We start from the raw sequence: 55683 nt of genomic DNA, 5'->3' as shown, positions 1-55683 counted from the left end.
CAGCGGCAGACCGGTACCGCCGTGCCTGAGTGCGACGAGCTCGGCGGCGATCGACACCGCTGTCTCCGCGGGCGTGCGGCCCCCGAGATCGAGGCCGACGGGGGAGCGGAGCCTGGCCAGCGCCGCCTCGGTGACACCCGCCTCGCGCAGGCGGCCGAGGCGTTCGAGGTGCGTGCGGCGGGAGCCCAGGGCGCCGACGAACGCCAGCGGGCGCGACAGGGCCTCCACGAGCACCGGGATGTCGAACTTCGGGTCGTGGGTCAGCACGACGACGGCGGTGGAGTCGTCGGTGCGGGTGGAGGCGAGGTAGCGGTGCGGCCAGTCGACGACGACCGAGTGCGCCGCGGGGAAGCGTTCGGCAGTGGCGAACACGGGCCGTGCGTCGCACACGGTCACGTGATAGCCGAGGAAGTGCCCGATCTCGGCCACCGCGGCGGCGTGGTCGATGGCGCCGAACACCAGCAGGCGGGGTGGCGGCATCCAGGACTCGGTGAACACCCGGCCCTCCGCCTCGAAGCGCACGGAGAGCGGATGCCCGGCGACCGACGCCGAGAGGGCGGCGCGCAACGCGGGGGAGTCGCGCTGCACCAGCACGTCGAGTGAGCCGCCGCAGGTGAGGCCGACCGCGAACGCCGTGTCGTCGGAGTAGCCGAAGGAGGCGAGCACGGGCTCGGAGGTCGACAGCACCTGGCACGCCAGGTCGTAGACCTCGGCCTCCACGCAGCCGCCGGACACGCTGCCGATCACCTCGCCCGACGGGCCGACGGCCATCGCGGCGCCGACCGGACGCGGCGCACTGCCCCGCACGGCCACCACCGACGCGACCGCGAACCGGTCCCACGACAGCAAGGCCGACGCCAGGTCACGCATCGCACACTCCTCTCAGGGGGCGAGGTTTTCAGGGACGAGGTTCTCAGGGGCGAGGTTTCAGGGGCGGGGGGGGGGGGGGGGGGGGGGGGGGGCGGGGGGGCCCGCGCGCGCGGGCGGGGGGGCCGCCCGGCGGGGACGCCGCGTCACTTGCCGCTGATCAGGGCCTCACCTGCCGCTGATCAGGTCCACGCCGAAGTACACGGCGAACATCAGGGCGAGGCCGGTCATCAGCCAGCCCGGCCAGCGGCCCTTGCAGACGCGCAGCACGACGTAGGACACGAGGCCCGCGCCGATGCCGTTGGTGATCGAGTAGGTGAACGGGATGATGGCGATGGTCAGGAAGACCGGGATCGTGTAGTCCGTTTCCTGCCAGGGGATCCGGCGGATCTGGGTCATCATCAGACCGCCGATCACCACCAGGGCCGGGGCCGCGGCCTGCGCGGGCACGACCGTCGCCAGCGGTGTGAAGAGCAGTGCCACCAGGAACAGGCCGCCGGTCACCACCGAGGCCAGGCCGGTCCGGGCGCCTTCGCCAACGCCCGCGGCCGACTCCAGGAACACGGTGTTCGGGGCGGACCCCGTGACGCCACCGGCGATCGCGCCGGCGCCGTCGACCACCAGGATCCTGCCCATGCCCTCGACGCGGCCGTCCCGCGTCAGGCCCGCCTCGTCGGCGACCGACGTGATCGTGCCCATGGCGTCGAAGAAACCGGACAGCACCAGCGTGAACAGGAAGATCGTCGCCGCGATCACGCCGGCGGACACGAAGCCGCCGAACAGGTCCACCCGTCCGAACAGGCCGAAGTCCGGTGAGCTGACCACCGAGGTGGGCAGCGACGGCGTCACGAGACCCCAGCCCTCGACGTCGAACGCGGCGTTCACGCCGACGGCGACGACGGTGGCCACCACGATGCTGATCAGCACGGCGCCGGGCACACCGCGCGCCAGCAGCACGATCATCAGCAGCAGGCCCAGGCAGAAGATCGCGATCGGCCAGCCGCTCAGGTGGCCGTCGACGCCCATCCGGACCGGCACGGTCGATCCCGCCGCGTCCGGCGTGCGGGTCACGAAACCGGCGGAGACCAGTCCCACCAACGCGATGTAGAGCCCGATGCCCACGGTGATCGCGATCTTCAACGGCTCCGGGATCGCGTTGATGATCCGCTCCCGGACACCCGAGGCCGCCATCACCACGATGCAGATGCCTTCCAGCACCACCAGGCCGAAGGCCTGCGCCCACGTCATGGCCGGCGCCATCTGGAAGGCCACCACGCCGTTGACGCCGAGCCCGGCGGCGATGGCGAGGGGGGCGTTGCCGACGAGTCCCATGAGGACGGTCATCACGCCGGCGGCGAGCGCCGTCGCCGTGGTGATCTCGGCGATGGTGAGCTTGGCGCCGGTGATGTCCGCGGACGCGCCGAGGATCAGCGGGTTCAGCAGCACGATGTACGACATCGCGACGAACGTCGTGATGCCCCCGCGCACTTCACGGCCCCAAGAGCTGCCACGTTCGGTGATGCGGAAGAACTGGTCGAGCGGCGAGGTCGCCGGTCGGCTCCGTAACTGGGTCATTGGCGGACGGCCTTTCCCATGCCGGTGGGCGCGTTCCAACGCCGGAACGCGTTTGTGCGATGCGAGCTCCGGTCAGCAGTTCTGGCTTGTGGCCGTCGTCAGTAGTCGATTCGAGTCGCGAGTGACGTCCACGCGGTGAACGGGGCGTTGTCCTCGCCCGTGGAGATCTGGCGCACCGGCAGGTCCCATTCGGAGCGGGGCCTGCTGAACAGCTCGTAGAACTCCCGGTCGTCGAAACCGGCCGCCGCCGCGTCGTGGCGGTCGGCGGCGTAGATCACCTCGTCCACGCGCGCCCAGAGCGCGGCGGACAGGCACAGCGGGCACGGCTCGCACGACGAGATCAGCGTGCAGCCGGTCAACCTGAAGTCACCGAGAGCCTGGCAGGCCGCGCGGATCGCGACGACCTCGGCGTGCGCGGTGGGGTCGAGGTTCGGCGTCACCTGGTTGACGCCGGTGGCGACGACTTCACCGTCACGGACGATCATCGCGCCGAACGGGCCCCCTCCGGAGGCCACGTTCCGCGTGGCCAGGTCGATGGTGGCGAGCAGATGTGCGTTCACAGCAACGAACTCCAGACGATCAGGTACCGGTGAGGTGTTCCGGGCGGACCGGGACGCGGGTGAGCGCCAGGCCGGTGGCCGCGCGGATCGCCGCCACGATCGCCGGGGTCGACGAGATGGTGGGCGGTTCGCCGACGCCCCGGATGCCGTACGGGGCATGGGGATCGGCGAGCTCGAGCACGTCGATGCTCATCGGCGGCATGTCGAGCACGGTCGGGATGAGGTAGTCGGTGAACGACGGGTTGCGCACCTTGCCGCCGGAGGTCTGGATCTCCTCCATGACCGCGAGACCGAGACCCTGGGCGGATCCGCCCTGGATCTGGCCCACCACGGCCTGCGGGTTCAGCGCCTTGCCGACGTCCTGCGCGCAGTCCAGCGCCACCACGCGCACCAGGCCGAGGTCGACGTCCACGTCGACGACGGCGCGGTGGGCGGCGAAACCGTACTGGACGTGCGCGTTGCCTTGCCCGGTGACGGGATCGAGGGCCTCGGTCGCGCGGTGGCGCCACTCGGTGGTCTCGTCGATCACCTCGTCGCCGATGTCGGTGCGGCCGTCCAAACGGGCGCGCACCAGAGCACAGGCGGCCTTCACGGCGCCGCCGGTGACGTACGTCTGGCGCGAGGCCGAGGTCGAGCCGCCGTTGCCGATCGTGGTGTCCATCGGCAGCACGGTCACGCGCTCGATGCCGAGCTCGGTGCGCACGATCTGCTGCATGATCGTCACCAGGCCCTGGCCGACCTCGCAGGCGGCGGTGTGCACGGCGGCGGCCAGTTCCCCGTTGACCATCGACACCCGCACGCGCGCGGTCGAGTAGTCGTCGTAGCCCTCGGAGAAGCAGATGTTCTTGATGCCGACCGCGTAGCCGACGCCGCGGACGACGCCCTCGCCGTGCGTGGTGTTCGAGACGCCACCGGGCAGTTCGCGGATGTCCGACGAGGTGCCGGCGGGCAACGGCTTGTCCTGCACCAGCTTCAGCAGCTGCGCGACGGGTGCGGCCGAGTCGACGACCTGCCCGGTCGGCATCACCGAACCCTCGGTCATCGCGTTGCGGATCCGGACGTCGACCGGTGACATGCCCAGGGCCTCCGCCAGCTTGTCCATCTGGGACTCGTAGGCGAAACCTGCCTGCACAGCACCGAATCCGCGCATCGCGCCGCACGGCGGGTTGTTCGTGTAGAGGCCGTAGGCGTCGACCGTGACGTTGTCGACCTCGTACGGGCCGACGCCCAGGGTCGCCGCGTTGGCCACGACAGCGGGTGTCGAGGAGGCGTAGGCGCCGCCGTCCAGGTACATGCGAGTGCGGACGTAGACCAGCTTGCCGGTGCGGTCGGCGCCGTGCTCGTAGTACAGCACGGCCGGGTGCCGGTGCACGTGCCCGTAGAACGACTCTTCGCGGTTGTAGACCATCTTCACGGGCTTGCCGGTGTGCAGGGCCAGCAGGCACGCGTGCACCTGCATCGACAGGTCCTCGCGGCCACCGAACGCGCCGCCGACACCCGACAGCGTCAGCCGCACCTGCTCCTGTGGCAGGCCCAGCGCGGCCGCGATCTGGTCGCGGTCGACGTGCAGCCACTGCGTCGCGATGTAGAGGTCGACCGAACCGTCCTCCGCCGGCACCGCGAGCCCGGACTCCGGCCCGAGGAACGCCTGGTCCTGCATGCCGACCTCGTACCGCCCGGTCACCACGACGTCGGCCGTGACGTCCTGCGAGCCGCGCCGGATCGGCACGTGCCGCACCAGGTTGCCGCCGGGGTGCAGCGGGGTGTCGTCTGCGGCGGTCTCCATGTCCACGACGGGGTCGAGCACGTCGTAGGTCACGACGATCTTCTTCATGGCCCGCAGCGCGGTCTCCGGGTGGTCGGCGCCGACCAGCGCGATCGGCTCGCCCTGGTAGCGCACGACGTCCACGGCCAGCACCGGCTGGTCCTTGTGCTCGAGCCCGTACAGGTTGCGGCCGGGTACGTCCGAGTGCGTCAGCACCGCGTACACGCCCGGTACCTTCAACGCCTCGGTGATGTCGACCGACGTGATGCGGGCGTACGGGTGCGGAGAACGCAGGGTCGCACCCCAGATCATGTCCTCGTGCCACAGGTCGGAGGCGTAGGCGAACTCGCCGCGCACCTTCAGGTTGCCGTCCGGCCGCTGCGGCGACGTCCCGATGCCACCCGACACCGCGGAGGTCAGTTCGGCGGGAGTGAGGGTCATCGCGCTGCCTCCTGGAGCTTGGCGCTGGCAGCGGAGAGGTCACGCGCCAGCTCGTCGGTCGACGCCGTGAGCAGGACACCGTCCCGCACCACGACCTCACCGCCGACGATCAACAGTTTCAACGGCGGGGGAGTGCCGAGCACCAGTGCCGCCACCGGGTCCGCGATCCCCGCGTAGTCCATTCCGGACAGGTCCCACACGGCGAGGTCGGCGACCTTGCCCGGCTCGATCGAGCCCAGTGAGTCCGCGCGACCCAGCACCTGAGCGCCGCCCATCGTGCCCATCCACAACGCCGTGCGGGCGTCCATCGCGCCCGGACCGCCGCGTTGCCGCGCCTGGTAGAGCGCCGACCGCAGCTCGACGACCAGTCCACCGTCCTCGTTGGACGCGGCACCGTCGACCCCGAGACCGACCGGCGCGCCGGCGTCGAGCAGGTCGCGCACCGGCGCGATCCCGGTGCCCAGCCGCCCGTTCGACGTCGGGCAGTGCGCGGAACCGGTCCGGGTCGCTCCCAGCCGCTTCACCGCGCCGGCGTTGAGGTGCACGGTGTGCGCGAGCCACACGTCCGGCCCCAGCCAGCCGAGCTGCTCGGCGTACTCGGTCGGCGTGCACCCGTTCTCCGCCAGGCACTGCTCTTCCTCGTCCAGGGTCTCGGCGAGGTGCGTGTGCAGCCGGACGCCGTGGCGGCGGGCCAGGGACGCGGCCCCGGTCATGAGTTCCCGCGACACCGAGAACGGCGAGCAGGGCCCCACGGCCACCCGCACCAGCGCGTCATCGGCGGTCGAGTGGTAGTCGCCGATCGCCTGCTCGGTCGCGATGAGCGCGGCCTCGGTCTCCTCGACCAGGTTGTCCGGCGGCAGCCCGCCGTGCGACTGGCCGCGGTCCATCGAGCCGCGGATCGCCTCCAGGCGGATGCCGATCCGGCGTCCCGCCGACACCAGAGCGTCGAAGACGTCGCCGCCGCCGGACGGGAAGACGTAGTGGTGGTCGGCGGCCAGCGTGCAGCCGGTCAGCGCCAGCCGGGCGAGCCCCGCCGACGCCGCCGCGTGCGTCACGGTGTCGTCCAGCCCGCGCCACACCGGGTACAGCGCGGTCAGCCACTCGAACAGCGTCGCGTCGGTCGCGAGGCCGCGCGTCGCCCACTGGTACAGGTGGTGGTGGGTGTTGATCAGCCCCGGCGTCACCAGGCACGACGACGCGTCGACGTAGGTGTGCGCCTCGGAGGGCCGGGGCGCCGCACCCGAACCGACGGACTTGACGCGTCCGCCGTCGATCACGACGTGCCCGGACGGGTGCTCGGTCCCGGCATCGTCCACAGTGGACACCGCGCAGCGGTCGAGGACGATCATCGGCGCGACGCCGCCAATCGCACGGCGTCCAGGATCTTCTCGTACCCCGTGCAGCGGCACAGGTTCCCGGCCAGCGCCTCGCGGATCTCCGGGTCGGACGGCTTCGGCACGCGGTCGAGCAGGTCGTGCGCCGCCACGACGAGACCGGGCGTGCAGAACCCGCACTGCACCGCGCCCGCCTCGACGAACGCCTCCTGCACCGGGTCCAGGGCGTCCCCGTCGGCCAGCCCCTCGACCGTCCGCACCTCCCTGTCCTGCACCTGCCCGGCGGCGACCAGGCACGCGCACACCGGCACGTCGTCCAGGTACACCGTGCAGGAGCCGCACTCGCCCTGCTCGCAGGCGTTCTTCGAGCCGGGCAGCCCGAGCCGCTCGCGCAGCACGAACAGCAGCGACTCGCCTTCCCACACGTCGTCGGCCTGCCGCTGCTCGCCGTTGACCGTCACGTTCACGCGCATGCCCGCTCCCCGTCCAAGAGTTCCTGCCACGCCCAGCCGAGGGTCCGGCGGGCCATCACGGCCAAGGCGTGCTTGCGGTACGCCGCCGACCCGCGCACGTCGTCGATCGGCGACGCGGCCCGGGACACCAGTTCCCCGAACTCGCGCTTCACCGAGTCGAGCAACGGCTTCGGGCTCGTGAAGTCCAGTGCCGAGGCCAGGAACTGCTCGGCCTCGTGTGCCCGCCGCGGCGTCGGGGCGGCGGAGCCGACGGCCGCGCCGACGCGGTTCTCCCGCGGGAACAGCGAGATCGCGAACGAGCACACCGCGATCACCATGGCGTTGCGCGTGCCGACCTTGGAGAACTGCTGTGGCCCCTTGGCAGGCGTCAGGTGAACCGCCACGATCAGTTCGTCGGGCTCCAGCGCGTTCCGCTTCACGCCCAGGTAGAACTCGGCGGCGGGGATCATCCGCGTGCCGCGCACGGAGGCCACCTCGATGACCGCGTCGGACGCCAGCAGCACCGGGTGCGTGTCCCCGGCGGGGGAGGCCGCGCCGAGGTTGCCGCCGACGGTGCCGCGGTTGCGGATCTGCGGCGACCCGACCGTGCGCGAGGCCATGGCGAGCCCCGGCAGTGCGGCACCGAGCTCGTCGATGATCCGCACGTACGGCACGCCCGCGCCGATCCGCAGCCCGTCGGACCACTGCTGGAGCTCGGGAACCCGGGTGAGGTCGAGCAGGGCGGAGGGCCGGCGGTGGTCGTAATTCAGCTCCACCATGACGTCCGTGCCGCCGGCGATCGGCACGGCGTCCGGCCGGGAGGCCTTCAGCTCCAACGCCTCCGCAAGCGTTTCCGGTCGTAGGAAGTCCATCGTCAGCTACCTCGGTAGGTGGAGTAGGCGAACGGCGACAGCAGCAACGGCACGTGGTAGTGCTGCGCCGGATCGGAGTAGTCGAAGGTGAGCACGACCTCGGGGAAGAACGGCGCCGCTTCCGCCGTGTCGAACACCAGCCGGTAGACGCCGGCCTCCAGGCCGTCACCCCATCCGGTGATCCGGCCATCGGTGTTCGTCTCGGCGTTCGCCACCTCGGTCCCGTCGCGTCGCTGCAGCGACACGGTGATGCCGGCGAACGGCCTGCCGCGTGCCGCGTCCAGCACGTGCGTGGAGATCGTCACTCGCCCTCCCATCTGGTTGTGAGCCAGTACACATAGCCACCGCCCTGAACCTCTACGGCAGGAATACATGAATCACCGGGCTCCTGCACAACGTGAATTTGTGCTTTCCTACAAACACGAATGGACGAAAGTGACCTGTCATGTTGCTGCTGCGGACGTTGCTGCAGATGCCGGAACTGCGCCTGAGCCTGCACACCGGTGAAGACCAGCTCGACCGCACCGTCACCCGCGTGTACGGAACGGAGCTGCCCGACCCCAGCCGGTACCTGTCCGGAGGGGAGCTCGTGCTGTCCGGCTTGCTGTGGCACCACGGCCCGCACGACTCCGAGACGTTCGTCCAGTCGCTCGCCTCGGCCCGTGTCGCCGGCCTCGCCGCCTCCGAGACCGGGAACCGCGCGCTGCCCCCGGACCTCGTCGACGCCTGCGAGCGCCACCACGTGCCGCTGCTCGAAGTCCCCGTCGACCTGTCGTTCGCGACCATCACCGAACGCGTCTCGATGGAACTGGTGGGGCTCTCCCGCCACCGACGTCTGCTGAACGTCGTCGCGGAGGGCTCCGGCCTGCCCGCGCTGCTGCTCGCGGGCGGCCAAGAGCTGGGCGCGTCGTGCTGGGTGCTGTCGACGGCGGGCCGGGTCGTCGCGGGCGGCGAGCTGCCGGACCGGCTCGTGCTGGTGAAGGAGTTCCTCCAGGCCGACCGCCTCCCGAAGAAGGTCAAGGGTGTGACCCTCGTGCCCGTCTCCGAACGCGGCGGCAACCGCCTCACCAGCTGGATCCTCGTCGTGGGCGGCTCGGTGCAACCGGAGGCCGCCGCCGAGCTCGCGTCACTGGTCGCGCTGGAGAGGCTGCGCGAGGCGCAGGGCCGGCAGATCGAGAACCGCACCGCCGCGCCCCTCGTGTCCGCGGTGCTGAGCGGCTCGGCCGACCTGGAGTCCCGGCTGGCGGCGGCCGGTCTGGAGCACGACCGGCTGCGGGTGATCAGCGCGGTGACGTCCGACCAGCGCGCCGACCTCGCGGCTGCGGTGCTGGAGGAGGCGCTGCCCCAGGCCCTCGTGACCCCCGTCGGTGACACCGTCTACGCGGTGGCCAAAGCCGGCGACGCCCAGCCCGACGACCTCCGCGAGGCGATGCGCGTGATGGAACCGGGCCTCGGCTCGTCCCGCGTGCTCGTCGGCATCAGTTCCCCCGTCACGTCCCGCGGACTGCGCGGCGCGGCGGAGGAAGCCACGCACGCGCGTCGGCTGGGAGAACGCCGTGGCGGCCGCACGTGTGTGGTGGCGGGCGAGGAGATCGCACTGCACCAGCTGCTGCTCGCGGGAGTGCCGGAGGAGTTGCGCACTTCGTTGCGCCGCCGGCTTCTCGGGCCGGTGCTGGACTACGACGCCGAGCACGGTTCGGACCTGGTGGGCACTCTGAAGGTGTTCCTGGACTGCTCCGGCTCGTGGACGGCGGCGGCCGCCCGGCTGCACGTCCACGTGAACACGTTGCGGTACCGGGTGGGACGCGTCGAGGAACTGCTCGGTGCCGACCTGGCGGAGTTCGAGGCGCGCGTGGACCTCTTCCTGGCGTTGCAGGCGGGGTAGCGTGGAGGCGTGTCCTTCGACTTCGTGAAGGCGCTGCTCCGGCCTTCCGCTCCGGTGCCCCACCATCGGCCGATCGAACGAGTCGCGGCCGACCTCCGCCGTGTGCGCCGCGCGCGTGCCTGCTTCGAGCCGGGGACGTCGGCGGTCAAGAAGATCGCCGCTCGTCAGGCCTTCGACGCGCTGCTCGTCCAGGCCTGTTCGGCGCTGGAGGTCGAGCACCGGCTGGGGTCGCTGCCCGAGGGCGTGGACCGCGAGATCGAGCGGTTGAGGGTCGAGGAGCGCCTGAGGGACCTCGGGTTGTCAGTCTGATGGCTGATCCCCCTCGAGCCTTCAGGCTGATGCTCGGGGAGGCCTCCGCTTCCTACTGTTCGGGGCATGAAGACCGCCGCCTTGCTCGTGGGCCTTCTGCTGGCCGGGATCACCGGCTGTGCGGTAGCGCCCAGCATCCGCGTGGTGGTGGAGGGAACGGGCACGACCGACCGGCTCACCTACACGTTCCCCGGCGAGGAGGAACGCACCCTGCGCAACCCCGATCTGCCGTTCGAGCGCATGGGCAAGCGCAAGGGGCGGGTCGTCGTGCGGCTGGAGGGCGTGCGCGGCGAGCTCACCTGCAAGATCATCATCAACGGCCGGCAGGTGCGGTCGTCGACGTCCCGGACGGGGGCGGCGCTCAGCTGCGATCACTCGATGGCCGTCTGATGTAAGAGGAGGAAAGCCCGTAGCTTCAACGTGTCGGGGAGGTACGGGTTGATGAGTGACGTACTGGCTGCCAGAGCCACAGGAACCATCAGGGGCAGGAACGACGTACCGCCGCGGTTCCGGCCGCCCGCGCCGCCGCGGCACTTCGTCGGCAGGGACGCGGAGCTCGCGAGCATCAGGCCCGGGGTGACGGTGCTGCACGGCGCGAGCGGGGCGGGGAAGACCGCGCTCGCGCTCAAGTGGTTGTGGGAGAGGGGATCCGGCGCCCAGCTGTACCTCGATCTGGCCACGCACGACCTGGGACGGGTGCTGCGGGCGTTCGGGCTGAGCGCCGACCCCGCCGACGAACGCGCCGTGTTCCGCAGTCTCGTCCTGCGCCGGCAGTTCACCCTGTTGCTGGACAACGCGGACTCGGCCGAGCAGGTGACGCCGCTGCTGCCCCCGTCGGGCACGGTGCTCGTGACCAGCCGGGTCAGGCTGGACCTGCCGCAGGCGCACGAGATCGGCATCGGTTCGCTCACCGACGACGGACGGCTCGGGCCGCTGCTCGACCGGTCCTATGTGGAGCTTCCCGAACGGCAGGCGCGGCTGTACCGGCTCTGCGCGTGGGAGCCGGACACGTTCGGCGTACCGGTGGCGGCGGCGATCGCGGGGGAGTCCGAGTGCGACGTCGAGGACGCGCTGGACGACCTGGTGGAGAAGTCGTTGCTGACCGAGGTGGGCGATGACGCCTTCCGGTTCCATGACCTCGTGCGGGCCCATGCGCGCGCAAAGCGCTATCAATAGTAAATAGGCTCCACGGCCGTTTAACGCAAAGCACTCCGTTTAACGAACTTCGTCGCTGTTTAACGGTTGTCCACACCGACCCGTCCCTTTCGGGAATCCGAATCAGTCATATCCTTCGCGTCATGCCGAAGGATTTCCGGGCCACGACTCTCGAACGCGCCATCGGGCGGCAGCTGGCCGGGTGGCGCGACGAGCGCGAGCTGAGCCTCACCGAGGCGGGCCAGCGCGTGGGTTTCAGCAGTGCCAAGCTGTCCATGATGGAGAACGCGGTGCAGCCGTCGGCTCCCGTGGACGTCATGGCGCTCGGTTACGTCTACAAGGTGCCCACCCCGGAATGGCAGGCCGTGGTGATGCGCGCGCAGTACGCGGAACAGGTGCGCACGCGCCCGGTGAACGGCGCGCTGCTTTTCGACCCGGCGGCGGACTTCGTGAATCTCGTGTTCGAGGCGACGTCGATGCGGGTGTTCACGACGGATCTGGTTCCGCCGGTGTTCCAGCTCCCCGAGTACACGAACACCGTCCTGCGGGCGGACGACCCGGTGCGGATCGCGCGGCTCGCGATGGTGCGGGAGGCGTGGTCGGCGCGCCTGAACGACAGGGACCCGCTGGCGGTGCGGGCCGTGTTCCCCGAAGCGGTGCTGCGGCACGTGATCGGCGGGCCGCGGGTGATGAAGGCGCAGCTGCTGCACCTGATGGAGGTCAGCGAGCACGAGACGGTGAGCGTGCAGGTCGTGCCGCGCGACGCGGGGGCGTACCCGGCGATGGGGTCGCCGTTCACGTTGCTCGGGTTCCCGCACCGGCAGCACAACGACGTGGCGTACCTGGAGACGTTCGTCAGGGGCGACTACGTCGAGGAGCCGAGGCTGACCGAGGAGTGCGCGCGGCGGTTCGCGAGTCTGCGGGAGATCGCGCTGGGCACCGGTGAGTCGCTGGAGCTCATCGCGGAGGCCGCCGCTGACCTGTAGAGATGTCGGCTTCCTGAGAAAAGTCTTGTTCGCCGCCCCGCCGGGGAAGGATCAGGGGGCACCTCAATCCGAGATTCCTCTGGCAAGGAGGCGGCATGTACCGCAGATTCGGTGTCCTGCTCGCGGCGGTCCTGGGCGTCACGCTCACCGCCGCGGCGCCGGCCACCGCGGACGGTTCCAGGCACTTTCCGACGGAGTTCTCCCTGCCCAACGGGTGGCAACCGGAAGGCATCGCGATCAGCGGCACCACGGCCTACTTCGGGTCGCGGGCCGACGGGTCGATCTACGCGGCGGACCTGCGCACCGGCAACGGCAAGGTGCTCGCCAAGGGGCCGGGCACCCCGTCGCTCGGCATGAAGGTCGACGCGCGCAAGCGGTTGTGGGTCGCCGGTGGTGTCGGTGGCGACGCACGGGTCTACGACACGCGCTCCGGCGCGTTGCTGGCGAAGTTCCAGTTCGCGACCGCGGACACGTTCGTCAACGACGTCGTGCTGACCGAGAAGTCGGCGTGGTTCACCGACTCGCGCAAGGCGGTGCTGTACGAGGTGCCGCTGAACCTGAAACCGCACCGCACGCTCGCGCTGACGGGCGACCTCGTCGTCACCCCCGGCGCGACGAACCTCAACGGCATCGTCACCGGGCTCGACGGCGGTCTGATCGTCGTGCAGAGCAACACCGGAAAGCTGTTCAGGATCGATCCCCGGAGCGGTAAAACGACCGAGATCAATTTGAGCGGTCAAACACTCACCAATGGTGACGGTCTGTTGCGTGAGGGACGTCAGTTGTACGTGGTGCAAAACCGGCTGAACAAAGTCGCGCGCTACACGCTGAGCCGTGATGGCGCGACGCTGGCGGCGGAACGCACGGACGCGCGGTTCGACGTTCCCACGACGGTCGCCGCGTTCGGCAAGCGCCTCTACCTGCCGAATGCCCGCTTCACCACGCCTCCGACGCCCGAGACGACCTACACCGTCGTCGCGGTCGAGCGTCCGTAGGCACAGCGGGGAGAACAAGCGGCAGAACTAGCCCGTACGGGGGTTCTTGCCTTGTGAGAACCCCCGTACCGGGTGTTGCTTCACTCACTCGACTGGGTAGCCTGCCAACCGCGTACTGCGTGTGATCGCTGTCATTGGGTAACGGTGATCTCCCGCCGTAACCTAATTGCAGCCGAAGGAGTTACTCAGGTAACCCGCAGCGCTAGCCGTGGGACACAGGAGACCGTGAGAGCGCTGTGAACGAGAAGAGCGGTTACACACCGACCAACTACCGGACCATTCGGTCGCGGCTGGCCGGTGTCGTGGTCGTTCCCAGCGTGGTGCTGCTGGTCATGTGGGCCGTTTTCTCCTCTTACACCCTTTTCGACGGTTTCTACATGCGGTCGGTCGCGGCCGGGGTGAAGGGCGCGACGATCCCGTCCGTCGAGGCGCTCGCCGGCCTGCAGAAGGAACGCCAGCTGACCCTGGAGGTCCTCAGCAAGGCCGAGGGCGTCGACAGCGGGGGGCTGGGACGCCAGCGCGGCGTCACCGACGAGGCCGTGCGCAAGATGAAGGACGCGTTCGCGGAGCTCTCCGAGAGCGCGCCCCAGGACACCGCCGACCGGATCAACGCGCTCAACTCCGTGCTGGACGAGCTGCCGCAGCAGCGGTCGCGCGTCGACTCGGGGTCGGCGAACCCGCAGGCGGTCTACGACTACTACAACGGCATCCTCGACTCGGGCATCGCGCTGCTCTCCCGGCAGGCGCGTCTGGTGCCCGACTCGGAGGCGAGCCAGGCAGGCGTCCAGGCCGTCACGATCTTCCAGACCGCCGACTGGCTCTCGCGCGGTGCGACCATCGGGTCGCGCGGGCTGCTCAACGGCACGTTCACCGCGCCCGAACGCGTCGAGTTCGCCCGGCTGGTCGGCGCCTACCACTCGGGCCTCGACTCCACGATCCCGTTCGCGCTGGAGCAGCCGCGCGCGCAGTACGACGCGTTGCGCGGCAGCACCGAGTACCGGACGCTGCTCGACCTCGAGGGCCGGATCATCAACGGCGACGCGAACGTCACCGACGCGCAGTGGCGCGGCGTGGCCAGTCCCGTGCACGACAACCTCGTCGGGCTCGCGGTCACGCAGGCCCGCAACGCCGCCGACCTCGGCCTCGACAAGGCCGACAGCCGGGTCGCCGCGGTGCTGATCGGCAGCCTGATCGCGTTGCTCGCCGTCGTCGTCGGCATCGTCCTGGCGCTGCGCATCTCGAACCGGCTCGTGTCGAAGGCCCTGGTCATGCGGCTGGCGTCGCTGCGGGAGGACACGCTGCGGCTCGCGCAGGAACGGCTGCCGCACATCGTGGCCCGGCTGCGCGGCGGCGAGCAGGTGGACGTGCACCGGGACATGCCGCCGCTGGACTACGGCAACGACGAGATCGGCCAGGTCGCGGACGCGTTCAACGCCGCCCAGTACACCGCGGTCGCGGCGGCGGTGAAGGAGACGCAGGCGCGCGAGGGCGTGAACCGGGTCTTCCTCGACATCGCGCACCGCAACCAGGGGCTCGTGCACCGGCAGCTCAAGATCCTCGACAAGCTGGAACGCGAGGAGGAGCACCCCGAGCAGCTCGACTCGCTGTTCCAGCTGGACCACCTGGCGACCCGCGCCCGCCGCAACGCGGAGAACCTGATCATCCTCGCCGGCGAGCAGCCCGGCAGGCAGTGGCGCAAGCCGGTGCGGCTGAGCGACGTCATCCGCTCCGCCGTCGCCGAGACCGAGCAGTACGTCCGGGTCAGGGTCAACCCGGTGCCCGACCGCGCGCTGGTCGGCGTGGCTGTCGCCGACACCATCCACCTGCTCGCCGAGCTCGTCGACAACGCGACGGCGTTCTCGTCGCCCCGCTCGGAAGTGGTCATCCACTCCAGCGCCGCGCCGCACGGCCTCGTGGTGGAGATCGAGGACCACGGCCTCGGCATGACGCAGGAGGAGCGCCTCCAGGCCAACGCGAAGCTCTCCAACCCGCCGGACTTCGAGACGATGGCGTTCCGCGGCGAGTCCCGGCTGGGACTGTTCGTCGTCGCCCGGCTGGCCGCGCGCCGGGGCATCAAGGTGGAGCTGCGCGACTCGCCCTACGGCGGCACGGTCGCCCTGTGCGTGCTGCCGCCGAGCATCGTCGCCCCGCACAGCGCCGCGGGCGACATCACCGAGACCACCCAGATGCCGGTGCGGTCGTTCCACGACACGTACCACGGGCACGTCGAGGAACACCCGAGCTTCCCCGTGAAGGTGAATCCCGAAGTCCAGGCGGCACTGAACGCAGGGCTGAACGCGCTCGTAGAACCTGACATGAGCACAGTTGCCCCAGCGGCGGTGTCCGCGGCAGACGCATCGGTGGAAGAACCAACCTCCGCGGCACCTCCGGTCCAGGACGGGAAGGCACCCCTTCCCCGCAGGAAGAAGCGGCAGAACCTCGCGCCGCAGCTCATGCAGTCCTCGGAGGAGCCGCAGCACGCCGAGCCGGTGACCGGCGAACGGTCGGCCGAGCGGACCCGTGACGGTTTCGCCGCGTTCCAGCGCGGTACCCGTGACGCCCGGCTGACCGACGACTGGAGATCAGAAGGAGCCCCCTCGTCATGAAGGACAACGCAAGCCAGCACGGCGAACTGAACTGGTTGCTGGAGGACCTGATCCAGCGAGTGGTCGGCGCCCGCCACGCGGTCGTGCTGTCGGCGGACGGACTCCTGCTCGGCCGGTCGGCCGGGCTGTCCCGCGACGACTCGGAGCACCTGTCCGCGATGGCGTCGGCGTTCCAGTCGCTCGCCCGCGGCACCGGACGGCACTTCGGCGGCGGAGCCGTCCGGCAGACCATCGTGGAGATGGAGCACGCGTACCTGTTCGTGACCGCGGCCGGTCACGGGGCTTGCCTCGCCGTGCTGGGCGAGGAAGATGCAGACATGGGCATGATTGCGTACGAGATGAACATGCTGGTGAAGCGTGTCGGCACGTACCTCTCGTCGGCTCCGCGCGCCGAGACCGCGACTGTGCCCTCGGCGCGTGAGTCGCGCTGATGACCTCGCGCGAGGACTGGTGGTACGACGAGGCCGCGGGGCCGCTGGTGCGGCCCTACGCGATGGTGCGCGGCCGCACCCGGCCGAACGCGCCCGACCTGCACCTCGTGACGCAGGTCCGAGCCTCCTCGTTTGCGTCCGACCAGACGTCGCTGACCGTCGAACATCGCGAGATCATGGCCCTGTGCGCACGCCCGCTCTCGGTCGCCGAGGTCGCCGCCTACCTCGACGTGCCGCTCATCGTGGTGAAGGTCCTGCTGTCGGACCTCATCGAGCGTGGTGACGTGCTCGTGCAGAACTCGTCCCCCAAGATTCCCGACAGGAATCTCCTGCAGGCCGTACTGGATGGTGTTCGTGGGATCTGATGGCCAGCTGATCGTGCCGACCGCGGTCAAGATCGTCATCGCGGGCGGGTTCGGCACCGGCAAGACCACGATGGTCGCGTCGGTGTCCGAGATCCCGCCGCTGCGGACCGAGGAACTGCTCACCGAGGCCGGTGTGCACGTCGACGACCTCGCCGGCATCGAGGGCAAGGACACGACCACCGTCGCCCTCGACTTCGGTCGCATCACCATCAACACCAAGGTGGTGCTGTACCTGTTCGGCACGCCCGGCCAGAACCGGTTCTGGTTCATGTGGGACGAGCTGGCGACCGGCGCGATCGGCGCCGTGGTCCTCGTGGACACGCGCCGCCTCGACTCGTCGTTCCCCTCGATCGACTTCTTCGAGCACCGCGCCATTCCGTTCATCGTCGCCGTGAACTGCTTCGACGGCTCGCAGCTGTACACGGTGGACGAGGTGCGGCACGCACTCGACCTGGACGAGGCGATCCCGGTGGTGCTGTGCGACGCGCGGGACCGGGAGTCGTCGAAGTCGGTGCTGGTCGAGCTGATCCAGCACTCGATGAACCGGCTGGCCGCGGTCTAGCGGTCGCTCGCCGCCAGTCGCCGGGCCACGAGCAGAAGGCCCGCTCCGGGGAGCGGGCCTTCTCGTCAGGTCACTTGGCGTAGTTGTGGAAGCCGCGGCCCGACTTCTTGCCGAGCAGGCCCGCGTCCACCATGCGCAGCAGCAGCGGCGGCGGGGAGTACAGCGGCTCCTTGAACTCCTCGTACATCGACTCGGCGATGGCCTTCGTGGTGTCGAGGCCGATCAGGTCGGTGAGGCGCAGCGGACCCATCGGGTGCGCGCAGCCGAGCACCATGCCGTTGTCGATGTCGTCGGCCGAGGCGAAGCCGGACTCCAGCATGCGGATCGACGAGAGCAGGTAGGGGATCAGCAGCGCGTTGACCACGAAACCGGCGCGGTCCTGCGAGCGGATGACCTCCTTGTGCAGGGTCTCGCGCACGAACTGCTCCGCGCGGTCCTGCGTGGCGGCGCCGGTCAGCAGCGACGGCACGATCTCCACGAGCTTGAGCACCGGCACCGGGTTGAAGAAGTGCACGCCGATGACCTGCTCGGGCCGGTTCGTCGCCATGCCCAGCTTCATGATCGGGATGGACGACGTGTTGGACGCGAAGATGGCGTCGTCGTCCTTCACGACCTTGTCGAGCGCGGTGAAGACGTCGGTCTTGATCTGCTCGTTCTCGGCGACCGCCTCGACCACGAACTGGCGGTCGGCGAACTCGCCGATGTCGGTGGTGAACCGGATGCGCTTCAGCGCGCCGTCCCGGTCCTCCTCGCTGAGCTTGCCGGACTTGACGCCCCTGGCGAGCGAGGTGGCGATCCGCCCCTGCGCTGCCTCGGCCGCGCCCGCGTTGACCTCGACGACGATGACGTCGAGGCCCGCACGCGCGCTCACCTCGGCGATTCCGGAGCCCATGAGGCCGGAACCGACGACTCCCACACGTTGAATGTCACTCACGTGACCGATCCTGCCACGAGCTTCTCGAAACGAGGTCGCGGAGCGTCTCCCGCACGGTGAGGGCGTAGTCGCCTACCGGGCGGTAGCCCAGTGCCAGCGCCGCCGAGGTGTCCAGGACGAAGCCCCGGCGCCACGGGTGGCGGCCCGCCTCGTCGTGGTCCAGCAGGATCTCTTGCCACTCGTGGTCCAGTGCGCGGGCGATGATCCGCGAGATCTCCAGGCCGTTCGGCGCGTCCGGGTCGGCGGCGTTCAGCACGCGCCGGCCGGGGTGCAGGGCGGCGGTCTCGATCAGCGCGGCGAGGTTCGCGGCGGCGGTCGGGTGGTCGACGCCCTCGCCGCGCGACGCGAGCAGGACGATCCGGTGGCCGGCGAGGATGCGGTCGACGAAGTAGGACTCCAGCGGCCGCTTGTTGCCGGGGCCGTGCACCTTGGACGGTCGCAGCACGGTGACCGGGAGGCCGCTGTCGAGCAGCGTCCGCTCCGCCGCCACCTTGTTCGGTCCGTAGCCCTCGCGGGTGAACGGGTCCGAGTCGAGCGGCGCGAGTGTCGGCTGGTCCTCGGTCACCGGGCCGTCGAAGCGGGGAGGTTCGGCGGAGTTCACGTGGCGTCCGCGGGAGTCCGCGTACACCGCCTTGGCCGAGATCATCACGGTCGAACCGGCGTCGCGTGCCAGCGGCAGCAGCGTCCGCGCGTCCGACGCGGTGTAGCAGAGGCAGTCGACGAGGAGGTCGGCGCCGTCGCCCATGGCCTGAGCCAGCGCCCTCGGGTCGGCGCGGTCCACCTCGCGGCCGGGGGCGTCGACGGTCCAGCCCGCCTGCCGCAGACGCCGAGCGGCGGCACGGCCGATGAGGCCCGTGCCGCCGAGGATCAACGCTCGTCTGCTCACCCGAGCATCAGATCAGAGGCCGAGGCCTTCGGTCAGGCCACCGACGCCGTCGAGCAGGTCGAGGTCGGTGACGTCGCCACCGATCACGGAGCCGACGGTGCCGTCGACGACGCCGTGGACGGTGTCGTGCACGCCGCTGACCGGCGCGACGTCCGGCACGACCTCGTGGACCACGTCGGTGACGGTCGTGACGTCGGTGGTGACGGCGCCGAGCACGCCGGGCACGCCGTCGACGGACACGACGCCGGTCACGCCGGTGACGGTGCCGAGGACGCCGCCGACGTCCGCCACGCCGGTCACGGTGCCGAGCACGTCGCCGGTGCCGGCGAGACCCGTGACACCGGACAGGTCGGTGACGCCGCCGAGGTCCGCGACGCCGCCGAGGTCCGCGACGCCGGCCAGGCCGGGGACGGCGCCGGTGACGCCGTCGAGGGTGCCCGACACGTCGCAGTGGCCGGACAGGTCGCCGGCGAGGCCGTTGGCGGCGTCGAGGTTCGCGAGACCCGTGAGGGCGCTGTAGGACGACAGGCCGTCGACGTCCGCGATCGAGGCGGCGTCGAGCACCAGCGGGAGGATCTCCTGGACGTCACCGGGGGTGATGTCGCTGAGACCGCAGGCGCTGAGGACGCCTTCGGGGTCGAGGTCGAACGCAGACAGGGCCGCCGGGTCGTTCAGGAGGTTCAGGGCGAACTCCTGCAGCGTGGCCGGCTGGGCCTCCTGCGGCACGGCCACCGGGCTGGCCGGGGCGGGCGCCTGCGGCGCGGCGGGCGGAGCGGGCTGCTGCGGGGTGGCCGGCTGAATGTCCTGCTGCATCATGGAAGTGGAGCTCCTACGGCGGGTCGGGGGATGTAGCCACGAACCGTAGTGAGATCAACATCCCCCTGACATCGGGTGCAATCCCTAGATCTCGGGCAGCCGAACTCCTTAGGGGCCGAAGGTCACCCGTTAGGGGGATTTCGCACTCGTTAGGGGTGCCGAGCGGCGGCACGGCCGGCGAGGCCCGTGCCGCCGAGGACCAGCACCCGCCTGCTCAGTCGAGCTCGGCCTCCGCCTTCGCGATCGCCGCGAACTCCTCCTCCGGGGCGTTCGCGACCAGGTGATGGCGACTGTAGAACCAGTAGTAGGCGACAGCGATCAACACGATTCCCGCTGTCACGGCGGCGGCGATCTCGTCCACGAAGAACGTCGCGATGACGGCCGCGACGGCCAGAACCAGCGCCACGCCCGTGGTCACCACACCGCCAGGAGTCCGGTACGGGCGAGGCAGGTCCGGTGCCGTCTTCCGCAGCACGATGTGCGACACCATCATCAGCACGTAGGACAGGGCCGCGCCGAACACCGCGATGTTGATGAGCCGCGCACCACCCGTCACCGGGTCGACCGACTTCATCACCGTCGCCAGCACGAACCCGATGGTGCCGGGCACGATCAGGGCGAGGTACGGCGTCTTGCGCTTGCCGGTCTTCGACAGCCAGCGCGGCAGGTATCCCGCGCGCGACAACGCGAACAGCTGCCGCGAGTACGCGTAGATGATCGAGAAGAACGACGCGACCAGACCCGCGAGGCCGACGTAGTTGACCAGCTGCGCCAGGAACGTGTCGCCGCCGTAGGCCGCGCGCACCGCCTCGGGCAACGGGTTTCCGGACGCCTCCAGCGCCTTCGAGCCCGCACCGCCGGGCGCGACGAGCAGGATCGCCGCCGCGAACACCAGCAGCACGACCATCGCGCCGATGATGCCGCGAGGCATGTCCCGCTTGGGATCCCGCGCCTCCTCGGCGGCCAGCGGCACGCCCTCCACCGCGAGGAAGAACCAGATCGCGAACACGATCGCGCCCCACGCCCCTGTCACGCCCATCGGCAGGAACGAGCCGTCGCCGATGTCGAACAGCTTCGCGGAGTCGAACTTCGGGATCATGCCCGCCACGAACGCGACCAGGGCCACGACCGCGACACCGGTGATCACGAACATCACCCGCAGCGCCTCGCCGACGCCGTAGAGGTGGATGCCGACGAACACGATGTAGCACGCCAGGTACACCGGCCAGGTGGCGTCCAGCAGACCGAGCGCCTTGATGTAGTCGCCGATGAACACCGAGATCGCCGCGGGAGCGATGGCGTACTCGATGAGAATGGCGATACCTGTGGCGTACCCGCCCAACGGGCCGAGCGCGCGCCTCGCGAAACCGTAACCGGCGCCCGCCACGGGGAGCGCCGAGGCCAGTTCGGCGAGACCGAACACCATGCACGTGTACATCGTCGCCATCAGGATCGTGGCGACCAGCATCCCGCCCCAGCCGCCCTGGGCGAGGCCGAAGTTCCACCCGGCGAAGTCGCCGGAGATCACGTACGAGACTCCCAGCCCGGCCAGCAGGACCCACCCTGCCGCGCCTCTTTTGAGCTGTCGGTGCTCCAGGTAGTCGCTGCTCACCTTCTCGTACTCGACGTGCTTGGCCATATGGACTCCTAATAGTCCTTTAAGCGGTGGTTGAGGGTGGCGCCAGTCACCCGGTGGTGTCAAGATGGTGCGGCCAATGGCTCGCAGACATACCTTTGGAGGAACGCGGAATGCTGACCGTCGAGGAGTTGAGCGTGGCCGTGGACGCCGGTGAGATCGACACCGTCCTGGTCGCGATCGTGGACATGCAGGGGCGCCTGCAGGGCAAGCGGTGCGCTGCGCGGTACTTCCTCGACGAGGTTCTCGGCCACTCCGCGGAGGGCTGCAACTACCTGCTCGCCGTCGACGTCGAGATGAACCCGGTCAGCGGCTTCGAGATGTCGAGCTGGGAGCGCGGGTACGGCGACTTCGTGATGAAGCCGGACATCGAGACCCTCCGGCGCGTGCCGTGGCAGGAGGGCACCGCCCTCGTCATGTGCGACGTCGTCTGGGAGAACGGCGACCCCGTCGTCGCGTCGCCGCGGCAGGTGCTGCGCAAGCAGCTCGACCGGCTCGACGCGCTCGGCCTCGACTGCTACGTCGGCACCGAGCTGGAGTTCATCCTCTTCGACGACTCCTACGAGCAGGCGTGGAACGCCGGCTACCGCGACCTCACGCCGTCCAACCAGTACAACGTCGACTACTCGCTGCTCGGCACCGCGCGCGTGGAACCGTTGCTGCGGGCCATCCGCAACGGCATGACGGGCGCCGGCATGGTCGTCGAGTCCGCCAAGGGCGAGTGCAACCCCGGCCAGCACGAGATCGCGTTCAAGTACACGACGGCGCTGCGCACGTGCGACCAGCACGCGATCTACAAGAACGGTTCCAAGGAGATCGCGTCCCAGCAGGGCAAGGCGCTCACGTTCATGGCGAAGTACAACGAACGCGAGGGCAACTCCTGCCACATCCACCTTTCCCTGCGCTCCAAGGAAGGTGAGCCGGTCTTCGCCGAGGGCCACGGGATGTCCCCGCTGATGAAGCACTTCCTCGCGGGCCAGCTGGCCGGGCTGCGGGAGCTCACCTACTTCCTCGCCCCGAACATCAACTCCTACAAGCGCTTCGTGAAGGGCTCGTTCGCGCCGACCGCGGTGGCGTGGGGACGCGACAACCGCACGTGCGCGCTGCGCGTCGTCGGCCACGGCCACGGCCTTCGGTTCGAGAACCGGGTCCCCGGCGGTGACGTGAACCCGTACCTCGCGGTGGCGGCGCTGATCGCGGCCGGCCTGCACGGCGTCGAGCAGGAGCTGGAGCTGGAGGACGAGTTCGTGGGCAACGCCTACGCGTCCGACCGGCCGACGGTGCCGACGACGCTCAAGGAGTCGGCGGAACTGCTGGCGGGCAGCACGATCGCGCGCGAGGCGTTCGGCCAGGACGTCGTCGACCACTACCTCAACGCGGCCGAGGTCGAGCTGACCGCGTTCGAGGCGGCGGTCACGGACTGGGAGAAGGTGCGCGGTTTTGAGCGCCTGTAAGCCGCTCATCGGCATCAGCACGTACCTGGAGCGCACGCGCTTCGGGCTCTGGGACGTGGAGGCCGCGGTGCTCTACCGCGGCTACCTGGACTGCGTGGTCGAGGCCGGGGGCAACCCCGTCATGCTGCCGCCGGTCGGCACCTGGAACGCCGGGACCATCGGGTTCCTGGACGGCCTGGTGATCGCGGGTGGCGCCGACATCGACCCCGCCGCCTACGGCGCCGAGAGGCACGAGAAGACCGGCGAACCGAGCCGTGCGCGCGACGAGGCCGAGTTCGCGCTCGTCGAGGCCGCGCTGAAGCTCGACCTGCCGGTGCTCGGCGTGTGCCGGGGCATGCAGGTGCTCAACGTGGCGCTGGGCGGCACGCTGCACCAGCACGTCGAGGGCCACAACGAGGCGCCCGGCGTGTTCGGGACCACCGAGATCGAGGTCGTGCCGGACACGCACCTGTACACGATCATCGGCCCGGAGACGACCGTGCAGTGCCATCACCACCAGTCGCTCGACCGCGTGGCGGACGGGCTGCGCGTCACCGCGAAGGCGCCCGACGGGACCGTGGAAGCCGTGGAGCTGGAAGGCGCGCGATTCGTCGTCGGAGTGCAGTCGCACCCGGAGCAGGACATCGAAGACCTGAGGCTTTTCGAAGCCCTGGTGGATGCGGCAAGGAGCAAAGCGTCGTGACCTTTGACGTCATCAACCCCGCCACCGAGAAGATCGTGCGGTCCGTGCCGCACACCACCCTCGGTGACACGGACGCGGCGATCGGCCGGGCGCAGAAGGCGTTCGAGAGCTGGCGGAACGTCGCCCCCGGTGATCGCGCGAGGCTGCTGCGGAAGTTCGCGGAGGTCGTCGACGCGCACGTCGAGGAGCTCGCGCGGCTGGAGGTCGAGAACTCCGGCCACACCATCGGCAACGCGCGGTGGGAGGCGGGCAACGTCCGCGACGTGCTGCAGTACTACTCGGCCGCCCCGGAACGCCTGTTCGGCAAGCAGATCCCGGTCGCGGGCGGCCTCGACGTCACGTTCCACGAACCGCTCGGCGTCGTCGGCGTGATCGTCCCCTGGAACTTCCCGATGCCCATCGCGGGCTGGGGGTTCGCGCCCGCGCTGGCCGCCGGCAACACGGTCGTGCTCAAGCCCGCCGAGGTCACGCCCCTGACCGCGATCCGCCTCGGCGAGTTCGCGCTGGAGGCGGGCCTGCCGGAGGGCGTGTTCCAGGTGCTGCCGGGCAAGGGCAGCGTCGTCGGCAACCGGTTCGTCACGCATCCGTTGGTGCGCAAGGTCGTCTTCACCGGCTCGACCGAGGTCGGCAAGCAGATCATGGCCGGCTGCGCGAAACAGGTGAAGCGGGTGACGCTGGAGCTGGGCGGCAAGTCGGCGAACATCGTCTTCGCGGACTCCGACCTGGAGAAGGCGGCCGCCACGGCGCCGTACGGGGTGTTCGACAACGCGGGGCAGGACTGCTGCGCCCGGTCGCGGATCCTCGTTCAGGCGAGCGTCTACGACAGGTTCATGGAACTGCTGGAGCCCGCGGTCAAGGGCGTGAAGGTCGGCGAACCCGGCGACGAGGCGACCGAGATGGGGCCGCTCATCAGCGCGTCGCACCTGGGCAAGGTCGCGTCTTACGTCCCAGACGACGCCCCCGTCGCGTTCCGGGGCAGCGCGCCGGACGGACCCGGTTTCTGGTTCCCGCCGACGGTGCTCACGCCCGCCTACGACCACCCCGCGGTCACCGAGGAGATCTTCGGGCCGGTCGTCGTCGTGCTGCCGTTCACCGACGAGGCCGACGCGATCCGGATCGCGAACGACTCGGAGTACGGCCTGTCCGGGTCGATCTGGACGAACGACGTCGGCCGCGCGATCAGGGTCTCCCGTGCCGTGGAGGCCGGGAACCTCTCGGTCAACTCGCACTCGTCCGTCCGCTACTGGACGCCGTTCGGCGGCGTGAAGCAGTCCGGGCTCGGCCGCGAGCTCGGCCCGGACGCGCTCGACGCCTTCACCGAGATCAAGAACGTCTTCATCGCCACCTGATCCCGGTCCGACTGATTCCGGTCCAACTGTTTCTGGCAAACCTGAGGAGAACAAGAGATGGTGCAGCGACTCGAGGGCCGCGTGGCCGTCGTGACGGGTGGCGGCAGCGGGATCGGACTCGCGACCGCGCGCAGGTTCGCGAGCGAGGGCGCGAAGGTCGTCGTCGCCGATCTCGACCCGGCCACCGGCAAGGCGGCGGCGGACGAGGTGGGCGGGCTGTTCGTCCAGGTCGACGTGACCGACGAGGAACAGGTCAAGGCGCTCTTCCAGACCACTGTGGACACTTACGGCAAGCTGGACATCGCGTTCAACAACGCCGGTATCTCGCCGCCCGACGACGACTCGATCCTGACCACGGGCATCGAGGCGTGGGAGCGCGTCCAGAAGGTGAACCTCACGTCGGTTTATTTGTGTTGCAAGTACGCCATCCCGCACATGCAGGCCAATGGCAAGGGTTCGATCATCAACACCGCGTCGTTCGTGGCGACGATGGGCGCGGCGACGTCCCAGATCTCCTACACGGCGTCGAAGGGCGGCGTGCTGGCGATGTCGCGTGAACTCGGTGTGCAGTTCGCCCGCGAGGGCATCCGCGTCAACGCCCTGTCACCCGGCCCGGTCAACACCCCGCTGCTGCGGGAGCTGTTCGCGAAGGACCCGGAGCGGGCCGCGCGGCGCCTCGTGCACGTCCCGCTCGGCCGGTTCGCCGAACCCGAGGAGATCGCCGCCGCGGTCGCGTTCCTGGCGTCGGACGACTCGTCGTTCATGACGGCGTCGAACTTCCTCGTGGACGGCGGCATCGCCGGCGCGTACGTGACACCGCTCTAGAGATGGTGGAGCACGCGCAGGAGGCGTTGTTCCGCCCGGTGCGGGCGGGCAACGCCTTCGAGGAGACCGTCGAACGGCTCATGCAGTCCATCCGGCTCGGCGTCGTCGCGCCGGGTGAGCGGCTGCCGTCCGAACGGGAACTGGCCACCCGGCTCGGCGTGAGCCGGGTGACCGTGCGCGAGGCCATCCGGTCGTTGCAGGAGAACCACTACGTCGAGTCCCGAAGGGGCCGGTACGGCGGCACGTTCGTCCAGGACGTGCTGCCGAAGTCCGCGCCGGCCAAGGACTTCGGCGACCTCCACGACGTGCTGACGCTGCGCAGGGTGCTGGAGACCGGCGCGGCCGAGACGGCGGCGGGACGGTCGCTGGGCCCCGCCGAACGCCGAGGGCTGCGCGCCCGTCTCGACGAGGCCTCCACCTCGACGCTCGCGGAGTACCGCCGCAAGGACTCGCGGCTGCACCTGGCGATCGCCGAGGCCACCGGGTCGGCCGCGCTGACCGCCGCCGTCGCCGAGTCGCGGATGCGCGCCAACGAGCTGCTGGACCACATCCCGCTGCTCGAACCGAACCTCGCGCACTCCAACGCCCAGCACGAGCGGGTCATCACTTCCATTTTGGACGGAGACCCCGTCGCCGCGCGGCAGGCCATGGCCGAGCACCTCGACGGCACGGCGTCGTTGCTGCGCGGCTTCCTGGTCTGACCGGTCAGACCCGTCGCGGGGCGGTGGGAATGGTCACGGTTGTGAAAGCGGTCCGCTGTAAACGTTTGCAGGGTAGGATGTCGTGTTGTCATGCACATTCCGCATGGAACAACCCTTGGCGTGAGCCTTGCGGACAGTTACCGTCCGAATACCTCGGGGACTTGCAGCGCGAGGAGCTGTTGATGCCAGGGTTGCGCAAGGTGTTTCGCGACGCCATGGGCCGGGTGCACTCACTCCGCGTCTTGTCCGCCGCGGGCATGGTGAGCCTCACGAACTTCAAGATGTCCATGCAGGCCCTGCAAGAGGTCAAGATCTGGGGACCGAACGTCACGGCGCTGCGCCGTTCCGTCCGGCTCAACCCGGACGGCATCGCCGTCGTCGACGAGCGGGGGTCCGTCACCTACCGCCAGCTGGACAGGCGCTCGAACGCCATCGCACAGGGCCTGCGCGCCCTGGGCGTCCAGCACACCCACATCGTCGCGCTGATGTGCCGCAACCACCGCGGCATGGTCGAGTCGCTGCTGGCCTGCGCGAAGCTCGGCGTCCGCGTGCTCCTGGTGAACACCGGCTTCGGCGCACCGGTCGTCCTGGACCTCCTGCAACGCGAACGCGCGTCGCTCGTCATCCACGACGAGGAGTTCACACCGCTGTTCCACCAGCTGCCCCCGTCGATCCCGCGCTGGCTCGCGTGGTCGCGGGACGGACTGGACCGTCGCACCCCGACACTGGACCAGCTGGTGGCCAAGGCACCGCGCGGCGAGCTCGAACCGCCGCGCGAACCGGGCGTCGTGATCCAGCTGACCTCCGGCACGACCGGAACGCCCAAAGGCACGGCCCGCGAGATCAAGTCGGTGCTCACCGCGTCGGACTTCCTCGACCGCATCCCGATGACCTCCGGCGAGTCGACCTTCATCGCCGCGCCGATCTTCCACTCCGTCGGCTACTCGCACCTGACGCTCGCGATGTCGCTGGGGTCGCGCGCGGTGCTGCACCGCCGGTTCGACCCGCGCAAGACGCTCTGGTCGGTGCAGGGCCAGCGCTGCACGACGCTCGTCCTGGTGCCGACGATGCTGCAGCGGATCATGGAACTCGACCGGCACGTGATCGACTCGTACGACCTCTCACACCTGAAGGTCGTGTTCTCCTCGGGCGCGCCGATCGCACCGGACCTCGTCGAACGCACCCAGGCCGTGCTGGGACCGGTGCTCTACAACCTCTACGGCTCAACGGAAGTCGCGGTCGCCACCGTCGCCACCCCGGAGGACCTCGCGGCCGCGCCGTCCAGCGTCGGCCTGCCCCCGCACAACTGCGTCGTGCGCATCTACGACGACGAGGGCAACCGCATCACGCGGTCGTTCGTGACGGGCCGGATCTACGTGCGCGGCTCGCTGACCGTCGACCTCTACACCGACGGCACGCAGAAGGAGTCCATCGACGGACTCGTCGCGACCGGCGACCTGGGGCACTTCGACCCCAGCGGCCGGCTGTACTTCGACGGCCGCGAGGACGACATGATCGTCTCCGGCGGCGAGAACGTGTACCCGGTCGAGGTCGAGAACCTGCTGATGACCCACTACCGCGTGCGGGACGCGGCGGTGCTCGGCGTGCCGGACCCCGAGTACGGCCAACGCCTGCGCGCGTTCGTGGTGCCGGTCGCCGGGGCGCGCATCGACGTGCGGGAGCTGCGCGAGTTCGTGCGCACCCGGCTCGCGCGGCACAAGGTCCCGCGCGAGGTCGTCGTGGTGCCGCAGCTGCCGCGCAACGCGACCGGCAAGGTGCTGCGGCGCCAGCTGCTGGCGATCCGGCTGGGGCCGCAGCCCCAGTAGGCCTGTGGGCGGAACGCACGCCACCGCAGAACGAGGGGGACTAATTCGGCGGTGGCGCGCGTTCCTGGTTCCGGGGAGCGCACGCCCAGCGCCGTCGGGGAATCGGATGTCCGCTGGGCGGGCGCTCGGTCGGTCACCGCTCGAAGCGGTCGCCGGGACGGCCCTCACCGAAGGGGCCGCGCTGGTCGAAGCGGTCTCCGCCGCGGTCGGGCCCGCGCTCGCCGCGCTCGTGCATCCGCACCTTGCCCGGGCCGCCGCGGTGGTCGGAGCGGTCGGCGGCGATCGCTCCCACGATGCCGCCGCCGAGGACGAGCCCCAGCAGGCCGACGGCGACCAGCTGCGTGGCGCGGTGCCGCACGAAACGCCGTCCCCGGCCAGGGCCCGCGGGCACCGCGGCCACAACTGGAGGGGGAGTCGGTGCTTCCGCCGCCGAGGCCGCGGCCGGCGCGGGGTGCGGTGCGGCGGGGTGCTCTGCCGCCGGCGTGGCGGGCTGCTGGGCGGGCGGTTCGGCGGTCGGGTGCTGACCGGGTGCTGCGGCTGGCTGGCCGGGCGTGGCGGGCTGCTGGGCCGGCAGCTCGGCGGTCGGGTGCTGACCAGGCGTGGCCGGTGCGCCGGCCGGCAGTGGGGTCGTTGCCTGGTCCGGTGCAGGCGGGGTGGCCTGCGGCTCGTTCTTGGACGGCTCCCGCGGTGGAGGCGTCTGTCCCTGCTCGCTCATGTCCTCAACGATGCGCCGTTCGGCTGAGCTGGGGCTGACAGCCACCTGTTCGTTTCCTGAAGCCCTCCTGGCTCGCGCAGCGAGTTCATGACAGGCCTGGAACCAGCGAAAACGTGCCGCTGGTCGGCGTAGGTGGCGCCGAAGAGCTCGTCGTCCAGCACGCCGGTCCACAGGAAGTGCAACGTGGTGCGCGTGCCGTTGCGGGCGTCGCGGCGGGCGTAGTGGTCACGCAGATCGGCGTAGAGCAGGCGCAGTTCGTCCCGGTTGGACTCGGTGAGGCGGACCGGGCATTCGACGACCAGGTCGGACATGATCGATGCTCCATTCGGCGGGCCGGGAGACAACAGCGTGCTCGCCCCGGGCGCCCGGGCGCATCCGAAAAACCACTCAGAAGTGCGTACGTAGGTGCCGTGCCCGGAATCCGCTTGCGCGCACCGGCTTCAATCGAGGCATGGAACTCGTACCCCTGCGCAAGGAGTTCGCCGCCGAGATGGCCGCGGCCCGGCCGAACGACGACGAGGTCAACCGCCTGACCGGTACTCACGGCACCTTCACGCTGGAGGATTACGAGGCGTACGTCGAGCGGACGCTGAACGACCCGAACCGCTACACCCGCGCGATTACCGAGGACGGGAAGTTCATCGGCGAGGTCGTTCTCACCATCAATCCGCACAACCGCTCGGCGGGCATGCGGATCGCGTTGTGGGACGGCTTCGGCAAGGGCTACGGCTCGATCGCGATCAAGCACGTCCTCGACCACGCGTTTCACGAGCGCGGGCTGCACCGGGTCGATCTGGAGGTGTACGACTTCAACGAGCGGGCCATCCACGTCTACAAGAAGCTCGGCTTCCGCGAGGAGGGCCGCCTGAGGGACGCCCTGCTCTGGGACGGCGTCTTCCACGACGCGATCGTCATGTCCGTCTTGAGCACCGATAACATCTGATCCGTTCACCCCGTTACCTCGATCGTAGGAGTCACCGTGTCCGAGTCGCGCCCAGCAGTCGCCCAGAACCCGCCGCGCGTGGTGGTTCCGGCTGGGACGACGGCGGGCACGGCCGTGCGTGAGGCGGGCCTGCCGGGCAAGGGGTCCGACGCGATCGTCGTCGTGAAGGACGCCGAGGGCCACCTGCGCGACCTGTCGTGGACCCCGCAGGTCGACGTCGAGGTCGAGGCCGTCGCCGCGGACACCGAGGACGGCCGCAGCGTCATCCGCCACTCCGCCGCGCACGTGCTGGCACAGGCCGTGCAGCAGCAGTTCCCGGAGGCCAAGCTCGGCATCGGCCCGCCCGTGAAGGACGGCTTCTACTACGACTTCCAGGTCTCCAAGCCCTTCACGCCCGAGGACCTTCAGGCGCTCGAGAAGCGCATGAAGCAGATCATCAAGTCCTCGCAGCGGTTCTCGCGCCGCGTCGTCGAGTCGATCGACTCCGCGAAGGCCGAGCTGGCGTCCGAGCCGTTCAAGCTGGAGCTCGTCGACATCAAGAGCGACGTCGACACCAGCGAGGTCATGGAGGTCGGCGGCGGCGAGCTGACGATCTACGACAACCTCGACCCGCGCTCGGGCGAGCAGGTCTGGGGCGACCTGTGCCGCGGGCCGCACGTGCCGACGACCAAGCACATCCCGGCGTTCAAGCTGACCCGCGTGGCCGCCGCGTACTGGCGCGGCAACGAGAACAACCCGCAGCTGCAGCGCATCTACGGCACCGCGTGGGAGTCGCAGGAGGCGCAGGAGGAGTACCTGGAGCGCCTGGCCGAGGCCGAGCGCCGCGACCACCGCAAGCTCGGTGTCGAGCTCGACCTGTTCTCGTTCCCGGACGAGATCGGCTCCGGCCTCGTGGTGTTCCACCCCAAGGGCGGCATCATCCGCAAGGCCATGGAGGACTACTCCCGCCAGCGCCACACCGAGGCGGGCTACGAGTTCGTCTACTCGCCCCACATCACCAAGGGCAAGCTGTTCGAGGTCTCCGGTCACCTGGACTGGTACAAGGACGGCATGTACCCGGCGATGCACCTCGACGCCGAGTTCAACGAGGACGGCACGGTCCGCAAGCCGGGCCAGGACTACTACCTCAAGCCGATGAACTGCCCGTTCCACGACCTGATCTTCAAGGCGCGTGGCCGGTCCTACCGCGAGCTGCCGCTGCGCATGTTCGAGTTCGGCTCGGTCTACCGATACGAGAAGTCCGGCGTGGTGCACGGCCTGACCAGGGTCCGCGGCATGACGCAGGACGACGCGCACATCTTCTGCTCGCGCGACCAGGTCCGCGACGAGCTGAAGTCGCTGCTGAACTTCGTGCTGGACCTGCTGCGCGACTACGGTCTGGACGACTTCTACCTGGAGCTCTCGACCAAGAACCCGGAGAAGTTCGTCGGCCCGGACGACATCTGGGAGGAGGCGACCGCGACGCTCGCCTCGGTCGCCGAGGAGTCCGGTCTCGAGCTCGTGCCCGACCCCGGTGGCGCCGCGTTCTACGGCCCGAAGATCTCCGTGCAGGCGCGGGACGCGCTCGGCCGCACCTGGCAGATGTCGACCATCCAGCTCGACTTCATGCTGCCCGAGAAGTTCGAGCTGGAGTACACCGGCCCGGACGGCTCGCGCCAGCGCCCGGTCATGATCCACCGCGCGCTGTTCGGCTCGGTCGAGCGCTTCTTCGGCGTGCTGACCGAGCACTACGCGGGCGCGTTCCCGGCGTGGCTCGCGCCGGTGCAGGTCATGGGCATCCCGGTGACGTCCGAGAACGCCGACCACCTGTTCGCGGTGCGCGACGTGCTGCGCAAGGCCGGCATCCGGGTCGACGTGGACGCCTCGGACGACCGCATGCAGAAGAAGATCCGCAACCACACCATGCAGAAGGTGCCGTTCATGCTCCTGGCCGGCGCCAAGGACGTGGAGGCGAACGCGGTGTCGTTCCGGTTCCGCGACGGCACGCAGATCAACGGCGTGCCGGTGGAGCGGGCGGTCGAGCAGATCGTCGACTGGGTCGGCCGTCGCGAGAACGCCTCGCCCACGGCGGAACTGCTCTCGTGACGCCTGAGTTCTCCGAGCAGGCCGGTGTGGGGGTCCACGACGCGTTGCAGCGCCTGTGGACCCCGCACCGCCTGTCGTACGTGCAGGGCGCGGGCAAGGCCGACGGCGACGAGCCCGCCGGCTGCCCGTTCTGCCGCGTGGTGGAACTGTCCGACGAGGACGGTCTGATCATCGCGCGCGGGGCCGAGGTCTTCGCGTTGCTGAACCTGTACCCGTACAACCCCGGTCACCTGATGGTGCTGCCGTACCGGCACGTGGCGGACTACCCGGAGCTGACGGTCTCCGAGACCGCCGAGCTCGCCGCGTTCACGCAGAGGGCCATGAAGGTCGCACGGCACGTGGCGGCGCCGCACGGGTTCAACATCGGCATGAACCAGGGCGTCGTCGCCGGTGCCGGGATCGCCGCCCACCTGCACCAGCACGTGGTGCCGCGCTGGGGCGGGGACGCGAACTTCATGCCGGTCATCGGGCACACCAAGGTGCTCCCGCAGCTGCTGGGGGAGACCCGTCAGCTGCTGGCGGACGGGTGGAAGGCAGTCGACTGATCGTTTCGCGGTGCCTATCTGTTGACTTTCGATAGATCACGCGCGATAGTCGATCTATGCCTCGACTGTTGCTGCCTCTGGTGGGCTGCCTCCTGCTCGTCGCGCTCGGCGTCAGTGCGCTCCTGTACGCCCAGTACGACGATGCTCCCGGCCTCGGCCTCATCGCGTTCGTGCTGATTTTCGGTGGCATCGGCCTGGGTGTTCGCGCGGTATTGCGGGCTAAACGGAGGGTTTAGTCAGCGTGTCCGTGATTGAAAGCCGTACTAATTGTTGGACAAAAGAGTGACAAAAACCACTCATGTTGTCCGCACTGGACAATCGAGGCCGTTTCCACGTGAACCGGAATAGGTTTCGGTTACAACTTTCGGGTGCATTTCTCCAGTCGATCGAGACGTAACACCAGCACAAAGCGATTCCAGGTAGGTGAGATCACCCACCTGGAGGTGTCAACTGCGAGTCAAGTCCCCGCCTATGGCCGATCGTCTCACCGTGTGCGAATGGTTACGGTGCGAACATGACCGCACCTGAGCGTTCGCGATTAGCGAGAGAGCGGCTTTCGCGTGAACTACGCCGGTTGCGCACCGAGGCGAAGATGACCGGCACGGCCACCGCCCGTGCCACCGGGATGAGCCAGTCCAAGCTGTCGAAGATCGAGAACGGCATGCTGCTCCCGTCCGTGACGGATGTGGAGCGTCTTGTGGCGGAACTGGCCGCCGCGAGAGAGACGCGCATCGAACTGGTCGAACTCGCCAGGTCGCTGCACGCCGAGGCGGAAACCCGCCGCGTCGTGCTGCACCGAGGAGCGCACCGCCACCAGCAGACGATCAGCCGAGTGGAGGCGCGGGCGGCGACATCGAGGTTCTTCCAGGTCAACCTGGTGCCCTCGTTGCTGCAGTCCGAGTCCTACCTGCGGATCATGCTGGGGACGATGCCGCAGTCGGAGCAGGAGGCCGCGGTGGCCGCCCTGCGCACGCGCCGTTCCCGGATGGACGACCTGGCGAAGCAGTTCGTGTTCGTGCTCTCCGAAAGCGCCCTGCGCTGGCGGATGGGCTCGGCCGAGCTGATGGCGGAACAGGTGGAGCACCTGGCCGCGATCCAGCGCCGCCCGAACGTCCGGCTCGGCGTCGTGCCGTGGTCCGCGGACGCGAACGTGGTCGCCCTGCACGGTTTCCACATCTACGACGAGCGCGTCGTCACGGTCAGCGTGCTGACCGGCAACGCCACCATCACCGACCCGCTGGACGTGCGCGAGTACCTCGCGCTGTTCGGGCGGCTGGAACGGCTGGCGGTGCGAGGGGAGGAGTTGCAGGGGTTGCTCAAGCGCATCGCCGAGGACCACCGCCGGCTCGGTTAGCCGCTGACCGCACGCGGGGCCCTTTCGCACGCACCGACCGCGCGAAAGCTCCCCGCGTGCGATCAGGCAAGGGGCGCGAGGGGTGTGTTTCACCAGTCCAGCTAGGCTGCGACCTGCCATGCTGAACATCTTCGCTCGCGCGTCCGTCTCGCGCGTCACCGATCCGATCGGGGCGTGGCTGCTGGCGCGTGGCCTCACGCCCAACGCCGTGACCGTGGCCGGAACGATCGGCGCCGTCGCGAGCGCGCTGTGGTTCATCCCCCGCGGCCAGCTGTTCCTGGGTTGCGCGCTGGTGGCGTTCTTCGTGCTGCTCGACCTGATCGACGGTGCCATGGCCCGCGCGCAGGGGCCGACGAAGTTCGGCGCCGTGCTCGACGCCACCTGCGACCGCATCGCGGACGGGGCGTTGTTCGCGGCGCTCACCTGGTACGCGTTCGACACCGGCGACCGGTGGACGGCCGCGGCCGGGTTCATCTGCCTGGTGGCCTCGCAGGTCATCTCCTACGTCAAGGCGCGCGCCGACGCGAACGGGCTCTCCGCCGACGGCGGACTGGCCGAGCGGGCCGAGCGGTTCATCATCGCGCTGGTCGGTGCCGGCGTGCAGGGGCTGGGCGTGCCGCACCTGATGGCCATCTCGCTGTGGCTGCTCGCGGCGCTGACCGTCGCGACGGTGCTGCAGCGGATCTTCGCGGTTGCGAAGTCGGCGCGGGAGGCCGCGTGAACCTCGCGACCCTCGGGTACACCGCCGGGTGGCGGCTGGTCCGCCTGCTGCCGGAGTCGTGGGCGCGCGGGTTGTTCCGCGCGGGCGCCGACTACGCGGCGCGCCGCGGTGGCGCGAGCGTCGGCCAGTTGCGCCGGAACCTGAGCAGGGTGGTGCCGCAGGCGGGCGAGGACGAGCTCGACGACCTGGTGCGCGACTCGCTGCGCTCGTACGCGCGCTACTGGTGCGAGGCGTTCCGGCTGCCGTCGATGGACGTGCGCGCCGCCCACGCGAAGCACAGGTTCCAGGTGTCCGGCCAGGAGAACCTCGACGCGGCGCTGGCCAACGGCACCGGTGCGATCGCCGCCCTCCCGCACAGCGGCAACTGGGACATGGCGGGCGTCTGGCTCGTCGGCCACTCCGGCACGTTCACGACGGTGGCCGAGCGGCTGAAGCCCGAGTCGCTGTACCGCAAGTTCGTGGAGTTCCGCGAGACGCTGGGCTTCGAGGTGCTGCCGCTGAACGGCGGTGACCGTCCACCCGCGACGGTGCTGGCCGAACGCCTGCGCGCCAACAAGGTCGTGTGCCTGCTCGCGGACCGCGACCTGACGTCGACCGGCGTGCCCGTGACGTTCTTCGGCGAGCAGACCCTGATGCCCGCGGGGCCCGCGCACCTGGCCTCGACGACGGGCGCCGCGCTGCTGCCGGTCGGCTGCTGGTTCACCGAGGACGGTTGGCACTTCCGCATCCACCCGCCGATCAAGGTCAGCACCGTCCAGGCGGCCACGCAGGCCGTCGCGGACGTGTTCGCGGCCGACATCGCCGCGCACCCGGCCGACTGGCACATGCTGCAGCAGCTCTGGCTCGCCGACCTGCCCGAGAAGCGTCGTGCCGCCCTCGCCCGGAGGCTCTCGCGGTGAAGGTCGGCATCGTCTGCCCGTATTCCTTGGACGTGCCCGGGGGAGTGCAGGCGCACGTCGTCGACCTCGCGCGTGCCCTGATCGGCCTCGGGCACGAGGTGGACGTCCTCGCGCCCGCCGACGACGACCAGGCGCTGCCGCCGTTCGTCACGTCCGCCGGCCGCGCGGTCGGCATCCCGTACAACGGTTCGGTGGCACGTCTCAGCTTCGGTCCCGTCTCGTACGCGCGGGTCCGCCGCTGGATCGACGAGCACGAGTTCGACGTGCTGCACCTGCACGAGCCCACCGCGCCGTCGCTGTCGTTCCTGGCGCTGGTGGTCGCGGACGGCCCGATCGTCGCCACCTTCCACACCTCGACGCCGCGCTCCAAGATGCTGTCGGCGTTCCAGGGCGTGCTGCAGCCGTTCCTGGAGAAGGTCACCGCCCGCATCGCCGTCTCGGCGCTGGCCCGCCGCGTGCAGGTCGAGCACCTCGGCGGCGACGCGGTGGAGATCCCGAACGGCGTCGACGTCGACTTCTTCGCCTCCGCGTCCACTTTGGACGGCTACCCGCGCGCCGGTGGCACGCTCGGCTTCGTCGGCCGCTACGACGAACCGCGCAAGGGCATGCCGATCCTGTGGGAGGCGTTCGGCCTGATCGCCGAGGAGTTCCCCGACCTGCGCCTGCTCGTCGTGGGCCGCGGCGAGAACCCGTTCGACGGCCCCTTCTCCGACCGGGTCGACCTGCTGGGCCAGGTCGACGACGAGGACAAGGCCCGGATGCTGCGTTCCGTGGACGTCTACGTCGCCCCGAACACCGGCGGCGAGTCGTTCGGCATCATCCTGACCGAGGCCATGTCCGCCGGCACCGCGGTGGTGGCCTCGGACCTCGACGCGTTCCGGCGCGTGCTGGACGACGGCAAGGCGGGTGCGCTGTTCCCGGTGGGCGACGCGCACGCCCTGGCCGACGCGCTGCGCTCGGTGCTGCGGGACTCGGCACTGCGCGCCGAGTACGTCGACATCGCCTCCCAGCGGGTGCAGGCCTTCGACTGGTCCGTCGTCGCCTCGCAGGTGCTGCGCGTCTACGAGACGGCGATCGCCGCCGACCCGCGCCGGGTGAGCGAGGCATGACCACCGCGCTCGTCATCGTCCTGGTGACCCTGCTGCTGGCCGCCTGGGTCCTCCGGATCGCGAACCGCCTCGACCGCCTGCACGTCCGCACCGACGCCGCCTGGGCCGCCGTCGACGCCGCCCTGGCCCGCCGCGCCGTCGTGGTCCGCGCGTTGCTGGACCCCGAGCTCTCCGCCGCCGCCTTCAAGGCCGAGGCCGCCTCCCGTGCGGACCGCGAGCTCCTCGAGAACGAGCTCTCCGCCCTGCTGGGCGCGCTGGACCGGTCCGCTCTTCCCGCCGCGCTGGCCGCCGAGCTGTCCGACGCCGAGGAACGCGTGATGCTCGCCCGCCGCGTGCACAACGACGCCGTGCGCGACACGTTGTTGCTGCGCCGCCGCCGCGTCGTGCGCTGGCTGCGGCTGGCCGGCACGGCGCCGCAACCGTCGTACTTCGAGATCGCCGAGCCGCCCGCCCCGTCGGACGCCGTGCTGCTCACGCCCCGGCCGTCCGCACGCGTCGTCCTCACCGACGCCCAGGGCCGTGTGCTGCTCTTCCACGGCTTCGATCCGGCCCGTCCCCAGGAGCTCTTCTGGTTCACCGTCGGCGGTGGCGTCGAGGTGGGCGAGGAACTGCGGGACGCGGCCGTGCGGGAGACCTTCGAGGAGACGGGCCTCAAGCTCGCGCCGGAGGAGCTGGTCGGCCCGATCTGGCGCCGTCGTGCGGTGTTCAGCTTCGACGGCGAGACGTTCGACGCCGAGGAGTGGTTCTTCCACGCCTCCGTCGCCGGCGACCTGGCGATCGACACCTCGGGCTTCAACGACGTCGAGGAGACCAGCATCTCCGGCCACCGCTGGTGGAGCGCCGAGGAGCTGGAGTCCACGGAGGACACCGTCTACCCGGTGCAGCTGGCCGAACTGCTGCCCGGGCTCACCCGGGACTGGGACGGCCGGACTCGCCCGGTGCGCTGACGCGGCGCCAGTGCTCCAGCTTCTCGCGGGTCGCCCGGACGTCGGGGTGGTGCTCGCCGAGCACTCTGCTCTGGTCCGCGACCAGCTCCTCGAACTCCGCCACCGCGCCGGCCGGATCGCCGGTCAGCGCCCGCCACTGGGCGAGGCTCCACCGGGTCCACAGCGTGCGCGGGTGGTCCGCGCCCAGCACCCGGATCTGGTCCGGCAGCAGGGCTCGCAGCCTGCCGGCGGCGTCGTCCACCTCGCCGGCGTCGCCCAGGACGGCGGCGAGGCCGTACCGCGCCTCCAGAACGTCCGGACCGTCCGGGCCCACGACGCGTCCCAGGTCCCGCACGAGCGCCTCGAACGACTCGACCGCGCGGCCGTGGTCTCCCGTCTTCGCCTGCGCGAACGCGAGGTTGTGGCGGGTGGTCAGCGTGCTCGGGTGATCCGGGCCGAGCGCCCGCGTCTGGTCGGCGACGAGGTCCCCGAACGCGGTGGCCGCTCCGGCCGTGTCGCCGGAGGCACCGAGCCAGTGGGCGTGGTTGTTGCGGACCCTCAGCGTCTCGACGTGGTCCGGCCCGAACAGCCGCGTCACGTCGGCGAGCAGGTCCCGGAACCCCTCGACCGCTCCGGCCGCGTCCCCCGCGCTGCCGCGCCAGCCCGCGGCGTTGAAGCGGCAGAGCAGGGTGTCGAGGTGATCGTGGCCCAGGTACCTGGCCGCGGTGACCCGCAGGTCGTCGAAGTAGCGGACGGCGTCCGCGTGGTACCCGGCCTCGCCGAGGCTCCTGCCCGCGAGGAACAGCACGAAGTGACCTTCGGGCCGCCACAGGTGAGCGCCGCCGGCGTCGGCGAGCGCCTGGGCGTTGGCCCGCAACACCTGACCCAGCAACGGATCCGTCACGCCGTCCGGCCACACCTGCCTCAGCGCGTCCGCTGCGGCCGTGACCACCACGCCGGCCCGTTCGCCGGACCACGCCGCACGGGTGGCGCGCTGCACGAGCGAATGCACCCGCACCTCGCGTGACACCGACCCCTCGCTGAAGGTGACGAGGCTCAGCCGGTGCAGGCATCCGAGCCCGTCCCGCGCGTCGGCCTCGTCCACACCGAGGAAGTCGAGCATCGCCCGCGTCGTGAACACCGCCAGCGGGATCCCGTTGGCGTCCAGCGCGCTCGCGACGTCGAGCAGCGGCCGCACCACCCCGGTGCGCGCGAGGCGGTCGGCCTGTTCGACCGCCAGCGACCAGGTCGCCGCGCTGGGATCGAGCCGTTCCGGCAGGCGAGCGCGGTACTCCGCGCACGACAGGTGGTTGTCCAGCATGTTCGCCGCGGCCTGGGCCAGCGCCACCGGCGACCCGCCGAGGTCGCGCACCAGCCCGTCGTCGTCGAGCAACGCGGGCTGGTCGGCCAGCGCCGTCCGCAGGTAGGCCACTCCCTCGTCCTCGGTGAACGCCTCGACGGCGACCAGTCGCCGCTGGTGCCCGCGCAACGCGGCGTCCCGGCGCAGCGTGGTCACGACCACCTGGCCACCGGCCGGCGGCCACAACCCGTCGAGGTCCGAGGGAGTCCGCAGATCGTCCAGCACCACGAGCCACGGCTCGTGCGTGCCCGCCAGCCACTCCAGCAGCGTGCGCGCGGCCCGTTCCGGATCGGGGTCCTCGACGCGGAGCAGCTTCGCGGCCACGTCGGCGTAGCTGGAGACGATCGACTCGCGCGAGGTCGCCGTGACCCACACCAGCAGGCCGACCTCACCGGCGGCCCACAGCCGTTCGGCGTGGTGCGCGGCCAGCTGGCTCTTGCCCACCCCCGGCAGCCCGGACAGCACCGTCACCGGAGCGCCGAGGTCGACGGACCGTTCCTGGAACGCGGCCGCGCGGGGTGGCACCAGGCCGCACCGCAGCGGGAGAACGGCCTGAGCCGGACCGGGGTGCTGGTGGTGGTGGAAGTCGACGGTGACCGTGCCGACCTGCAGGACCGTCCCGTGCACGTCTCCGCGCACGGTGTTCTTCACGGACGGGATGGGCTCGGCGTCGTCAGGCATCAACACCATTATCCCCGCGAGGCGCACCGGACGTGCCCTCCGCGGATGCGGGCACGTCCGGTGCACGGCCCTACACCGCCGGGATGACCGCCGATCCGTACGCGTCGCGCGTCTTGTCCTTCTCGTCGTGCATCAGGTACAGCGCGAAGTTGTCGACACCGATCTCCTTCAGCTCCTGCAACCGCTCGACGTGCGCCGACTCCGGGCCGACGAGGCAGAAGCGGTCCACGATCGCGTCCGGCACGAAGTCGGTGGAGCGGTTGCCCGCCTTGCCGTGGTGGGAGTAGTCGTAGCCCTCGCGGTCCTTGATGTAGTCGGTCAAGGCCTTGGGCACGACGCCCGAGTCCCCGTACCGCGACACGAGGTCCGCGACGTGGTTGCCCACCATGCCGCCGAACCACCGCAGCTGGTCGCGCTGGTGGGCGAGGTCCGTGCCCACGTAGGCCGGTGCCGCCACGCACATCGTGATCGCCGACGGGTCGCGCCCGGCGGCCACCGCGGCCTCCCGGACGGAGCCGATCGTCCAGCGGGCGATGTCCGGGTCGGCGGTCTGCAGGATGAAGCCGTCGGCCTGCTCGCCGACCATCTTCAACGCGCGCGGACCGTACGCGGCCATCCAGATCTCGAGCTTCCCGTTGCGCACCCACGGGATCCGCACCGGTGTGCCGTGGTGCTCGACCTCCCGTCCCTCCGCCAGCTCCTTGATCACGTGCATCGCGTCGCCCAGCGTCGCGAGCGTCGCGGGCTTCTGGCCGATCACGCGGCGGGCCGAGTCGCCCCGGCCGATGCCGCAGACCGTGCGGTTGCCGAACATGTCGTTCAGCGTCGCGAACAGCGAGGCGGTCACCGACCAGTCGCGGGTCGACGGGTTGGTGACCATCGGGCCGACGACGAGGTCGCGGGTCGCCGCCAGCACCTGCGAGTAGATGACGAACGGCTCCTGCCACAGCACGCAGGAGTCGAACGTCCAGCCGTAGCGGAAGCCGCAGTCCTCGGCCGCGCGGAGGCCTTCCACCACGTCCCGCGCCGGCGGGTCGGTCTGCAGCACTACACCGAAGTCCACGGGTGACCGCCTTTCTCAGACGAGGTACTGGTTGAGGTCGCGGGAGACGAAGCGGCCGTGGCCGGTGGAGCCGTGGTACGCGCCGTCCGCGATCACCTTGCGGCCGCGCGAGAACACGGTGTCGACCTTGCCGGTGACCTCGAAGCCCTCGTACGCCGAGTAGTCCACGGCCATGTGATGGGTCTCGGCGGAGATCGTCTGGGACGCCGCGGGGTCGTAGATCACGACGTCCGCGTCCGCTCCCGGTGCGATCACGCCCTTGCGCGGGTACATGCCGAACATGCGCGCGGGAGTGGTGGAGACGATCTCGACCCACCGTTCGCGGGTGATCTCGCCCTTCACGACGCCCTGGTGCAGCAGGTCGACGCGGTGCTCGACGCCGGGCATGCCGTTGGGGATCTTGGAGAAGTCGCCTACGCCCAGCTGCTTCTGGTCCTTGAAGCAGAACGGGCAGTGGTCGGTGCTCACCACCGAGAGGTCGTTGGTGCGCAGCCCGCGCCACAGCGACGACTGGTGCTCCTTCGGCCGCAACGGAGGCGACGCCACGTACTTCGCGCCCTCGAAGCCCGGCCTGGCCAGGTCCTCCAGCGACAGGTAGAGGTACTGCGGGCACGTCTCGGCGAACACGTTCTGGCCCGTGTCCCGCGCCGCCGTCACGGCGTCGAGCGCCTGTGCCGCGGACAGGTGCACGATGTACAGCGGGGACCCGGTCACCTTCGCGAGCTGGATCGCGCGTGAGGTGGCCTCGCCCTCCAGCTCCGGCGGCCGGGTCAGGCCGTGCTGCACCGGGTCGCCGAGCCCGGAGGCCAGCGCCTGCGCGACGAGCTGGTCGATCGCGATGCCGTTCTCCGCGTGCATCATGATCGTGGCGCCGGTCTCGCGCGCCTTCTGCATGGCGCGCAGGATCTCGCCGTCCGTCGCGTAGAAGACGCCGGGGTAGGCCATGAACATCTTGAAGCTGTTCACGCCCGCCGCGATGCAGGACTCCATCTCCTTGAGCGACTCGTCGGTCACGTCGGAGATGATCATGTGGAAGCCGTAGTCGACGGCGCAGTTGCCGTCCGCCTTGCTGTGCCACTTGTCCAGTGTGGACAGAAGGCTGCTTCCCTTGGGCTGCACGGCGAAGTCGACGATCGTGGTGGTGCCGCCCCACGCCGCCGCGGTCGTGCCGGTCTCGAAGGTGTCCGCGGACTGGGTGCCGCCGAACGGCATCTCCATGTGCGTGTGGGCGTCGATGCCGCCGGGGATGACGTACTTCCCGGCCGCGTCGACGACCTCGTCGGCCTGAACGGAGAAGCCGGGCGTGACGAGCGCGGCGATGTGCTCGCCGTCGATCAGCACGTCGGCGGCGTGCGATCCCGTCGCGTTGATGACCAGGCCGTTGCGGATCAGAGTGCTCACGGGGTCACCAGGCCCTCGTAGGTGTCGGGGCGGCGGTCGCGGTAGAACGCCCACGTGTCCCGGACCTCGGTCAGCAGGTCCAGGTCGAGGTCGCGCACCACGAGCTCTTCCTCGGTGTCGGACGCCGCGTCGCCGACGAGCTGGCCGCGCGGCGAGACGAAGTACGTCTGGCCGTAGAACTCGTTGTCGCCCAACGGCTCCACGCCCACCCGGTTGATCGCGCCGACGAAGTACTCGTTCGCGACGGCCGCGGCGGGCTGCTCCAGCCTCCACAGGTACTCGCTCAGCGACCGCGAGGTCGCGGACGGGTTGAACACGATCTTCGCGCCCGCGAGTCCGAGAGCACGCCAGCCCTCGGGGAAGTGGCGCTCGTAGCAGATGTAGACGCCGATGCGCCCGACCGCCGTGTCGAACACGGGATAACCGAGGTTGCCGGGCTTGAAGTAGAACTTCTCCCAGAACCCCTTCACCTGCGGGATGTGGTTCTTGCGGTACTTGCCGAGGTACGTGCCGTCCGCGTCGATCACGGCGGCGGTGTTGTAGTAGACGCCCGGCTGTTCCACCTCGTACATCGGCACGATCAGCACGATGTTGTTCTGCGCGGCGACCTCCTGCATGAGCTGGGTCGTCGGGCCGTCCGGGATCGTCTCGGTGTAGGAGTAGAAGTCCGCGTCCTGGACCTGGCAGAAGTACGGGCCGTAGAAGAGCTCCTGCAGGCACAGCACCTGCGCGCCCTGGGAGGCGGCGGCGCGGATGTGCTCGACCGCGTTCGCGATCATCGACTCCTTGTCGCCCGTCCACTTCTGCTGGACGAGCGCCGCCCGGATGATGTTGCTCACCTGGTCGTCTCCTTTGCCGAGTTGTCCTTCAGAGCGAGGAAGACCAGGAAGCCGGCCGCGAAGCCGACGACCCAGTTGTAGTCGTAGAGCGGCTTGAGGAACGGGATCAGCCCGTCCGCCGGGAACGGCCCGCCGTGGGCGCCGCCGACCGCGAGCACCGAGCCCACGAGCGTCGCCAGCACGGCACGCCAGTTCCAGCCGCCGTTGAACCAGTACGCGCCCCTGCCGTCGAGGTAGAGGTCGGTGAGCTCCAGGTGCGTCTTCTTGATCACCCAGTACCCGGCGACGAACACGCCGGCCACCGAGGCCAGCAGGCCGCCGTAGAACCCGAGCCACGCGAAGATGTAGATGTTCGGGTCGGAGATGAGCCGCCACGGCTGGATCACGATGCCGATGACGCCGGTGATCAGGCCGCCGATCGCGAACGTGATCCTGCGCGGGAAGGCGTTCGAGAAGTCGTAGGACGGGCTGACGACGTTCGCCGCGAGGTTCGCCGAGATCGTGGCCAGCACCAGCGACACCAGCGCGACGACCACCAGCAGCGTGTTGTCGAAGCGGGACGCGAGGTCCGCCGGGTCCCAGATCGCCTCGCCGTACAGCGCCTGCGCGCCCGACGTCGTCAGGATCGCGACGATGGCGATGAACGACATGGTGGTCGGCAGGCCGAGGATCTGCCCGATCGCCTGCTTGCGCTGGGAACCGCCGAACCGCGTGAAGTCCGGCATGTTCAGCGACAGCGTCGACCAGAACGCGATCATGCCCATCAGCGCGGGGAAGAAGACCTTCCAGAAGTCCGGGCCCCAGCCGAGCTTGCTGGGCGTCTCGAGGATCGGCCCGAAGCCGCCCGCCTTGACCAGCACGTAGCCCAGCAGGATCAGGAACCCGACGCTGACCAGCGGCGCCGTCCAGTTCTCGAACCGCCGGATCGCCTCCATGCCGCGCCAGATCACCAGCATCTGCACGACCCAGAAACCGAAGAAGCACAACCACAACGTCCACGGCTGCCCGCCGACCTGCGACGCCTTCGTCCAGCCGTCGCCGGTCAGCCGCCCGATGATCACGTGCAGCGCCTTGCCGCCGACCCATGTCTGGATGCCGAACCAGGCGCAGGCGATGAACGCGCGCAGCAACGCGACCAGGTTCGCGCCGCGGATGCCGTAGAAGGCGCGGGCGAACACGGGGAAGGGGATGCCGTACTTCGTGCCCGCGTGGCTGTTGAGCAGCATGGGGACCAGCACGATCAGGTTGCCGAGGGTGATCGTGACGAAGGCCTGAACCCAGTCCATGCCGATCGCGATCAACGACGCCGCGAGCGTGTAGCTGGGGATGTTGTGCGCCATGCCCATCCACAGCGCGAAGAAGTTGTAGGTCGTCCACGTCCGCTGCTCGACGGGCACGGGCGCGAGTTCGGGGTTGAAGAACCTGCTGTCCTTGATGGGACCTGCGTCGTTCAGTTCGACTCGGCCATCAGGTGTGACCTGGGGCGGTGAGGACTCGACTGCCATCGTTCAACCCCCTGTTACGCTGCTGAAACAACGCCAACCCGGTCGGATTCCATCCCGGAATCCTGGGTCCGCCGCCGCAGGTGTGGCAGTGTCAGAGTGTCCACGCTTGTCATGATCGGCGCACATTGTGTTCCGCTGGTGGACATGGGGGTCTCTCGGCGAGCCGTCCTGCTCGGTGGCGCGGGCCTGGTGGGCGCAGCCGGTCTGCTCGGCTGGACGGGCCCCGACGGCGTGGTGCCCGCCGTCGCACCTGTACCCGTTCAGCCCATGCCGTGGGGTGCGTGGACGGGTGCGGCCGGCCCGGCGGATCGGCGGGTTCGCGTCGCGCGAGGTGTGGGAGGCGCACGAACCTCTGCGGCACAAGGAAAGGATCACGTCACCGGTCGGCGTGTGGTGCGGCCGGGAGAACCCGTTCCACGAGGTTGCTTCCGCGCTGGCGGACGCCGTGGGGTCGTTCGAGCACGGCGGGCACGACCTCGGCTACTGGCGCCGCGTGCCGCCGAAGGCGTTGAGGTTCATCGGGCAGCGACTTTGAGCCGCACCACGGCCGTGCCCGCCTTGCGGTCGTGCCAGGTCCGCGTGCCGCGCAGGTCCAAAGCCTCCACCACGGACAGCACCAGCAGCACGAACCCGCCGACCAGCAGCAACGACGAGAGCCAGCCCGCCGACCCCGAGCCGACGTACCGGCCGACGACGACCCACGGCTGCTGCCAGCCGAGGCCCGCCATCAGCGCCGGCTCCCGCCAGCCCAGACCGGTCAGCACCAGAACGGCGCCCGCGCCCGGCAGCGCGGTCGTGACGAGCGTGCGGGCGAGCACGCGTCTGAGGCTCAAACCGGACGCGGGGCCCACCACCCGCAGCCCCGTCAGGACCTTGCCGAGGGTGTTCAGCCGGAGCAGGACAGCGTCGTACACCGCCGCGCAGAGCACCACCAGCACGGGTTCGTGGACCAGGGGCCAGGCCACGACCAGCACCAGGAGCCAGTCGAGCAGGCGGGCGATCAGCCGACGAACGAGCATGATTCACGCTAAGCGGCGGAAGTCGGTCATAAGTGGTCAGTTCATGGCCACTTGCCGCACGAACTCAGCCACCCACCTGCCGTTGTCGCGCCTGATGGACCGCGGCGCCAGACCGTCGCCCGCGAACGCCTCGACCTCCGCGGGCGTGAGCGGCCACGGCGGACCGTCCGGCTCGGGACCCTCGTCCCGCGCCACGGCGAGGACCAGCAGCGTCGAGCCGGTCAGCGACGAGACCCGCCCGGCCGCCTCGGCGTGCAGGGCGACGGGCAGCGCCTGGACCGTCATGTTCTCCACGACGAGGTCGAACGCGCGGTGCCACTCGGCGGGCGGGTCCAGCAGGTCGGCGACCACGTAGGAGACCGGGGACTCCGGGTAGCGCTTGCGCACCGCCGCCACGGCGGTGGGGGAGATGTCGAACGCGGTCACCTCGAAGCCCAGCGAGGCCAGGAACTCCGAGTCGCGGCCGTAGCCGCAGCCCACCACGAGCGCGCGGCGGCCGGTGCCGTCGACTCCGGCGGCCCAGTCGACCAGGTGTGGTTGCGGGTTCGGGACGTCCCACGGGACGGAGGCCTTGCCGGCTTCGGCCTCCGCGTAGAGGTCCTCGAACCAGCCGGTCGGGTTGGCGGCCTGCAGGCGGCGGTCGTCGGGGAGCATGAACCACTTCTACCGGAGTCCCCGGCGGCGCACGACCACACGGCCGGTCTGCACGGAGAGGAGAACGGCGAAGGCGAACACCCCGTTGAGGCCACCGCTGTTCGGGTCAGGGCCCTCGGAAAGCTCCTCCGCCACGAGCACGAGCGGGGGCAACGCAGCGAACCAGGGCGAGATCGTCTTGTCGAGCGCCGAACCGAGCGACCTCGCCGCGCCACGACCGGACAGCGCCGCCCACGACGCGATCACCGCCATCCCCGGCGCCGGCATCCACCGTGCCGTTCCTGATGCCGTTCCGAACGTCCGGCTGCTCGTCCGGCGGCGGACGTCGGCTCACGCGGCGCAACCACAGCGGGCCGATCCTCACGGCGAGACGATTTTCACCGGACTACCTCGCCGCGCGCGCCCGAGCCACGTACTCCACCAGGCCGTCGTCCGCCGGCCACCCGACCTGCTTGCCGATCGCGGCCTTGTTCTCCTCCCACGACCGCCGAGCAGCCGCCTGGATCGCCGGGTCGCCGCCGGTGAACCTCGCGCCGAGCTCGTCCCACCGCCGCACCACCTCGGCGACGCGCGGGTCGGACGGGGGAACGTCGTCGGCCATGTGCTGCCGCAGTTGCCGCACGAGCTCCAGCCAGGAGGCCTTCAGCGCCTCCACGGCCTCGGGGCCCATGGCGGCGGCGCGGGACCGCAGGTCGCCGAGCTGGTCGGCGGTGAAGTAGCTCTCGTGCACGGCCATCATCTCCAAAGTGGACAGCAGGAATTCGGTGGTGTGCCCGTCGAGCAGTGCGGTGAGCCGCGACCGCAATGCCTCCAGCTGTTGTGCTTGCGCGGTCAAAGAAGCCAGCTGGGCCTCGAAGAGAGGCCGCAGCGAGTCCGAACGCGACAGTGCCGATCGGACCTCCTCCAGCGAGAGGCCTAGCTGACGCAGCGATCTCACCTGATAGAGGAGTCGTACGTCGTCCGGTGTGTACCGACGGTGACCGGACGGCGTGCGCTCGGAGGCGACGACCAGTCCGATCTCGTCGTAGTGGTGCAGCGTGCGGACGGTCAGTCCGCTCGCTTTGGCCAGCTCACCGATGCTCCAACGGGTCATGCCGAGACCGTAGGACCTCCCGTGGCGTGAGGTTCAAGCCTTAAACACCCGATCGAGCGGGTTAATCCGCGAACCGAACGCGCCGATGAAATCGAAGATCGGTCCCCAAAACCAGATTGAGGAAAACTGTGTCTCGTACCGGACTGTTCCGCGCCGCCGCCCTGCTCGCCGCCAGCGCCGCCCCGCTCCTCGCGGGCTCGGCCAGCGCCGCTGAGCTGCCGCAGCTGAACACCGGCGTTCCCGAGGTCGGCGCGGACAAGCTGATCTCCGGTGCCACCCAGCTCGCCAACCCGCTCGACGCCGCCAGCGCGGTGCAGCTGCCGCACGTCGGCGCGCCCGTGGCCTCCGACCTGCCGGTCCCCGCGCTGCCCGCCCTTCCGTCCGTCGCGCAGGAGCGCTCGGTTCCCCACCCCATCGCGGCCGAGGTCGGCGAGATCGCCGGTCTGCCGGACCCGCAGGACCTGCCGGGCACCGCGAGCCTCGGCAACCTGCCGTCGCCGTCGCTGTCCGACCTGCCGACGAACAACGTCGTGCCGAACCCGGCCGTTCTCTCGGGCACCTTCCCGACGATCAACGGCTGATTTCGCACGCGGAAAATGGGCCCGTGCGCGCTCACGGGCCCATTTCGTGCACCAGCAGGGCGACGTACAGCGACAGCACGGACTCCGGGTCCTCCAGCGAGACGCCGAGGACCTGTTCGATCCGTGCCAGCTGCTGGTAGTACGCCGTCCGGGACAGGTGGGCCGCCGCCGCGGCCGCCGATTTGTTGCCGCCGTTCTCGCACAGGCACCGCAGCAGCTCCACGAGCCGCGAGCCCTGGGCGGAGTCCCGTGCCAGCAACGGCCCGAGCTCGCGGTCCGCGAACGCCCGGACGCGCTCGTCCTCGCGCAGCAGGTGCAGGAGCCCGCGCAGCCGCACGTCGTCGAGCCGGTGGTAGAGCTGGGATCCCGGCGCTCGCAGCGCGGCCCCGGCCACGTGCACCGCCTCGCCGAGAGAGCGGCGAACGTCCGTTGTGGACGTCACGGTGGTGCCGACGGCGATGACCACGGAGGACGCCGCCGTCCGGTGGACCTCGCGCGCGACCTTGCGCAGAACCCCCTCCACGCCGATGGTCATCGGCACCGACAGCAGCGCGCGCACCGAGGTGTCGTCCACGACGCCGACCAGCGCCGCGACCGTGACCCGCCGCGCGGCGAGTGCCGTCGCCTCCGCGAGATCGCGCAGGACCTCCTGCGTGGCCAGCGTCTGCCCCTGCAGCACGGACACCGGCCGGACCGCGACGCCGATCAGCTGCCGCCGTTCCAGCGGCACCCCCAGCGCCGCCGCCCGCGCACCCAGGTCCGGTGACTGGGGTGCCTGGCCGAGCAGCTGGGCCAGCAACGTCCGGTGCGTCTGCCGTTCCAGCGACTCCCGGTCGCGCGCCACGAGCCGATGCACCGCCAACGCGGACGCGGCGCGTTCGGCGACCACGACGTGCCGGTGCGGTGGCGGCTCGGGCGAGACCATCACGAGGCGGCCCCAGTCCGCCCCGCGCGCCCCGACGATCGTGATCAGCCAGCCCGACTCGGTGTCGTAGGCGGTCCGCTCGGTCACCGTGACGGCCCGCGAGCGCGCCGCCCAGTCGTCCAGCAGCGTCACGGGGTCGTGCCCGGCGGCGTCGTAGGCGAGCACGTCGTGCCCCAGCGTCTCCAGCACGACCGCCAGCCCGGACGTCCGCGCCACCTCGCGCAGCACCTCGTAGGGTTCGGCGCCCGCGACCGTCAGCGCCGTGAACGTCTCGTGCACCTGCTCCGCGGCCCGCAGCTCGGCCAGCTGGGCGTCCACGATCAACCCGACGACGGCCTCGGTCACGGCCACGTACTTGGTCTCCTCGGTGAGCGTGACCAGCGGCAACCCGTGCCGTTCCGCCGCCGTGACGAGCGCGCCGGGCACGTCGTCGCGCCACCGCCGTCCCAGCTCGACGACGAGGCCCGCGCACTCGACGGCGGCCAGTTCCTCGACGTAGCGGGCGAGGCCGGACTCGGGCAGCATCACGCCGGTCGTGAGCACCAGCTCACCGCCGCGCAGCAGTGGAGCGATGTCTGCGATCTCCGCCACATGCACCCAGCGCACGCGACGGCTGAGGCCGGCCGATCCCGCCACCAGACGCGGCTTTCCCTGCCGGATCACCGGGAGAGCGACGACTTCGGCCACCGTCGGGTACATGGACACAACGTAATGCCAACCAGCCGATCCGGGTACAGGTTGTGCATGGCGGCGCACCCGGCGCGCCAGCAGACTCCGAGGCAGGCGTCAGACCCCTGGAGGACGAGATGGCCCACAAGGAGCTGCTGGCACGACACCGCGCGGTCATGCCGAAGTGGCTGGCCCTCTACTACGACGAGCCCATCGAGATCGCGAGCGCCAGCGGGCGCAGGGTGACCGACCGCGAGGGCACGACCTACCTCGACTTCTTCGCCGGCATCCTGACCAACGCCATCGGCTACGACGTCGCGGAGATCAGCGACGCGATCCGGTCGCAGCTCGACACCGGCGTCCTGCACAGCTCCACGCTCTACCTGATCCGCTCGCAGGTCGAGCTGGCCGAGAAGATCGCGGAGCTGAGCGGCATCCCGGACGCCAAGGTGTTCTTCACCAACTCCGGCACCGAGGCCAACGAGACCGCGCTGATGCTCGCCACCCAGGCGCGTCGGAGCGAGCAGGTCCTGGCGCTGCGCAACAGCTACCACGGCCGTGCGTTCGCCACGGTCGCCATCACGGGCAACCGCGGCTGGTCGGCGTCCGCGCTGTCGCCGATCAAGGTCAGCTGGGTGCACGGCGGCTACCGCTACCGCTCGCCGTTCAAGGCGATGGACGACAAGGACTACATCAAGGCCTGCGTCGACGATCTGCGCGAGATCATCGAGACCACCACCTCCGGCGACGTCGCGTGCATGATCGCCGAGCCGATCCAGGGCGTCGGCGGCTTCACGTCCCCGCCCGACGGCCTGTTCCGCGCGTTCAAGGACGTGCTGGACGAGTACGGGATCCTGTTCATCTCCGACGAGGTGCAGACGGGCTGGGGCCGCACCGGCGAGCACTTCTGGGGCATCCAGGCGCACGACGTGGTGCCGGACGCGATGACGTTCGCCAAGGGCCTCGGCAACGGCCTGGCGATCGGCGGCGTCGTGGCGCGCGGCGACCTGATGGACACGATCAACGCCAACTCGATCTCCACGTTCGGCGGCAACCCGATCTCCACGGCCGGCGCGCTCGCCACCGTCGACTACCTGCTGAGCCACGACCTCCAGGCCAACGCGGCCAAGCTCGGCTCACGGCTGCTCGGCGGCCTGCGCGAGCTGGCCGAGAAGCACCCGGTGATCGGTGACGTGCGGGGCAAGGGCCTGATGGTCGGCGTCGAGTTCGTCGGCCCCGAGGGCGAGCCGAACGCCGGTGCCGCCGCCACGGTGCTGAGCGAGGCGAAGGCGCGCGGGCTGCTCGTCGGCAAGGGCGGCCTGTACGGCAACGTGATCCGCCTGGCCCCGCCGATGACCCTGACCGAGGACGAGCTCGAAGAGGCTCTCGGCATCCTGGCGCAGGCGGTGGAACGCGCGTGACCACCACCCAGAAGTGGATCAGGCACCACATCGGCGGCAAGCCCTGGGACGAGGCCCCGGAACGCCTCGGCGACGTCTACGACCCGACGACCGGCAAGGTGGCCCAGCAGGTCGCCTACGCCTCGGTGTCCGAAGTGGACGCCGCGGTCGACGCCGCGGCGGAAGCGTTTGCGTCGTGGCGCAACGCGTCCCTGGCGCAGCGCTCGACGGTGATGTTCAAGTTCCGCGAGCTGCTGAACGACCGCAAGGGCGACCTCGCGGAGATCGTCTCGGCGGAGCACGGCAAGGTCGTGTCCGACGCGGCGGGCGAGATCCAGCGGGCACTGGAGTCCGTCGAGTACGCGTGCGGCATCCCGGCCCTGCTCAAGGGCGGGTTCAGCGAGAACGCGTCGACCCGCGTCGACGTCTACTCGATCCAGCAGCCCGTCGGCGTGGTCGGCGTGATCTCGCCGTTCAACTTCCCGGCGATGGTCCCGCTGTGGTTCGTGCCGACCGCAATCGCTTGCGGCAACACCGTGGTGCTGAAACCGTCCGAAAAGGACCCGTCGGCGGCGAACTTCATCGCGGAGATGTTCGCCGGGGCCGGGCTTCCGGACGGAGTCCTGAACGTCGTGCACGGCGACAAGGTGGCCGTCGACCGCCTGCTCGACCATCCGGTGGTGAAGGCGATCTCGTTCGTCGGCTCCACCCCGATCGCCCGCTACGTCTACGAGACCGGCACCGCGCACGGCAAGCGCGTGCAGGCACTCGGCGGTGCCAAGAACCACATGGTCGTCCTGCCCGACGCCGACCTCGACCTGGCCGCGGACGCCGCGGTCTCCGCCGGTTTCGGCTCGGCGGGGGAGCGGTGCATGGCGATCTCCGTCGTCGTGGCCGTGGGCGAGGTGGGTGACTCGCTGGTCGAGAGGATCAAGTCGCGGATCGCCGACGTGAAGGTCGGTTCCGGTGCGTCGTGCGAGATGGGGCCGCTCGTCACCGGCGTGCACCGCGACAAGGTCACGTCCTATTTGGACGCGGGCGTCTCCCAGGGCGCCGTACTCGCGGTCGACGGCCGCGACCACCCGATCGACGGCGAGGAGGGCGGGTTCTGGCTCGGCCCGACGCTGTTCGACCACGTCGGCACGGACATGACGATCTACACCGACGAGATCTTCGGCCCGGTCCTCTCGGTGGTCCGCTGCGACACCTACGAGGAAGCCGTCGAGATGGTGAACTCCAACCGGTACGGCAACGGCACCGCGATCTTCACCAACGACGGCGGCGCGGCCCGCCGGTTCCAGAACGAGATCGAGGTCGGCATGGTCGGCGTGAACGTGCCGATCCCCGTGCCGGTGGCCTACTACTCGTTCGGTGGCTGGAAGGAATCGCTGTTCGGCGATGCACACGCGTACGGCCCGCACGGCGTGCACTTCTTCACGCGCTCGAAGGTCGTCACCTCGCGCTGGCTCGACCCGTCGCACGGTGGCGTGAACCTGGGCTTCCCGCAGAACACCTAACGCGCCCGGCCGGGTGCCCACGTTCGATTCCACGGACGTGGGCACCCGCGAAGCCTGGAGCGAGCTCACCGGGCAGGCCGTCGACGAGAAGTTGCACCTCATCCCGCCCGTCTACTCGGACCTGCTGCCGGTGGGCTACCTGGCGCGTGCCGCCAGCGCCTCCGGCAGCGGGTCGTAGCGGGAGAAGTGGCGGGTGAACGTGCCGGTCCCGGACGTCAGCGACCGCAGCTCGATCGCGTACCGCAGCAACTCCGACGACGGCACCTCGGCGCGGATGACCGTGCGCCCGCCCTCGTCCGACTCGGTCCCGAGCACCCGACCGCGCCGTCCGGACAGGTCGCCCAGCACGGTGCCCAGGTGTTCGTCGGGCAGCCGGATCGTGACCTCGTCCACGGGCTCCAGCAGCTGGGTGCGCGCGGCGGACGCGGCCTCCTTCAACGCGAGCGCGCCCGCGGTCTGGAAGGCCGCGTCCGACGAGTCGACGGAGTGCGCCTTGCCGTCCACGAGAGTCACCCGGACGTCGACGACAGGGGTGCCGTCGTGCAGGCCTCGCTCCAGCTGTGCGCGCACACCCTTCTCCACCGACGGGATGAACTGGTGGGGGACCGAGCCGCCGACGATCTTGTCCACGAACTCGAAGCCGGCGCCGCGGGGGAGCGGTTCGACCACGATGTCGCACACCGCGTACTGGCCATGACCTCCAGATTGCTTCACGTGCCGGCCGTGACCCTTCGCAGGGCCGGCGAAGGTTTCGCGGAACGGGACGCGCACCGGTTCGGTGTCGATCTCCGCGCCGCCCGCTCGCAGCCTGGCCAGCACGACGTCGGCGTGCGCCTCGCCCATGCACCACAGGACCATCTGGTGCGTCTCGGCGTTGCGGTCCAGGCGCAGCGTCGGGTCGCTCGCGACCAGGCGGTTGAGGTTGCGGGCCAGGTTGTCCTCGTCGCTGCGGGTGCGCGGCACGACGGCGATGGGCAGCAACGGTTCCGGCATGTCCCACGGCGCCATGAGCAGCGGCTGGTCGGGCGCGGACACCGTGTCGCCGGTCTCGGCGGTGGTCAGCTTCGTCAACGCGCACAGGTCGCCGGCGACGCAGTAGGGGACCTCGCGCAGGGACGAGCCGAGCGGCGAGTAGATGTGCGCCACGCGCTCGTCGGCGTCGTGGTCCTCGTGACCGCGGTCGGCCATGCCGTGGCCGGAGACGTGCACGGGGCGTTCGGGGCGCAGGGTGCCGGAGAAGACGCGGACAAGCGACACGCGGCCGACGTAGGAGTCCACCGCGGTGCGGACCACCTCGGCGACGAGTGGCCCGTCCGGGTCTGCGGCGATGCGGGGCTGGGGGATGCCGTCCACCGACGTCACGGACGGAAGTTCGTGCTCCAGCGGTGACGGGAACGCGCGCGCGATGCCGTCCATCAGTTCCACCAGGCCCATGCCCGTTGCGGCGCACACGGGCATCACGGGGTGGAACGAGCCGCGCGACACGGCGGTCTCCAGATCGGCGATCAGCGTGTCCTGGTCGATCTCCTCGCCCGCCAGGTAGCGGTCCATGAGGCTCTCGTCCTCGCTCTCGGCGATGATCCCCTCGATCAGCGCCGCGCGCTCGTCCGGGTGGTTCTCACCGGACGTCAGCAGCCCGACGAGCGAGTCGCCCTCCTGCATGTACAACGGTACGACGCCCGCGCCGAACGCCGCCTGGCACTCGACGACCGCGTTGCCGAAGTTCGCACGGTGGTGGTCGGTGCGTGTGATGACGACGGCGCGAGGCATGCCGACGAGAGCGCACTCCTCCCACAGCGAGATGGTGGCCGCGTCGACGCCTTCGAAAGCGTTGACAACAAAAAGGGCCGCGTCCGCGGCCCGGAGTCCTGCCCTGAGCTCACCCACGAAGTCGACGTATCCGGGGGTGTCGATCAGATTGATCTTGATGTCCCCGTGCTGGATCGGAGCCACGGCGAGGCCTACCGACCGTTGTTGTCGCACGGCCGCCGGGTCGTGGTCGCAGACGGTGGTGCCCTCGGTGACCGACCCCGCCCGGGTCACGACGCCGGTGGCGGCGAGCAGGGCTTCGGTGAGCGTCGTCTTGCCCGCCCCGGAGGGCCCCACGAGCACGACGTTGCGGACCTTGGCCGGGTCGTCCACAGCGACCGCGCCTGCCGATGTGCCGTTGTCGGAGTGCTTGCTTCCCATGGCGACCTCCGTCAAGTCGTAGTGTTCGATCTCACACCCGTTCCCGGTTCTGGACAAGGGTTCAGACACGACTGGGCGCCCACTGACACGCGAACACGTTTCACAGACAGAACCGAGTGAGCACCATCACGGACCTGCGGTTGATCGGAAAGTGGCCTTCTGGTTCGTGGCTTCAGTGGCTTGGTCCAGGGGGCCACAGCGGACGTACGGTGAGTTCACCAAGACTTCCCCTCGTGAAAGGTTGCCCCGGTGAGCACTGATCAGGTCACGGGTACCGCCCGCGTCAAGCGCGGCATGGCCGAGATGCTCAAGGGCGGCGTGATCATGGACGTGGTCGACGCCACCCAGGCGAAGATCGCGGAGGACGCGGGCGCCGTCGCCGTCATGGCCCTCGAGCGCGTGCCCGCCGACATCCGCGCCCAGGGCGGCGTCGCGCGCATGAGCGACCCCGACCTGATCGACGGCATCATCAACGCCGTCTCGATCCCGGTCATGGCGAAGGCCCGCATCGGCCACTTCGTCGAGGCCCAGGTCCTCGCGTCGCTCGGCGTCGACTACATCGACGAGTCCGAGGTGCTGACCCCGGCCGACTACGCCAACCACATCGACAAGTGGGCGTTCACCGTCCCCTTCGTCTGCGGTGCGACGAACCTGGGTGAGGCCCTGCGCCGCATCACCGAGGGCGCGGCCATGATCCGCTCCAAGGGCGAGGCCGGCACGGGTGACGTCTCGAACGCCACCACGCACATGCGCAAGATCCGCCAGGAGATCCGCCGCCTGCAGAACCTCCCCGAGGACGAGCTCTACGTCGCCGCCAAGGAGCTCCAGGCGCCGTACGAGCTGGTCAAGGAGATCGCGCAGAACGGCAAGCTGCCCGTCGTGCTGTTCACCGCGGGCGGCATCGCGACCCCGGCCGACGCCGCGATGATGATGCAGCTCGGCGCCGAGGGCGTGTTCGTCGGTTCCGGCATCTTCAAGTCCGGCAACCCGGCCCAGCGCGCCGAGGCCATCGTGAAGGCCACCACCTTCCACGACGACCCCGACGTCATCGCCAAGGTCTCGCGCGGCCTGGGCGAGGCCATGGTCGGCATCAACGTCGAGGACGTCCCGGAGCCGCACCGCCTCGCCGAGCGCGGCTGGTAGGTCCCGGCGACGAACGGAGAAGGGGGGGGCGCGGCCTGGGGGGGGGCCGGGAGGGGGCGGGGGGGGGCTGGGGGGGG

The 55683-nt window shown here is 70.2% G+C and carries 56 protein-coding genes (1 of these 56 only partly in view); 31 read left to right on the top strand and 25 right to left on the bottom strand.

The annotated features are described in order from the left end of the window. The 8 genes from ORI60_RS30430 to uraH form a co-directional block, all read right to left on the bottom strand. Positions 1-870, bottom strand: partial view of an XdhC family protein gene (locus ORI60_RS30430; protein ID WP_266041432.1) — the 5' portion only. Its footprint begins 81 nt before the window's first position; only the first 870 of its 951 coding nucleotides appear in the window; its start codon is at positions 868-870; the stop codon falls past the left edge of the window. Between the two features lie 165 nt (positions 871-1035). Then, positions 1036-2442, bottom strand: coding sequence for an NCS2 family permease (locus tag ORI60_RS30425; RefSeq protein ID WP_266041431.1), 1407 nt, complete (start codon positions 2440-2442; stop codon positions 1036-1038). A 98-nt stretch (positions 2443-2540) separates the two neighbouring features. After that, positions 2541-3002 (bottom strand): nucleoside deaminase, encoded by a 462-nt coding sequence (locus tag ORI60_RS30420; protein ID WP_266041430.1) that lies wholly within the window; start codon positions 3000-3002, stop codon positions 2541-2543. A gap of 19 nt (positions 3003-3021) precedes the next feature. After that, entirely contained in the window at positions 3022-5208 is a 2187-nt protein-coding gene (locus ORI60_RS30415) for a molybdopterin cofactor-binding domain-containing protein (protein ID WP_266041429.1), read from the bottom strand. Continuing rightward, positions 5205-6557: an 8-oxoguanine deaminase gene (locus ORI60_RS30410; RefSeq protein WP_266041428.1), complete on the bottom strand. Its 1353-nt coding sequence runs from the start codon at positions 6555-6557 to the stop codon at positions 5205-5207. Before ORI60_RS30410 ends, ORI60_RS30415 begins: the two co-directional genes overlap by 4 nt. Next, on the bottom strand, positions 6554-7015 hold the full coding sequence (locus ORI60_RS30405; RefSeq protein WP_266041427.1) for a (2Fe-2S)-binding protein: 462 nt from the start codon (positions 7013-7015) through the stop codon (positions 6554-6556). Before ORI60_RS30405 ends, ORI60_RS30410 begins: the two co-directional genes overlap by 4 nt. Next, positions 7006-7866 carry an FAD binding domain-containing protein gene (locus ORI60_RS30400; RefSeq protein ID WP_266041426.1) on the bottom strand — a complete coding sequence of 287 codons (861 nt, stop codon included), beginning with the start codon at positions 7864-7866 and terminating at the stop codon, positions 7006-7008. Before ORI60_RS30400 ends, ORI60_RS30405 begins: the two co-directional genes overlap by 10 nt. A gap of 2 nt (positions 7867-7868) precedes the next feature. Then, positions 7869-8183: a hydroxyisourate hydrolase gene (uraH, locus tag ORI60_RS30395; RefSeq protein ID WP_266041425.1), complete on the bottom strand. Its 315-nt coding sequence runs from the start codon at positions 8181-8183 to the stop codon at positions 7869-7871. 128 nt (positions 8184-8311) lie between these two features. On the opposite strand from uraH, the gene ORI60_RS30390 reads away from it, so the two are divergent. The 10 genes from ORI60_RS30390 to ORI60_RS30345 all read left to right on the top strand — a co-directional run bounded on the left by ORI60_RS30390 (position 8312) and on the right by ORI60_RS30345 (position 17160). Then, positions 8312-9751, top strand: a complete 1440-nt coding sequence (locus tag ORI60_RS30390) for a PucR family transcriptional regulator (RefSeq protein ID WP_266041424.1) — start codon at positions 8312-8314, stop codon at positions 9749-9751. 9 nt (positions 9752-9760) lie between these two features. Next, positions 9761-10060 (top strand): hypothetical protein, encoded by a 300-nt coding sequence (locus tag ORI60_RS30385; protein ID WP_266041423.1) that lies wholly within the window; start codon positions 9761-9763, stop codon positions 10058-10060. 66 nt (positions 10061-10126) lie between these two features. Continuing rightward, positions 10127-10450: a hypothetical protein gene (locus ORI60_RS30380; protein WP_266041422.1), complete on the top strand. Its 324-nt coding sequence runs from the start codon at positions 10127-10129 to the stop codon at positions 10448-10450. Positions 10451-10501: 51 nt separating this feature from the next. Further along, positions 10502-11236 (top strand): hypothetical protein, encoded by a 735-nt coding sequence (locus ORI60_RS30375; RefSeq protein WP_266041480.1) that lies wholly within the window; start codon positions 10502-10504, stop codon positions 11234-11236. Between the two features lie 122 nt (positions 11237-11358). Then, positions 11359-12201: a helix-turn-helix domain-containing protein gene (locus ORI60_RS30370; RefSeq protein ID WP_266041421.1), complete on the top strand. Its 843-nt coding sequence runs from the start codon at positions 11359-11361 to the stop codon at positions 12199-12201. Positions 12202-12296: 95 nt separating this feature from the next. Continuing rightward, a complete protein-coding gene (locus ORI60_RS30365; RefSeq protein ID WP_266041420.1) occupies positions 12297-13196 on the top strand; it encodes a superoxide dismutase in 900 nt (299 codons plus the stop codon). Positions 13197-13432: 236 nt separating this feature from the next. Continuing rightward, entirely contained in the window at positions 13433-15802 is a 2370-nt protein-coding gene (locus ORI60_RS30360; RefSeq protein WP_323055957.1) for a nitrate- and nitrite sensing domain-containing protein, read from the top strand. Further along, positions 15799-16233 carry a roadblock/LC7 domain-containing protein gene (locus ORI60_RS30355; RefSeq protein WP_090066952.1) on the top strand — a complete coding sequence of 145 codons (435 nt, stop codon included), beginning with the start codon at positions 15799-15801 and terminating at the stop codon, positions 16231-16233. Before ORI60_RS30360 ends, ORI60_RS30355 begins: the two co-directional genes overlap by 4 nt. Next, positions 16233-16598 carry a DUF742 domain-containing protein gene (locus ORI60_RS30350; RefSeq protein WP_266041419.1) on the top strand — a complete coding sequence of 122 codons (366 nt, stop codon included), beginning with the start codon at positions 16233-16235 and terminating at the stop codon, positions 16596-16598. Before ORI60_RS30355 ends, ORI60_RS30350 begins: the two co-directional genes overlap by 1 nt. Then, a complete protein-coding gene (locus ORI60_RS30345) occupies positions 16579-17160 on the top strand; it encodes a GTP-binding protein (RefSeq protein ID WP_266041418.1) in 582 nt (193 codons plus the stop codon). Before ORI60_RS30350 ends, ORI60_RS30345 begins: the two co-directional genes overlap by 20 nt. A gap of 70 nt (positions 17161-17230) precedes the next feature. On the opposite strand, the gene ORI60_RS30340 is transcribed toward ORI60_RS30345, so the two are convergent. The 4 genes from ORI60_RS30340 to eat all read right to left on the bottom strand — a co-directional run bounded on the left by ORI60_RS30340 (position 17231) and on the right by eat (position 21435). Continuing rightward, entirely contained in the window at positions 17231-18094 is an 864-nt protein-coding gene (locus ORI60_RS30340; protein ID WP_266041417.1) for a 3-hydroxybutyryl-CoA dehydrogenase, read from the bottom strand. Further along, positions 18087-18980: an NAD-dependent epimerase/dehydratase family protein gene (locus ORI60_RS30335; RefSeq protein WP_266041416.1), complete on the bottom strand. Its 894-nt coding sequence runs from the start codon at positions 18978-18980 to the stop codon at positions 18087-18089. Before ORI60_RS30335 ends, ORI60_RS30340 begins: the two co-directional genes overlap by 8 nt. A gap of 12 nt (positions 18981-18992) precedes the next feature. Further along, entirely contained in the window at positions 18993-19796 is an 804-nt protein-coding gene (locus tag ORI60_RS30330) for an IniB N-terminal domain-containing protein (RefSeq protein ID WP_266041415.1), read from the bottom strand. Positions 19797-20010: 214 nt separating this feature from the next. Beyond that, positions 20011-21435, bottom strand: a complete 1425-nt coding sequence (gene eat, locus ORI60_RS30325; RefSeq protein ID WP_266041414.1) for an ethanolamine permease — start codon at positions 21433-21435, stop codon at positions 20011-20013. A 110-nt stretch (positions 21436-21545) separates the two neighbouring features. Between eat and ORI60_RS30320 the strand changes: the two genes are divergently transcribed. The 6 genes from ORI60_RS30320 (at position 21546) to ORI60_RS30295 (ending at position 28269) form a co-directional block, all read left to right on the top strand. Next, positions 21546-22886: a glutamine synthetase family protein gene (locus ORI60_RS30320; RefSeq protein WP_266041413.1), complete on the top strand. Its 1341-nt coding sequence runs from the start codon at positions 21546-21548 to the stop codon at positions 22884-22886. Beyond that, positions 22873-23568, top strand: a complete 696-nt coding sequence (locus ORI60_RS30315; protein ID WP_266041412.1) for a gamma-glutamyl-gamma-aminobutyrate hydrolase family protein — start codon at positions 22873-22875, stop codon at positions 23566-23568. Before ORI60_RS30320 ends, ORI60_RS30315 begins: the two co-directional genes overlap by 14 nt. Then, positions 23565-24917 (top strand): aldehyde dehydrogenase family protein, encoded by a 1353-nt coding sequence (locus tag ORI60_RS30310; protein ID WP_266041411.1) that lies wholly within the window; start codon positions 23565-23567, stop codon positions 24915-24917. Before ORI60_RS30315 ends, ORI60_RS30310 begins: the two co-directional genes overlap by 4 nt. A gap of 57 nt (positions 24918-24974) precedes the next feature. After that, a complete protein-coding gene (locus ORI60_RS30305; RefSeq protein WP_089913140.1) occupies positions 24975-25742 on the top strand; it encodes a 3-oxoacyl-ACP reductase in 768 nt (255 codons plus the stop codon). Positions 25743-25744: 2 nt separating this feature from the next. Continuing rightward, positions 25745-26443 carry a FadR/GntR family transcriptional regulator gene (locus tag ORI60_RS30300; RefSeq protein ID WP_266041410.1) on the top strand — a complete coding sequence of 233 codons (699 nt, stop codon included), beginning with the start codon at positions 25745-25747 and terminating at the stop codon, positions 26441-26443. Between the two features lie 182 nt (positions 26444-26625). Beyond that, the gene (locus ORI60_RS30295; protein WP_266041409.1) at positions 26626-28269 is read left to right on the top strand and encodes an AMP-binding protein; all 1644 of its coding nucleotides are present in this window, start codon (positions 26626-26628) and stop codon (positions 28267-28269) included. Positions 28270-28402: 133 nt separating this feature from the next. Here ORI60_RS30295 and ORI60_RS30290 read toward each other — a convergent pair whose 3' ends face one another. Then, on the bottom strand, positions 28403-28984 hold the full coding sequence (locus ORI60_RS30290; protein ID WP_266041408.1) for a hypothetical protein: 582 nt from the start codon (positions 28982-28984) through the stop codon (positions 28403-28405). After that, positions 28981-29295, bottom strand: a complete 315-nt coding sequence (locus ORI60_RS30285; RefSeq protein WP_266041407.1) for a hypothetical protein — start codon at positions 29293-29295, stop codon at positions 28981-28983. Before ORI60_RS30285 ends, ORI60_RS30290 begins: the two co-directional genes overlap by 4 nt. A gap of 140 nt (positions 29296-29435) precedes the next feature. Here ORI60_RS30285 and ORI60_RS30280 point away from each other — a divergent pair, with 140 nt between their 5' ends. From ORI60_RS30280 to ORI60_RS30240, 9 genes are all read left to right on the top strand, one after another. Beyond that, the gene (locus ORI60_RS30280) at positions 29436-29927 is read left to right on the top strand and encodes a GNAT family N-acetyltransferase (protein WP_266041406.1); all 492 of its coding nucleotides are present in this window, start codon (positions 29436-29438) and stop codon (positions 29925-29927) included. A 36-nt stretch (positions 29928-29963) separates the two neighbouring features. Beyond that, positions 29964-32012: a threonine--tRNA ligase gene (thrS, locus tag ORI60_RS30275; protein ID WP_416234511.1), complete on the top strand. Its 2049-nt coding sequence runs from the start codon at positions 29964-29966 to the stop codon at positions 32010-32012. Then, positions 32009-32557: an HIT family protein gene (locus ORI60_RS30270; protein ID WP_266041405.1), complete on the top strand. Its 549-nt coding sequence runs from the start codon at positions 32009-32011 to the stop codon at positions 32555-32557. The genes thrS and ORI60_RS30270 overlap by 4 nt, the downstream gene beginning before the upstream one ends. Positions 32558-32613: 56 nt before the next feature. Further along, the gene (locus tag ORI60_RS30265; protein ID WP_266041404.1) at positions 32614-32793 is read left to right on the top strand and encodes a hypothetical protein; all 180 of its coding nucleotides are present in this window, start codon (positions 32614-32616) and stop codon (positions 32791-32793) included. A 278-nt stretch (positions 32794-33071) separates the two neighbouring features. Beyond that, positions 33072-33911 (top strand): helix-turn-helix domain-containing protein, encoded by an 840-nt coding sequence (locus ORI60_RS30260; protein WP_266041403.1) that lies wholly within the window; start codon positions 33072-33074, stop codon positions 33909-33911. Between the two features lie 118 nt (positions 33912-34029). Continuing rightward, entirely contained in the window at positions 34030-34632 is a 603-nt protein-coding gene (pgsA, locus tag ORI60_RS30255) for a phosphatidylinositol phosphate synthase (protein WP_266041402.1), read from the top strand. Further along, positions 34629-35531, top strand: coding sequence for a phosphatidylinositol mannoside acyltransferase (locus ORI60_RS30250; protein WP_266041401.1), 903 nt, complete (start codon positions 34629-34631; stop codon positions 35529-35531). The genes pgsA and ORI60_RS30250 overlap by 4 nt, the downstream gene beginning before the upstream one ends. Then, positions 35528-36640: a glycosyltransferase family 4 protein gene (locus ORI60_RS30245; protein WP_266041400.1), complete on the top strand. Its 1113-nt coding sequence runs from the start codon at positions 35528-35530 to the stop codon at positions 36638-36640. Before ORI60_RS30250 ends, ORI60_RS30245 begins: the two co-directional genes overlap by 4 nt. Beyond that, entirely contained in the window at positions 36637-37587 is a 951-nt protein-coding gene (locus ORI60_RS30240; protein ID WP_266041399.1) for an NUDIX hydrolase, read from the top strand. Before ORI60_RS30245 ends, ORI60_RS30240 begins: the two co-directional genes overlap by 4 nt. Here ORI60_RS30240 and ORI60_RS30235 read toward each other — a convergent pair. From ORI60_RS30235 to ORI60_RS30215, 5 genes are all read right to left on the bottom strand, one after another. Continuing rightward, complete coding sequence (locus tag ORI60_RS30235) at positions 37547-39607, bottom strand: tetratricopeptide repeat protein (protein WP_266041398.1); 2061 nt, start codon at positions 39605-39607, stop codon at positions 37547-37549. The two genes, ORI60_RS30240 and ORI60_RS30235, sit on opposite strands and share 41 nt — an antisense overlap. A gap of 70 nt (positions 39608-39677) precedes the next feature. Further along, positions 39678-40670, bottom strand: coding sequence for a TIGR03842 family LLM class F420-dependent oxidoreductase (locus tag ORI60_RS30230; RefSeq protein ID WP_266041397.1), 993 nt, complete (start codon positions 40668-40670; stop codon positions 39678-39680). A 15-nt stretch (positions 40671-40685) separates the two neighbouring features. Continuing rightward, on the bottom strand, positions 40686-42071 hold the full coding sequence (hydA, locus tag ORI60_RS30225; RefSeq protein WP_266041396.1) for a dihydropyrimidinase: 1386 nt from the start codon (positions 42069-42071) through the stop codon (positions 40686-40688). Further along, complete coding sequence (locus ORI60_RS30220) at positions 42068-42910, bottom strand: nitrilase-related carbon-nitrogen hydrolase (RefSeq protein ID WP_266041395.1); 843 nt, start codon at positions 42908-42910, stop codon at positions 42068-42070. The genes hydA and ORI60_RS30220 overlap by 4 nt, the downstream gene beginning before the upstream one ends. Beyond that, complete coding sequence (locus tag ORI60_RS30215) at positions 42907-44415, bottom strand: NCS1 family nucleobase:cation symporter-1 (RefSeq protein WP_266041394.1); 1509 nt, start codon at positions 44413-44415, stop codon at positions 42907-42909. Before ORI60_RS30215 ends, ORI60_RS30220 begins: the two co-directional genes overlap by 4 nt. Before the next feature lie 277 nt (positions 44416-44692). On the opposite strand from ORI60_RS30215, the gene ORI60_RS30210 reads away from it, so the two are divergent. Next, entirely contained in the window at positions 44693-44950 is a 258-nt protein-coding gene (locus ORI60_RS30210; protein ID WP_266041393.1) for a hypothetical protein, read from the top strand. Here the strand turns inward: ORI60_RS30210 and ORI60_RS30205 are convergent. The 4 genes from ORI60_RS30205 to ORI60_RS30190 all read right to left on the bottom strand — a co-directional run bounded on the left by ORI60_RS30205 (position 44931) and on the right by ORI60_RS30190 (position 47181). Further along, positions 44931-45434 carry an RDD family protein gene (locus tag ORI60_RS30205; RefSeq protein ID WP_266041392.1) on the bottom strand — a complete coding sequence of 168 codons (504 nt, stop codon included), beginning with the start codon at positions 45432-45434 and terminating at the stop codon, positions 44931-44933. The two genes, ORI60_RS30210 and ORI60_RS30205, sit on opposite strands and share 20 nt — an antisense overlap. A gap of 36 nt (positions 45435-45470) precedes the next feature. Then, positions 45471-46088, bottom strand: a complete 618-nt coding sequence (locus tag ORI60_RS30200; protein ID WP_266041391.1) for a class I SAM-dependent methyltransferase — start codon at positions 46086-46088, stop codon at positions 45471-45473. A gap of 9 nt (positions 46089-46097) precedes the next feature. Further along, complete coding sequence (locus ORI60_RS30195; protein WP_266041390.1) at positions 46098-46355, bottom strand: hypothetical protein; 258 nt, start codon at positions 46353-46355, stop codon at positions 46098-46100. Positions 46356-46473: 118 nt separating this feature from the next. After that, positions 46474-47181: a MerR family transcriptional regulator gene (locus tag ORI60_RS30190; protein ID WP_266041389.1), complete on the bottom strand. Its 708-nt coding sequence runs from the start codon at positions 47179-47181 to the stop codon at positions 46474-46476. A 128-nt stretch (positions 47182-47309) separates the two neighbouring features. Here ORI60_RS30190 and ORI60_RS30185 point away from each other — a divergent pair, with 128 nt between their 5' ends. Beyond that, positions 47310-47762 (top strand): hypothetical protein, encoded by a 453-nt coding sequence (locus tag ORI60_RS30185; RefSeq protein WP_266041388.1) that lies wholly within the window; start codon positions 47310-47312, stop codon positions 47760-47762. 31 nt (positions 47763-47793) lie between these two features. Here ORI60_RS30185 and ORI60_RS30180 read toward each other — a convergent pair whose 3' ends face one another. Beyond that, positions 47794-49386, bottom strand: coding sequence for a PucR family transcriptional regulator (locus ORI60_RS30180; RefSeq protein WP_266041387.1), 1593 nt, complete (start codon positions 49384-49386; stop codon positions 47794-47796). A gap of 107 nt (positions 49387-49493) precedes the next feature. Here ORI60_RS30180 and ORI60_RS30175 point away from each other — a divergent pair, with 107 nt between their 5' ends. The 3 genes from ORI60_RS30175 to ORI60_RS30165 are packed head-to-tail and all read left to right on the top strand — an operon-like array spanning position 49494 to position 52451. Beyond that, a complete protein-coding gene (locus ORI60_RS30175) occupies positions 49494-50777 on the top strand; it encodes an aspartate aminotransferase family protein (protein ID WP_266041386.1) in 1284 nt (427 codons plus the stop codon). Then, a complete protein-coding gene (locus ORI60_RS30170) occupies positions 50774-52273 on the top strand; it encodes a CoA-acylating methylmalonate-semialdehyde dehydrogenase (protein ID WP_416234510.1) in 1500 nt (499 codons plus the stop codon). Before ORI60_RS30175 ends, ORI60_RS30170 begins: the two co-directional genes overlap by 4 nt. A 13-nt stretch (positions 52274-52286) precedes the next feature. Further along, positions 52287-52451 (top strand): hypothetical protein, encoded by a 165-nt coding sequence (locus ORI60_RS30165; protein ID WP_266041385.1) that lies wholly within the window; start codon positions 52287-52289, stop codon positions 52449-52451. Here ORI60_RS30165 and ORI60_RS30160 read toward each other — a convergent pair. Further along, positions 52409-54463: an elongation factor G-like protein EF-G2 gene (locus ORI60_RS30160; protein WP_266041384.1), complete on the bottom strand. Its 2055-nt coding sequence runs from the start codon at positions 54461-54463 to the stop codon at positions 52409-52411. The two genes, ORI60_RS30165 and ORI60_RS30160, sit on opposite strands and share 43 nt — an antisense overlap. Before the next feature lie 249 nt (positions 54464-54712). Here ORI60_RS30160 and pdxS point away from each other — a divergent pair, with 249 nt between their 5' ends. Then, complete coding sequence (gene pdxS / locus ORI60_RS30155) at positions 54713-55606, top strand: pyridoxal 5'-phosphate synthase lyase subunit PdxS (protein ID WP_266041383.1); 894 nt, start codon at positions 54713-54715, stop codon at positions 55604-55606. Positions 55607-55683 lie beyond the last annotated feature (77 nt).

The organism is Lentzea sp. NEAU-D7, from assembly GCF_026242055.1.
Classification (GTDB): Bacteria; Actinomycetota; Actinomycetes; order Mycobacteriales; family Pseudonocardiaceae; genus Lentzea.
Note: the sequence above shows the minus strand (reverse complement) of the source record. Positions and strands in the feature narration are given on the sequence as shown.

Coding starts and splice junctions, on each gene's coding strand:
- ORI60_RS30425 (WP_266041431.1), bottom strand. CDS start 2,442: ATGACCCAGTTACGGAGCCGACCGGCGACCTCGCCGCTCGACCAGTTC.
- ORI60_RS30415 (WP_266041429.1), bottom strand. CDS start 5,208: ATGACCCTCACTCCCGCCGAACTGACCTCCGCGGTGTCGGGTGGCATC.
- ORI60_RS30410 (WP_266041428.1), bottom strand. CDS start 6,557: ATGATCGTCCTCGACCGCTGCGCGGTGTCCACTGTGGACGATGCCGGG.
- ORI60_RS30405 (WP_266041427.1), bottom strand. CDS start 7,015: ATGCGCGTGAACGTGACGGTCAACGGCGAGCAGCGGCAGGCCGACGAC.
- ORI60_RS30400 (WP_266041426.1), bottom strand. CDS start 7,866: ATGGACTTCCTACGACCGGAAACGCTTGCGGAGGCGTTGGAGCTGAAG.
- uraH (WP_266041425.1), bottom strand. CDS start 8,183: ATGGGAGGGCGAGTGACGATCTCCACGCACGTGCTGGACGCGGCACGC.
- ORI60_RS30390 (WP_266041424.1), top strand. CDS start 8,312: ATGTTGCTGCTGCGGACGTTGCTGCAGATGCCGGAACTGCGCCTGAGC.
- ORI60_RS30380 (WP_266041422.1), top strand. CDS start 10,127: ATGAAGACCGCCGCCTTGCTCGTGGGCCTTCTGCTGGCCGGGATCACC.
- ORI60_RS30375 (WP_266041480.1), top strand. CDS start 10,502: ATGAGTGACGTACTGGCTGCCAGAGCCACAGGAACCATCAGGGGCAGG.
- ORI60_RS30370 (WP_266041421.1), top strand. CDS start 11,359: ATGCCGAAGGATTTCCGGGCCACGACTCTCGAACGCGCCATCGGGCGG.
- ORI60_RS30365 (WP_266041420.1), top strand. CDS start 12,297: ATGTACCGCAGATTCGGTGTCCTGCTCGCGGCGGTCCTGGGCGTCACG.
- ORI60_RS30355 (WP_090066952.1), top strand. CDS start 15,799: ATGAAGGACAACGCAAGCCAGCACGGCGAACTGAACTGGTTGCTGGAG.
- ORI60_RS30350 (WP_266041419.1), top strand. CDS start 16,233: ATGACCTCGCGCGAGGACTGGTGGTACGACGAGGCCGCGGGGCCGCTG.
- ORI60_RS30345 (WP_266041418.1), top strand. CDS start 16,579: ATGGTGTTCGTGGGATCTGATGGCCAGCTGATCGTGCCGACCGCGGTC.
- ORI60_RS30330 (WP_266041415.1), bottom strand. CDS start 19,796: ATGATGCAGCAGGACATTCAGCCGGCCACCCCGCAGCAGCCCGCTCCG.
- eat (WP_266041414.1), bottom strand. CDS start 21,435: ATGGCCAAGCACGTCGAGTACGAGAAGGTGAGCAGCGACTACCTGGAG.
- ORI60_RS30320 (WP_266041413.1), top strand. CDS start 21,546: ATGCTGACCGTCGAGGAGTTGAGCGTGGCCGTGGACGCCGGTGAGATC.
- ORI60_RS30305 (WP_089913140.1), top strand. CDS start 24,975: ATGGTGCAGCGACTCGAGGGCCGCGTGGCCGTCGTGACGGGTGGCGGC.
- ORI60_RS30300 (WP_266041410.1), top strand. CDS start 25,745: ATGGTGGAGCACGCGCAGGAGGCGTTGTTCCGCCCGGTGCGGGCGGGC.
- ORI60_RS30295 (WP_266041409.1), top strand. CDS start 26,626: ATGCCAGGGTTGCGCAAGGTGTTTCGCGACGCCATGGGCCGGGTGCAC.
- ORI60_RS30290 (WP_266041408.1), bottom strand. CDS start 28,984: ATGAGCGAGCAGGGACAGACGCCTCCACCGCGGGAGCCGTCCAAGAAC.
- ORI60_RS30285 (WP_266041407.1), bottom strand. CDS start 29,295: ATGTCCGACCTGGTCGTCGAATGCCCGGTCCGCCTCACCGAGTCCAAC.
- ORI60_RS30280 (WP_266041406.1), top strand. CDS start 29,436: ATGGAACTCGTACCCCTGCGCAAGGAGTTCGCCGCCGAGATGGCCGCG.
- ORI60_RS30265 (WP_266041404.1), top strand. CDS start 32,614: ATGCCTCGACTGTTGCTGCCTCTGGTGGGCTGCCTCCTGCTCGTCGCG.
- ORI60_RS30260 (WP_266041403.1), top strand. CDS start 33,072: ATGACCGCACCTGAGCGTTCGCGATTAGCGAGAGAGCGGCTTTCGCGT.
- pgsA (WP_266041402.1), top strand. CDS start 34,030: ATGCTGAACATCTTCGCTCGCGCGTCCGTCTCGCGCGTCACCGATCCG.
- ORI60_RS30240 (WP_266041399.1), top strand. CDS start 36,637: ATGACCACCGCGCTCGTCATCGTCCTGGTGACCCTGCTGCTGGCCGCC.
- ORI60_RS30235 (WP_266041398.1), bottom strand. CDS start 39,607: ATGCCTGACGACGCCGAGCCCATCCCGTCCGTGAAGAACACCGTGCGC.
- ORI60_RS30215 (WP_266041394.1), bottom strand. CDS start 44,415: ATGGCAGTCGAGTCCTCACCGCCCCAGGTCACACCTGATGGCCGAGTC.
- ORI60_RS30205 (WP_266041392.1), bottom strand. CDS start 45,434: ATGCTCGTTCGTCGGCTGATCGCCCGCCTGCTCGACTGGCTCCTGGTG.
- ORI60_RS30200 (WP_266041391.1), bottom strand. CDS start 46,088: ATGCTCCCCGACGACCGCCGCCTGCAGGCCGCCAACCCGACCGGCTGG.
- ORI60_RS30195 (WP_266041390.1), bottom strand. CDS start 46,355: ATGCCGGCGCCGGGGATGGCGGTGATCGCGTCGTGGGCGGCGCTGTCC.
- ORI60_RS30190 (WP_266041389.1), bottom strand. CDS start 47,181: ATGACCCGTTGGAGCATCGGTGAGCTGGCCAAAGCGAGCGGACTGACC.
- ORI60_RS30180 (WP_266041387.1), bottom strand. CDS start 49,386: ATGTACCCGACGGTGGCCGAAGTCGTCGCTCTCCCGGTGATCCGGCAG.
- ORI60_RS30175 (WP_266041386.1), top strand. CDS start 49,494: ATGGCCCACAAGGAGCTGCTGGCACGACACCGCGCGGTCATGCCGAAG.
- ORI60_RS30160 (WP_266041384.1), bottom strand. CDS start 54,463: ATGGGAAGCAAGCACTCCGACAACGGCACATCGGCAGGCGCGGTCGCT.